This window comes from Ensifer sp., assembly GCF_035999185.1.
Lineage (GTDB): Bacteria > Pseudomonadota > Alphaproteobacteria > Rhizobiales > Rhizobiaceae > Ensifer.
Genome location: NZ_DASYHB010000224.1, coordinates 57,672 through 114,169, shown reverse-complemented (window position 1 = coordinate 114,169; position 56,498 = coordinate 57,672). Strand labels below are relative to the sequence as shown.

Annotated in this window: 55 protein-coding genes (1 of these 55 only partly in view); 36 read left to right on the top strand and 19 right to left on the bottom strand. The window is 60.1% G+C overall.

Features of this window, described 5'->3' with window-relative positions; translation table 11 throughout:
* The 14 genes from VGO04_RS32650 to VGO04_RS32585 all read left to right on the top strand — a co-directional run.
* On the top strand, nt 1-620 hold the 3' end of the coding sequence (locus tag VGO04_RS32650; RefSeq protein ID WP_327500136.1) for a thiamine pyrophosphate-binding protein. The gene continues 1,183 nt to the left of window position 1, outside the view; the window shows 620 of its 1,803 coding nt (coding positions 1,184-1,803); its start codon lies off the left edge, out of view; it ends in the stop codon at nt 618-620.
* A 103-nt stretch (nt 621-723) separates the two neighbouring features.
* Complete coding sequence (gene hisD / locus VGO04_RS32645; RefSeq protein WP_327500135.1) at nt 724-2,034, top strand: histidinol dehydrogenase; 1,311 nt, start codon at nt 724-726, stop codon at nt 2,032-2,034.
* 63 nt (nt 2,035-2,097) lie between these two features.
* Nucleotides 2,098-3,345, top strand: coding sequence for an ABC transporter substrate-binding protein (locus VGO04_RS32640; protein WP_327500134.1), 1,248 nt, complete (start codon nt 2,098-2,100; stop codon nt 3,343-3,345).
* Nucleotides 3,346-3,420: 75 nt separating this feature from the next.
* The gene (locus VGO04_RS32635; RefSeq protein WP_414650645.1) at nt 3,421-4,314 is read left to right on the top strand and encodes a carbohydrate ABC transporter permease; all 894 of its coding nucleotides are present in this window, start codon (nt 3,421-3,423) and stop codon (nt 4,312-4,314) included.
* Nucleotides 4,307-5,182 carry a carbohydrate ABC transporter permease gene (locus VGO04_RS32630; protein ID WP_327500133.1) on the top strand — a complete coding sequence of 292 codons (876 nt, stop codon included), beginning with the start codon at nt 4,307-4,309 and terminating at the stop codon, nt 5,180-5,182. The genes VGO04_RS32635 and VGO04_RS32630 overlap by 8 nt, the downstream gene beginning before the upstream one ends.
* A 4-nt stretch (nt 5,183-5,186) precedes the next feature.
* A complete protein-coding gene (locus VGO04_RS32625) occupies nt 5,187-6,287 on the top strand; it encodes a sn-glycerol-3-phosphate ABC transporter ATP-binding protein UgpC (protein ID WP_327500132.1) in 1,101 nt (366 codons plus the stop codon).
* Nucleotides 6,288-6,296: 9 nt separating this feature from the next.
* Complete coding sequence (locus VGO04_RS32620; protein WP_327500131.1) at nt 6,297-7,793, top strand: GMC family oxidoreductase; 1,497 nt, start codon at nt 6,297-6,299, stop codon at nt 7,791-7,793.
* A 5-nt stretch (nt 7,794-7,798) separates the two neighbouring features.
* Complete coding sequence (locus VGO04_RS32615) at nt 7,799-9,445, top strand: GMC family oxidoreductase (protein WP_327500130.1); 1,647 nt, start codon at nt 7,799-7,801, stop codon at nt 9,443-9,445.
* A gap of 366 nt (nt 9,446-9,811) precedes the next feature.
* Nucleotides 9,812-10,444, top strand: a complete 633-nt coding sequence (locus VGO04_RS32610) for an HAD family phosphatase (protein ID WP_327500129.1) — start codon at nt 9,812-9,814, stop codon at nt 10,442-10,444.
* Nucleotides 10,441-11,223, top strand: coding sequence for a DeoR/GlpR family DNA-binding transcription regulator (locus tag VGO04_RS32605; protein ID WP_327500128.1), 783 nt, complete (start codon nt 10,441-10,443; stop codon nt 11,221-11,223). Before VGO04_RS32610 ends, VGO04_RS32605 begins: the two co-directional genes overlap by 4 nt.
* Before the next feature lie 25 nt (nt 11,224-11,248).
* Nucleotides 11,249-12,253, top strand: coding sequence for a glycoside hydrolase family 3 N-terminal domain-containing protein (locus tag VGO04_RS32600; RefSeq protein ID WP_327500127.1), 1,005 nt, complete (start codon nt 11,249-11,251; stop codon nt 12,251-12,253).
* Nucleotides 12,254-12,525: 272 nt separating this feature from the next.
* Complete coding sequence (locus VGO04_RS32595) at nt 12,526-13,965, top strand: aspartate ammonia-lyase (RefSeq protein ID WP_327500126.1); 1,440 nt, start codon at nt 12,526-12,528, stop codon at nt 13,963-13,965.
* Nucleotides 13,966-14,494: 529 nt separating this feature from the next.
* Complete coding sequence (locus VGO04_RS32590) at nt 14,495-15,676, top strand: MFS transporter (protein WP_327500125.1); 1,182 nt, start codon at nt 14,495-14,497, stop codon at nt 15,674-15,676.
* A gap of 90 nt (nt 15,677-15,766) precedes the next feature.
* A complete protein-coding gene (locus VGO04_RS32585) occupies nt 15,767-16,804 on the top strand; it encodes a LacI family DNA-binding transcriptional regulator (protein WP_327500124.1) in 1,038 nt (345 codons plus the stop codon).
* 5 nt (nt 16,805-16,809) lie between these two features.
* Here VGO04_RS32585 and VGO04_RS32580 read toward each other — a convergent pair whose 3' ends face one another.
* Complete coding sequence (locus VGO04_RS32580) at nt 16,810-17,832, bottom strand: nuclear transport factor 2 family protein (RefSeq protein ID WP_327500123.1); 1,023 nt, start codon at nt 17,830-17,832, stop codon at nt 16,810-16,812.
* A 139-nt stretch (nt 17,833-17,971) separates the two neighbouring features.
* Between VGO04_RS32580 and VGO04_RS32575 the strand changes: the two genes are divergently transcribed.
* From VGO04_RS32575 to VGO04_RS32520, 12 genes are all read left to right on the top strand, one after another.
* Complete coding sequence (locus VGO04_RS32575) at nt 17,972-19,096, top strand: ABC transporter ATP-binding protein (RefSeq protein WP_327500122.1); 1,125 nt, start codon at nt 17,972-17,974, stop codon at nt 19,094-19,096.
* Nucleotides 19,086-20,303 carry an ABC transporter substrate-binding protein gene (locus tag VGO04_RS32570; protein ID WP_327500121.1) on the top strand — a complete coding sequence of 406 codons (1,218 nt, stop codon included), beginning with the start codon at nt 19,086-19,088 and terminating at the stop codon, nt 20,301-20,303. Before VGO04_RS32575 ends, VGO04_RS32570 begins: the two co-directional genes overlap by 11 nt.
* Nucleotides 20,304-20,381: 78 nt before the next feature.
* Nucleotides 20,382-21,410 carry a sugar ABC transporter permease gene (locus VGO04_RS32565; RefSeq protein WP_327500120.1) on the top strand — a complete coding sequence of 343 codons (1,029 nt, stop codon included), beginning with the start codon at nt 20,382-20,384 and terminating at the stop codon, nt 21,408-21,410.
* A gap of 14 nt (nt 21,411-21,424) precedes the next feature.
* The gene (locus tag VGO04_RS32560; protein WP_327500119.1) at nt 21,425-22,633 is read left to right on the top strand and encodes a carbohydrate ABC transporter permease; all 1,209 of its coding nucleotides are present in this window, start codon (nt 21,425-21,427) and stop codon (nt 22,631-22,633) included.
* A 14-nt stretch (nt 22,634-22,647) separates the two neighbouring features.
* Nucleotides 22,648-23,187, top strand: coding sequence for an ester cyclase (locus VGO04_RS32555; RefSeq protein WP_327500118.1), 540 nt, complete (start codon nt 22,648-22,650; stop codon nt 23,185-23,187).
* Between the two features lie 81 nt (nt 23,188-23,268).
* Nucleotides 23,269-24,579, top strand: coding sequence for a histidinol dehydrogenase (gene hisD, locus VGO04_RS32550; RefSeq protein ID WP_327500187.1), 1,311 nt, complete (start codon nt 23,269-23,271; stop codon nt 24,577-24,579).
* Nucleotides 24,576-25,343, top strand: a complete 768-nt coding sequence (locus VGO04_RS32545; RefSeq protein ID WP_327500117.1) for an SDR family NAD(P)-dependent oxidoreductase — start codon at nt 24,576-24,578, stop codon at nt 25,341-25,343. The genes hisD (VGO04_RS32550) and VGO04_RS32545 overlap by 4 nt, the downstream gene beginning before the upstream one ends.
* 25 nt (nt 25,344-25,368) lie before the next feature.
* Entirely contained in the window at nt 25,369-26,343 is a 975-nt protein-coding gene (locus VGO04_RS32540) for a nuclear transport factor 2 family protein (protein WP_327500116.1), read from the top strand.
* Between the two features lie 5 nt (nt 26,344-26,348).
* The gene (locus VGO04_RS32535) at nt 26,349-27,317 is read left to right on the top strand and encodes a cupin domain-containing protein (protein ID WP_327500115.1); all 969 of its coding nucleotides are present in this window, start codon (nt 26,349-26,351) and stop codon (nt 27,315-27,317) included.
* A 1-nt stretch (nt 27,318) separates the two neighbouring features.
* Nucleotides 27,319-28,029: an alpha/beta hydrolase gene (locus VGO04_RS32530; protein ID WP_327500114.1), complete on the top strand. Its 711-nt coding sequence runs from the start codon at nt 27,319-27,321 to the stop codon at nt 28,027-28,029.
* Nucleotides 28,030-28,040: 11 nt separating this feature from the next.
* Nucleotides 28,041-28,751: an RraA family protein gene (locus VGO04_RS32525; protein WP_327500113.1), complete on the top strand. Its 711-nt coding sequence runs from the start codon at nt 28,041-28,043 to the stop codon at nt 28,749-28,751.
* Nucleotides 28,752-28,881: 130 nt separating this feature from the next.
* On the top strand, nt 28,882-29,916 hold the full coding sequence (locus VGO04_RS32520) for a GlxA family transcriptional regulator (RefSeq protein ID WP_327500112.1): 1,035 nt from the start codon (nt 28,882-28,884) through the stop codon (nt 29,914-29,916).
* 218 nt (nt 29,917-30,134) lie between these two features.
* On the opposite strand, the gene VGO04_RS32515 is transcribed toward VGO04_RS32520, so the two are convergent.
* From VGO04_RS32515 to VGO04_RS32480, 8 genes are read right to left on the bottom strand one after another with little or no spacing between them, the layout of a single operon-like run.
* A complete protein-coding gene (locus VGO04_RS32515) occupies nt 30,135-30,932 on the bottom strand; it encodes a dipeptide/oligopeptide/nickel ABC transporter ATP-binding protein (RefSeq protein ID WP_327500111.1) in 798 nt (265 codons plus the stop codon).
* Entirely contained in the window at nt 30,929-31,882 is a 954-nt protein-coding gene (locus VGO04_RS32510; protein WP_327500110.1) for an ABC transporter ATP-binding protein, read from the bottom strand. Before VGO04_RS32510 ends, VGO04_RS32515 begins: the two co-directional genes overlap by 4 nt.
* The gene (locus VGO04_RS32505; protein ID WP_327500109.1) at nt 31,869-32,708 is read right to left on the bottom strand and encodes an ABC transporter permease; all 840 of its coding nucleotides are present in this window, start codon (nt 32,706-32,708) and stop codon (nt 31,869-31,871) included. Before VGO04_RS32505 ends, VGO04_RS32510 begins: the two co-directional genes overlap by 14 nt.
* Nucleotides 32,705-33,727, bottom strand: coding sequence for an ABC transporter permease (locus tag VGO04_RS32500; protein WP_327500108.1), 1,023 nt, complete (start codon nt 33,725-33,727; stop codon nt 32,705-32,707). The genes VGO04_RS32505 and VGO04_RS32500 overlap by 4 nt, the downstream gene beginning before the upstream one ends.
* A 17-nt stretch (nt 33,728-33,744) precedes the next feature.
* Nucleotides 33,745-35,310 (bottom strand): ABC transporter substrate-binding protein, encoded by a 1,566-nt coding sequence (locus tag VGO04_RS32495; protein WP_327500107.1) that lies wholly within the window; start codon nt 35,308-35,310, stop codon nt 33,745-33,747.
* A gap of 37 nt (nt 35,311-35,347) precedes the next feature.
* A complete protein-coding gene (locus VGO04_RS32490) occupies nt 35,348-36,469 on the bottom strand; it encodes a DUF917 domain-containing protein (protein WP_327500106.1) in 1,122 nt (373 codons plus the stop codon).
* Nucleotides 36,466-38,010, bottom strand: a complete 1,545-nt coding sequence (locus VGO04_RS32485) for a hydantoinase/oxoprolinase family protein (RefSeq protein ID WP_327500105.1) — start codon at nt 38,008-38,010, stop codon at nt 36,466-36,468. The genes VGO04_RS32490 and VGO04_RS32485 overlap by 4 nt, the downstream gene beginning before the upstream one ends.
* A gap of 3 nt (nt 38,011-38,013) precedes the next feature.
* Complete coding sequence (locus VGO04_RS32480; protein WP_327500104.1) at nt 38,014-38,517, bottom strand: Lrp/AsnC family transcriptional regulator; 504 nt, start codon at nt 38,515-38,517, stop codon at nt 38,014-38,016.
* Between the two features lie 650 nt (nt 38,518-39,167).
* Here VGO04_RS32480 and VGO04_RS32475 point away from each other — a divergent pair.
* Both VGO04_RS32475 and VGO04_RS32470 read left to right on the top strand, forming a co-directional pair.
* Complete coding sequence (locus tag VGO04_RS32475) at nt 39,168-40,265, top strand: agmatine deiminase family protein (protein WP_327500103.1); 1,098 nt, start codon at nt 39,168-39,170, stop codon at nt 40,263-40,265.
* Nucleotides 40,266-40,670: 405 nt separating this feature from the next.
* A complete protein-coding gene (locus tag VGO04_RS32470; RefSeq protein WP_414650644.1) occupies nt 40,671-41,807 on the top strand; it encodes a septal ring lytic transglycosylase RlpA family protein in 1,137 nt (378 codons plus the stop codon).
* 90 nt (nt 41,808-41,897) lie between these two features.
* Here VGO04_RS32470 and VGO04_RS32465 read toward each other — a convergent pair whose 3' ends face one another.
* From VGO04_RS32465 to VGO04_RS32455, 3 genes are all read right to left on the bottom strand, one after another.
* Nucleotides 41,898-42,497, bottom strand: coding sequence for a general stress protein (locus tag VGO04_RS32465; protein ID WP_327500102.1), 600 nt, complete (start codon nt 42,495-42,497; stop codon nt 41,898-41,900).
* 20 nt (nt 42,498-42,517) lie between these two features.
* Nucleotides 42,518-42,838, bottom strand: coding sequence for a PepSY domain-containing protein (locus tag VGO04_RS32460; protein WP_327500101.1), 321 nt, complete (start codon nt 42,836-42,838; stop codon nt 42,518-42,520).
* A gap of 249 nt (nt 42,839-43,087) precedes the next feature.
* The gene (locus VGO04_RS32455; protein WP_327500100.1) at nt 43,088-43,339 is read right to left on the bottom strand and encodes a hypothetical protein; all 252 of its coding nucleotides are present in this window, start codon (nt 43,337-43,339) and stop codon (nt 43,088-43,090) included.
* A 331-nt stretch (nt 43,340-43,670) separates the two neighbouring features.
* Here VGO04_RS32455 and VGO04_RS32450 point away from each other — a divergent pair, with 331 nt between their 5' ends.
* Nucleotides 43,671-44,864, top strand: coding sequence for a low temperature requirement protein A (locus VGO04_RS32450; RefSeq protein WP_327500099.1), 1,194 nt, complete (start codon nt 43,671-43,673; stop codon nt 44,862-44,864).
* A 206-nt stretch (nt 44,865-45,070) separates the two neighbouring features.
* Here the strand turns inward: VGO04_RS32450 and VGO04_RS32445 are convergent, their stop codons facing one another.
* Entirely contained in the window at nt 45,071-45,361 is a 291-nt protein-coding gene (locus VGO04_RS32445) for a PRC-barrel domain-containing protein (protein ID WP_327500185.1), read from the bottom strand.
* Nucleotides 45,362-45,603: 242 nt separating this feature from the next.
* Here VGO04_RS32445 and VGO04_RS32440 point away from each other — a divergent pair, with 242 nt between their 5' ends.
* The 4 genes from VGO04_RS32440 to VGO04_RS32425 all read left to right on the top strand — a co-directional run bounded on the left by VGO04_RS32440 (nt 45,604) and on the right by VGO04_RS32425 (nt 49,809).
* Nucleotides 45,604-45,810: a CsbD family protein gene (locus tag VGO04_RS32440; protein ID WP_077966432.1), complete on the top strand. Its 207-nt coding sequence runs from the start codon at nt 45,604-45,606 to the stop codon at nt 45,808-45,810.
* Between the two features lie 260 nt (nt 45,811-46,070).
* Entirely contained in the window at nt 46,071-46,886 is an 816-nt protein-coding gene (locus VGO04_RS32435; protein WP_327500184.1) for an N-formylglutamate amidohydrolase, read from the top strand.
* Complete coding sequence (locus VGO04_RS32430; protein ID WP_327500098.1) at nt 46,883-48,754, top strand: flavohemoglobin expression-modulating QEGLA motif protein; 1,872 nt, start codon at nt 46,883-46,885, stop codon at nt 48,752-48,754. The genes VGO04_RS32435 and VGO04_RS32430 overlap by 4 nt, the downstream gene beginning before the upstream one ends.
* 11 nt (nt 48,755-48,765) lie before the next feature.
* A complete protein-coding gene (locus tag VGO04_RS32425) occupies nt 48,766-49,809 on the top strand; it encodes a glutathione synthetase (protein ID WP_327500097.1) in 1,044 nt (347 codons plus the stop codon).
* Nucleotides 49,810-49,902: 93 nt separating this feature from the next.
* On the opposite strand, the gene VGO04_RS32420 is transcribed toward VGO04_RS32425, so the two are convergent.
* The 3 genes from VGO04_RS32420 to VGO04_RS32410 form a co-directional block, all read right to left on the bottom strand.
* On the bottom strand, nt 49,903-50,349 hold the full coding sequence (locus VGO04_RS32420; protein ID WP_327500183.1) for a pyridoxamine 5'-phosphate oxidase family protein: 447 nt from the start codon (nt 50,347-50,349) through the stop codon (nt 49,903-49,905).
* 70 nt (nt 50,350-50,419) lie between these two features.
* Entirely contained in the window at nt 50,420-50,827 is a 408-nt protein-coding gene (locus VGO04_RS32415; protein ID WP_327500096.1) for a TIGR02588 family protein, read from the bottom strand.
* Nucleotides 50,828-50,835: 8 nt separating this feature from the next.
* Nucleotides 50,836-51,684 (bottom strand): TIGR02587 family membrane protein, encoded by an 849-nt coding sequence (locus VGO04_RS32410; protein ID WP_414650646.1) that lies wholly within the window; start codon nt 51,682-51,684, stop codon nt 50,836-50,838.
* Between the two features lie 685 nt (nt 51,685-52,369).
* Here VGO04_RS32410 and VGO04_RS32405 point away from each other — a divergent pair.
* The gene (locus tag VGO04_RS32405; protein ID WP_327500094.1) at nt 52,370-53,395 is read left to right on the top strand and encodes a PAS domain S-box protein; all 1,026 of its coding nucleotides are present in this window, start codon (nt 52,370-52,372) and stop codon (nt 53,393-53,395) included.
* Nucleotides 53,396-53,448: 53 nt separating this feature from the next.
* Here VGO04_RS32405 and VGO04_RS32400 read toward each other — a convergent pair whose 3' ends face one another.
* The 3 genes from VGO04_RS32400 to VGO04_RS32390 all read right to left on the bottom strand — a co-directional run bounded on the left by VGO04_RS32400 (nt 53,449) and on the right by VGO04_RS32390 (nt 55,172).
* Nucleotides 53,449-53,697: a hypothetical protein gene (locus VGO04_RS32400; RefSeq protein WP_327500093.1), complete on the bottom strand. Its 249-nt coding sequence runs from the start codon at nt 53,695-53,697 to the stop codon at nt 53,449-53,451.
* A gap of 276 nt (nt 53,698-53,973) precedes the next feature.
* Nucleotides 53,974-55,002 (bottom strand): DNA topoisomerase IB, encoded by a 1,029-nt coding sequence (locus VGO04_RS32395; RefSeq protein ID WP_327500092.1) that lies wholly within the window; start codon nt 55,000-55,002, stop codon nt 53,974-53,976.
* A gap of 14 nt (nt 55,003-55,016) precedes the next feature.
* Entirely contained in the window at nt 55,017-55,172 is a 156-nt protein-coding gene (locus VGO04_RS32390) for a DUF3309 family protein (RefSeq protein WP_327500091.1), read from the bottom strand.
* A gap of 310 nt (nt 55,173-55,482) precedes the next feature.
* On the opposite strand from VGO04_RS32390, the gene VGO04_RS32385 reads away from it, so the two are divergent.
* Nucleotides 55,483-55,707, top strand: coding sequence for a hypothetical protein (locus VGO04_RS32385; protein WP_327500090.1), 225 nt, complete (start codon nt 55,483-55,485; stop codon nt 55,705-55,707).
* On the top strand, nt 55,704-56,315 hold the full coding sequence (locus VGO04_RS32380; RefSeq protein ID WP_327500089.1) for a hypothetical protein: 612 nt from the start codon (nt 55,704-55,706) through the stop codon (nt 56,313-56,315). Before VGO04_RS32385 ends, VGO04_RS32380 begins: the two co-directional genes overlap by 4 nt.
* Nucleotides 56,316-56,498 lie beyond the last annotated feature (183 nt).

Below are 56,498 nucleotides of genomic sequence, written 5' to 3'. Positions count from 1 at the left end.
TGCTCGACAGGGACGGTATCGTCGTGGTCGGCTCCGGCAACACCCAGGGCTCCGTCAAGCAGAGCTTCCCGGTCTACGAGCCCCGCACGCACCTTACGTCAGGCTCGTACTCGCCGATGGGCTGGGCCGTGCCCGCAGCACTTGGCGCGAAGCTCGCTTGCCCGGATCGCCAGGTCGTCGCCATCGTCGGGGACGGGGACTTCATGATGTCGCTGCCGGAGATGGGCACCGCAGTCATGAACGGCATCAACGCGGTCTTCCTCGTGCTCAACAACCAGGGATACATGTCGATCCGTGGCGGGCAACGGAAGTTCATGGGCCGCCATATCGCCTCGGAATTCAATCATCACGCCGGAAACGGAGCGCCGTACTCCGCCGATATAACGGCGTCGGCCCGCGCGTTCGGGTTGGCAGCCTGGAAGGTCGAAAGGGACGAGGATCTCGAAAGCAGCCTCAAGGCAGCTCTCGAGTGCGGCGGCCCGGCGCTGGTCGAGGTCATCGTCTCTCGCGACGCAGCCGGACCATTCGCCACCGGCTGGTGGGATTTCCCGTCGCCCGCCTACTACGAAAAGGAACAGGCGGCCTACGCCGAGATGCGTGCCCGTGAGCAGCATCTGTAAGTAACTGCGAAGGGGTGCGCGCCACGGCCTGCACCCCACCCATTCCATCCACATCCCCTCGGATCGCGGAGCGTCGTGCTTCCGCAAACGAAGAGCTATTGTCATGATACGACAGATTAAAACCGCCCAAGCTTCGGTCACCGGCAGCTCCGATGGCTCCGTCACCAAGACCGTGGAGGCCCTGCTTGCAAAGGTGGAGGCCGGTGGCGACAGGGCAGTGCGCGAACTCTCCGTGCAATTCGACAAGCTCGACCGTGAATCCTATCGCCTAACAAGAGATGAAATTGCCAGCTGCATCAACGCGCTGACGAGCCGAGAGCGCGAGGATCTCGATTTCGCGCAGGAGCAGGTCCGCAAGTTCGCCGAGGCGCAGAAGGCGGCGCTGCTCGATATCGAAATTGAATCGCTGCCGGGCGTGATCCTTGGTCACAAGAACGTGCCGATCCAGAACGTCGGTTGCTACGTTCCCGGCGGCAAGTACCCGCTGCTGGCATCCGCGCACATGACCGTTCTGACGGCCCGCGTTGCCGGGTGCGAGCGGGTGATCACCTGTGCGCCTCCATTCCAGGGGAAGCTCGCCGAGAAGATTGTCGCAGCCCAGGCGCTCGCCGGGGCCGACGAAATCTATTGCCTCGGCGGTGTCCAGGCGATCGCGGCAATGGCCTATGGCACCGAGACCATTGCGCCTGTCGATATGCTTGCGGGCCCCGGAAACGCCTACGTCGCTGAAGCCAAGCGCCTGCTCTTCGGTAAGGTTGGCATCGACCTGTTCGCCGGCCCGACGGAGACGCTTGTCATTGCCGACGACAGTGTCGACGGCGAGATCGTTGCGACCGACCTTCTTGGCCAGGCCGAACATGGTGCCAACTCTCCGGCCGTTCTCATAACCAATTCGGAAAAGCTTGCTCGCGACACGCTGTCCGAGATCGACCGTCTGCTCAAGATCCTGCCGACCGCGGCGGTCGCCGCCAAGGCCTGGGAAGACTACGGCGAGATCATCGTCTGCGACACCCTCGAAGAGATGGTCGAGGAAGGCGATCGGGTCGCCTCCGAACATGTCCAGGTCATGACGAGGGATCCCGACTACTTCCTGCACAACATGAAGAACTACGGCGCATTCTTCCTCGGGGCACGCACGAATGTCGCGTTCGGGGACAAGGTGATCGGCACCAACCACACGCTGCCGACCAACAAGGCCGCTCGCTACACAGGCGGCCTCTGGGTCGGGAAGTTCCTCAAGACCTGCACCTATCAGAAGATTCTCACCGATGAGGCGTCCGCCATGATCGGTGCATACGGCTCCAGGCTCTGCCTCATGGAAGGCTTCGCCGGGCATGCCGAACAGGCAAACATCCGGGTCCGCCGCTACGGCCGAAAGAACGTCGGATACGCGATGCCTGCTGACCCCAGCTAATGCATTCGCCCAAGAGCCCGCGAAGGGCCGGCGACATAAACCCAACCAGAGAGGACTATCAAAATGTCAAAGTTTTTCTCCGCCCTTGTCGCTGCGACGATGCTCGTTCCGGTGGGAGCACGTGCAGAAGGGTCGATCGAGGTTCTTCATCACTGGGTCTCGCAAAGTGAAGTCGACGCCTTGAACGTGATCCGCAAGGACCTCGAAGCCAAGGGCTTCCAATGGAAGGATTCCGCCGTCGGCGGCGCAAGCGGCGCAAACGCCCAGCAGGCTCTGCGCGCGCGGCTGACCGCCGGCAATCCCCCGGGGGCCATGCAGTTTCTCGGCTGGGAAGGCGTGCAGTGGGCAGAGCAGGGCGTTGTGCGCGACCTGAACGATCTTGCAGCAGCAGGCGGGTGGCGCGAAGCGCTCGCTCCGCAGCTTCTGCCTTTCGTGACGTCGGGCGACGCCTTCATCGCCGCACCGATCAACATGCACCGGCAGAACTGGGTCTGGGCCAACAAGAAGCTCTTTGACGATGCCGGCGTTTCGGTTCCCAAGAACTGGTCGGAATTGATCGACGCGGGCAAGAAGCTCAAGGAAAAGGGTGTTGTCCCGATCGCGATGGGCGACGAGCCCTGGCAGATCGGCATCATCTTCGACGCCCTTCTGACGGACATCAACGGTCCGGAGTTTTACCAGAAGGCAGCCATTGATCTGGACCCGCAGACGCTCGCCAGCCCCGAAATGGCGAAGGTGTTCGACACGCTGCGCGAAGTGCGCGGTCTTGTCGACGACAACTTCGTCGGCCGGGACTGGGCCGTCGCCACGGGCATGGTCATCAACGGCGAAGCCGCCATACAGTTCATGGGCGACTGGGCCAAGGGCGAGTTCCTTGCAAAGGGCCTGAAGCCGAACAAGGACTTCTACTGCTTTGCGACGCCCGGCCAAGTCACCGCTTTCCAGTACGTCATCGATACCTTCGGCATGTTCACGGTGAAGGACGAGAACCTGCAAAAGGCCCAGGTGGCCCTTGCCGAAACGATCATGGATCCGAAGATTCAGAAGGGTTTCAACCTGATCAAGGGCTCCATTCCTGCCCGTATCGATGTGTCGGTCGACGAATTCGATGATTGCGCGAAGCTCGGCTACAGCGAGCGGACGGCGGCGATCGAGAAGGGCAGCATGCAGGGCGCCATGACCCATGGCTTCGCCGCGAAGCCCGAGTTCGCCTCGGTCTTCAGCGACGTCGCCGCGCAGTTCTTCGTTGGCAATATGAGCTCCGAAGACGCGGTCAAGATGCTGGTCGAAGGCATCGACAACGCCCGCTAACCCGAAATCGCCTTGAGAGCGGGCCGGGATATGACAACCCGGCCCGACCATTGAATTCGCCATCGGAGCAGATCCATGAGCGCCTCCAAGCGCATGTCCTCACGATTGGCCAGCTGGCTTCCACGCCTTGTCGTTGCTCCCAGCCTGCTGATCGTCGTCATAACAGTCTACCTGTTCATTCTTTGGACAGGGCTGATTTCCGTCACGTCCTCGAAGTTCGTGCCTGTCTACGACTTCGTGGGCCTGGAGCAGTATGTGCGCCTTTGGGCGACACCGCGGTGGCACACTGCGGTAGCCAATCTGTTCATCTTCTCTGCGCTGTTTCTGGCGCTGTCGACGGCTCTTGGCCTCCTCCTGGCCATCCTGCTCGATCAGAACATCCGCGCCGAAGGGGCACTGCGGGCGGTCTACCTCTACCCAATGGCGCTCTCGTTCATTGTGACCGGAACGGCCTGGAAATGGATCATGAACCCGGGGCTCGGCATACAGAAGGTCGTCAACGACCTCGGCTGGGAGACGTTTCGCTTCGACTGGATCACCGATCCCCGGATGGCGATCTATACGGTCGTTATCGCCGGCGTCTGGCAATCCTCCGGTTTTGCGATGGCCATCTTCCTGGCGGGACTGCGCGGAGTCGACAACTCGGTCATCAAGGCAGCGCAGATCGAAGGTGCCAGCCTTCCGCTCATCTATCGCCAGATCATCATTCCGATGCTGCGTCCGGCAATGCTCAGCGTCATCGTGCTGTTGAGCTACATCGCCATCAAGAGCTTCGACCTGGTGCTGGCGCTGACGAATGCCGGCCCGGGCGCCGCCACCGAGCTGCCGTCAACCTTCATGTTCGCGGCCACCTTCCGTCGCAACCAGATGGGCGTGGGGGCTGCCAGCGCCGTGATGATGCTGATGACGGTCGCGGCCATCATCGTTCCGTACCTCTATTCCGAACTTCGGGAGCGCGACAATGGCTGAAGCACTTTCACAATCCGGAAAGGCGCGCCTGGGACGGTTGGCGATCTACGCCTGCCTTCTCGCTGTGGCCTTGGTCTACCTGATGCCCTTGTGGGTCATGGTCGTGACGTCTCTCAAGCCGCTCGACGAGATTTACGGGGGCTCCTTCATCGGCCTTCCGCAGACCGTGACCCTGGACGCCTGGCGCGCCGCCTGGTCGCAGGCCTGCATCGGAACCGAGTGCACCGGGCTGAAGCCCTATTTCGTCAACTCGCTGCTGATGGTGATACCGTCGGTCATCCTCTCAACGGGCATCGGCGCCATCAACGGCTACATCCTGACGAAGTGGAAGTTTCCTGGCGCAAACTTCGTGTTCGGCCTGCTCCTGTTCGGCTGCTTTCTGCCGTACCAGGCGGTCCTGATCCCGATGGCACGTACCCTTGGCATTCTTGGGCTGGCCGGCAGCATACCGGGCCTGATCTGCGTGCACGTCTCCTATGGCATCTGCTTCACGACCCTCTTCTTCCGCAACTACTTCGTGTCGCTTCCGGACGAATTGACCAAGGCAGCGATGGTGGATGGCGCGGGCTTCTTCCGGATTTTCTGGAGCGTCATCCTTCCGACGTCGATCCCCATCATCGTGGTCTCCTGTATCTGGCAGTTCACCCAGATCTGGAACGACTTCCTCTTTGGTGTCTCGTTCACGTCAGGGGCAAGCAGTCCGATAACGGTTGCGCTCAACAACATCGTCAACGTGACCACCGGGCGCAAGCAATACAACGTCGACATGGCCGCTGCCATGATCGCCGCGATCCCCACCCTCTTCGTCTACGTCGTCGCTGGACGCTACTTCGTCCGCGGGTTGACCGCTGGCGCCGTGAAAGGCTGATCCCATGTCTACTCTTGAAATCGATCGTGTTCGCAAGGCCTACGGAAGCCTCGAGGTTCTCAAGGAAGTCTCGATATCGATAGGCACCGGCGACTTTCTGGTGTTGCTCGGCCCCTCCGGTTGCGGAAAGTCGACGCTTCTCAACATGATTGCCGGTCTCGAAACCATCAGTGGCGGCGACATTCGCATAGCTGGAAGGGTCGTAAACCACCTGTCGCCGAAAGACCGGGATATCGCCATGGTGTTCCAGTCCTACGCGCTCTATCCCACGATGACGGTGCGCCAGAACATCGAGTTCGGCATGAAGATCCGGGGGCTGTCGCAGGCCGAACGGGATAAATCGGTGAAGACGGCCGCCGACCTGCTGCAGATCACGCATCTTCTTGACCGGAAACCGTCACAGCTTTCGGGTGGTCAGCGCCAGCGTGTGGCGATGGGGCGCGCCATCGTGCGGCAACCGAAACTGTTTCTGTTCGATGAGCCGCTGTCGAACCTTGATGCGAAGCTTCGCGTCGACATGCGGACAGAGATCAAGCGCCTTCACCAGCGTCTTGGCACGACCATCGTTTACGTGACCCATGACCAGATCGAGGCGATGACGCTCGCAACGCGCGTCGCTGTCATGAAGGACGGTGTGGTTCAGCATCTGGATGAGCCGCAATCGGTCTATGACCGCCCGGCCAACGTCTATGTGGCGCGGTTTGTCGGCTCGCCGGCCATGAACATCGTTCCCGGCGTTCTGGAGGTCCAGGGCGACAACGTGACGGCGAAAGTCGATATCGCGGGCAAACCGCCCGGTAGGATTACCGGCATTCCGCTGTCGGCCGAGGCGGCCCGCAAGTATGCCGGAAAGAAGGTTTTGGTCGGTATCCGGCCGGAAAACTTCGCGGTCGCGAACGGAGGATCGGGTGCGATGCTTGCCGTCACTGTCGACGTTGTCGAGCCCACAGGTCCGGACACACTCGTCGTCTTTCACCTTGGCGGGGTCGAAGTGACGGCCCGCTTGCCGCCCAAGCAGGTCGATGCCGGTCGCGAGGCCGCCTTGTCGATCGACACGTCCAAGATCGTTCTCTTTGACGCTGACACCGAAACGCGCATCGATTGAGTACAAGCAATGACACAGACCGCTGACATCGTCATCATAGGATCCGGCATCGGCGGAGCATCGCTTGCCTCAAGCCTCGCACCATCAGGCCGGCGCATCGTCATCCTCGAAAGAGGTGACTTCCTGCTTGATGCCCCCCAAGCCAGAGACGACATCGAGATCTTCCAGAAGGGATACTATCGCAACACCGAGGAGTGGTACGGGACAGACGGACAGAGCTTCCTGCCCGGGAACTACTATTACGTGGGCGGAAACTCGAAGTTCTTTGGCGCGGTGATGTTTCGCTATCGCAAGGAGGATTTTCTTTCGCGAAGGCACATGGACGGGGCATCGCCGGGTTGGCCGATCTCCTACGGCGAATTGTCACCGTGGTACGATGCGGCGGAAGCGGTCTTCCAGGTGCGCGGAAGCACCAGAGACGATCCAACGGAACCACCCCACTCGCAGCCCTATGGCTATCCGCCCGTTCCCGACGAGCCGGCAATCGCTGCCGTGCGCAAGCGGCTTGAAAAGGCGGGCATTCATCCCTCGCCCCTGCCGCTCGCGATCGACATCGAAGCCTGGCTGCGGCGCGCGAAAACCGGATGGGATGCGTTCCCGAACACAGGGCAAGGCAAGATTGACGCGGAAGTCGGGCCGCTGTCGCGCGCCTTGGCGCATGAAAACGTCAGCCTGATAACGGGTGCCAACGTATTGCGCTTGGAGACCGACGGCAGCGGTAGAAGGGTCGTCGCGGCCATCTTCACGAAGGATGGCGTTGAGCAACGGGTTTCGGCGGACACTTTCGCGGTGGCGGCCGGGGCGGTGCAATCCGCGGCTCTGTTGCTCCGATCGGCCAATAGCGCTCATCCGACCGGCCTCGGCAACAGTTCCGACCAGCTCGGCCGCAACTTCATGAACCACAATACAAGCGCAATGTTGACGATCGATCCGCTTGCGCCCAACACAAGCGTCTACCAAAAGACAATCACCTTCAACGACTTCTATAACGAAGACAATGAGTTCGGTTTTCCGCTCGGCAACGTCCAACTGCTGGGGCACATCACCGGCAACATCCTGAAGGCCAATTTCCCCGTTCCGGCTCCCGCCTGGTTTACCGGGATCCTTGCGCGCTATGCCTACGGCTGGTTCCTGACGAGCGAGGACCTGCCAAACCCGGAAAGCAGGGTGATGGTTCGCGACGGCCGAATTGTCATGAATTGGGTTCGCTCGAACATGCGGGCGCACGAGGCGTTGATCAAGAAGACCCGGGCTGCCATGCGCAAAGCCGGATTTCCAATCGTGCTGACGCATACATTCGGTCGGAAAACGACCTCTCATCAATGCGGCACTGCGCGCTTGGGCAACGATCCGAAAACCTCGGTCGTCAATTTGGATTGCCGCAGCCACGACGTCGAGAACCTGTACGTCACGGATGCCTCCGTCCTGCCGACATCGGCTGCGGTCAATCCGGCCCTGACCGTAGCTGCCCTGGCCATCAAGGCCGGCTTTTCCATCGCGAGGTAATCCTGATGTCGTTTTCCGATTGGGTATCAGCGCGGTTGGGAGTTTTGCCTCCCGAGCCAGATGAGCTCTTCACCTACGACTACATCGTGGTCGGAGGGGGATCGACAGGATGCGTCATTGCCTCGCGTTTGTCCGAGGATCCGAGCGTCAACGTCCTGCTTCTGGAGGAAGGCCCCAGAGACCTCAATCCCTACATCCATATTCCTGGCGCTTACTACAAGACGGCTCAGGGCTCGCTTCTGAAGCGGATTCCATGGGAGCCGATGCCCGAGCAGGGGCGGACTGCCAACCCGACCATGGTGCAGGCAAGGGTGCTCGGCGGCGGAAGCTCGGTCAACGCCATGATCTATATCAGGGGCGTACCGTCGGACTACGACCAATGGGTTCGTATGGGGGCGGATGGCTGGGCGTATTCCGACGTGCTGCCCTATTTCAAGCGTGCGGAAAACAACAACCGGTTCTGCAACGAGGCGCACGGCGTCGGCGGTCCACTTGGCGTATCCGATGTGGACTACATCCACCCTTTGACGCGCGCCTGGCTGCAGGCGTGTCAACAGGCCGGCCTCCCTTACAATCCGGACTTCAACTCCGGGGACCAGGCAGGCTGCGGCCTCTACCAAATAACTGCTCAGGACGGCCGCCGGAGTTCGACGGCGGTCGCCTATCTCAAACCTGCCCGCAACCGCCGCAACTTGCGTGTCGAAACAGGCGCCACCGTCACGCGCGTTATCATCGAGAAGGGAAGGGCGGTCGGCGTCGAGTGCATGCGCGGCAAGCACAAGGTCACGCACAAGGCGAAGCACGAAATCATCCTCTCGGCCGGCGCGATTGCCACGCCGAAACTGCTCATGCTTTCGGGCATCGGGCCAGCCGATCAGATCCTGCGCCAGGGCATTGACGTGCACGCGAATCTGCCGGGTGTCGGGCAGAACCTGCAGGACCACATCGAGATTTCGCTGGTCTATCAGCTCAACGGACCGCACAGCTACGACAAGTACAAGAAGCTGCATTGGAAGGCGGCGGCTGGCTTGAACTATGCGCTGTTTCGAAACGGCCCGGCTTCCTCCAACCTCATCGAGGGAGGGGCGTTCTGGTGGGGAAACAGGAACGAAGCGGTTCCTGATATCCAGTACTTCATGGTCGTCGGCGCGGGCATCGAAGAAGGTGTCGATGCTGTTCCGGGTGGCAACGGCTGTACCGTAAATCTTGGGCAGATAAGGCCGAGGTCGAGAGGCGAAGTTACGCTTGTCAGCGCTGACCCTTTGGCAAACCCGCGCGTCGCTCCACGCTATTTCTCGGATCCACATGATCTGGAGGCGATCACTGACGGGACGATGGCCGCGATCGATATCATGTCGCAGTCATCTATCGCGAAATACGTAGCTGCGCGGCATACGCCGGTGGCGCCAATGAAGACGCGTGAAGAGATCAGGACCTTTTGCCAGCAGGACGCGCATGCGGCGCTGCATCCATCGGGAACGTGCCGGATGGGCAGGGACGAGATGGCCGTCGTCGATCCTGAGCTCAGGGTCCATGGAGTGGAAGGTCTGCGCGTGGCGGACGCATCCATCATGCCAACGCTGATCTCCGGGAACCCGAACGCGGTCTGCATCATGATCGGCGAGCGGGCGGCAGACTTCTTGCGCGCCTAAGTTCAGATGGCCTCGGCCACCGCCGAACCTTTGTTTCAGCATGGGACGGCCTGGTAGCTCAAGTCATGATGCCTCGCCGTCCCATTGCTCAGCGCACGCAACAGCGCGGCGAGAGGCACACTGATCCCGCATCCTCATGCAGGCGCCCGATGGTGCGGCCGTCAAAACAGATTTGGTCCTGCAGCCGCATCCGGTGATGCGCCGTCCTGGCTGATCGAGCGCTGCACGCATTCGCGCCGCACTGTCGACACGGACATACAGAGACATCGCCTACATGCGTGAACGTGCAGTTGTGCGTGCGACATATTGCATTATTGTGCGGTTTTGTGCATATTGATTGTCGTGTTCATGCAGAGAGGTAAGGAAGTGACCCCAACCAACGTGGTGTTCGACATAGGTGGCGTGTTGATCGACTGGAATCCTGCCTACCTCTATCGCAAGCTCCTTCGAGACGATGAAAGCGTTGCAAGATTCCTTGCTGAAGTCTGCACCTCCTCCTGGAACGAGCAGTTCGACGCGGGGACGCCTTTTGCCGAAGGAGTTGCCGAACGCTCCGCGCGCTTTCCGGAACATGCCGCGTTGATCGAGGCGTACTGGAGCAGGTGGCACGAGATGCTCGGCGGGGAGGTGGAGGGAACCTCGCAGGTTCTTGCGCGGCTCAAGTCCGCGGGCGTGCCTGTTCATGCCATTTCCAATTGGTCGGCTGAGACTTTTCCCCGGGCTCAGGCGATTTTCCCCTTTCTCGGCGACTTCGACGTTCTCGTGGTTTCCGGGCGGGAGCGGCTCATCAAGCCGGATGCGGCAATTTTCGACTTGTTTTTGGAGCGTGCCGGCGTGCGCGCTGAGGATTGCATTTTCATCGATGACAACCCGACCAACATTGCTGCGGCGTCGAGACTTGGGTTCCAGACCGAGCATTTCCAGTCGGCCGTCGCGCTTGAGCGCAGATTGTCGAGCCTTGGCCTTCTTACGCCGCTTGAGGAGGAGATTGCGGGATGAGTACCGGCAAGGAGGAACCGACAACCCTTTCGCCAGTGGAACGTCAGGCCATCATCCTGGAGAAGATCAATGCCGCCGGCCGCGTGACCGCCGTCGACCTTGCTCAGGAATTCAAAGTCTCGGAGGATTCGATCCGACGCGACCTGCGCGAGCTTGTCGACGCACGGGTTGTGCAACGCTTCCACGGAGGAGCTGCGCGCCTCGTGACGCCGGCACTCGACTTTCATCGTCGCGAAACACTGGGGACGGAAGAAAAACAGCGGATTGGCCGCGCTGCTGCTGCGGCAATTCCTGAAGGCGCGACCTTGCTCGTCGATACAAGTACCACCGTCGTGCAGTTCATTCGCCAACTGCCGCCGACGCTCTCCGTGCGCATCTTCACCAGTTCGGTGGACGTTGCCGGTGCCGGGCTCGACCATCCCCTCGCGGAGGTCACTTTGCTCGGTGGAAGGCTGAGCAAATTCACACGTAGCGCCACTGGAGCGAGTGCGATCGATGCCGTGCGTGGGCTCAAGGTCGACTTCTGCGTGCTCGGAACCTGCGGCGTCGACGATGACTTGACGCTTCGCGCCGACGACCTTGAGGACGCGTTCTTCAAGAAGGCAATGATCAAGGCGTCGAACAAGACCTTGGTTCTCGCATTATCCGACAAGCTCGGGCAAGTGGCGACCCACGAGGTGGCGCCGATCTCTGTGGTTTCGCAGCTCTTCACCACAAGTCAGAACAGCTCGTTCCTACAGCGAGTCCGCGAGATGGGTGTGGATGTTCAGACGGCCTGAAAGGCCTCGTTCAAGGAGAAAATCAATGAACTACTCGCTGGACCAGGATGCCAGGGCCGTATTGCTGCCTGCGTTTGACAGTCTCGATTTCGCTGGCGTTATGGAACCGTTTTTGGACCAGGGCGGACACTCGCTTCTGATCGGAGAAACACGCGACGAATATGTGGCTCGCAGCATGTCCGAGGCGAGGCTCTCCACCGAAACGGCGAGCATCTTTCGCTCGGCAATAGAAAGGCTGCTTGCGAAGTGCCCGAAGCTCATCGTTGCTGTCGACGAGGAAATGGGCGGAATCCAAAGGTTGCAGGGTCTCGTTCCGCCTCTTCCTGCCTTGGCAGAGGCCATCACGCTTTCTCATCAAGACCTGGCTGATCGGTGTTTTCAAACGGCCAGCGTCGCTCGCGAACTTGGAGTAACGATGTTTCTCGCGCCGATTGCCGATGTTGCGGGCAGGCAAAATCCCTGGCTGCGCAACCGGCAGATGGGGACCGACCCCGCGGCCGTTGCCAAGCTCGTTAAGGCGTTCGTGACGGGTGTTCAAAAGGCGGGCGTTTCTGCTGTAACCAAGCATTTTCCGGGATACGACAACCTGGTTGCTGACCCGGCGCTCGTCGATGTCGCCTTGCACACCCCCCTTGACCAGATCCTGCGCAACGCACTGCCGTTTCAGGCAGCCATCGAGGCCGGAATCAGGGCGGTCATGACGGGGCCGGCTCCTGTTGTCGCGGTCGATGCTGAAAATGCGGCCAGCACATCGCCCGCCGTCATTGCCCTGTTGCGGCAGCAATTCGGGTTTCAGGGGATTGTCGTCAGTGATGATCTCGATGCCCCTGCCACCATGCGCGGCAGATCGCTGGTGGCGACGGCGGTCGCATCGCTGAACGCCGGGGCGGACCTCTTGCTTGTCTCTGGCGGGCCGCATCTTGGCGAGCTGTGTGAGGGGATCGCGGCTGCTGCACGGGCGGGTACAGTTTCGGCAGAACGGTTGTCGGAGGCCGCAAACCGCGTGAGGCAGCACGCAGCATTGCTCTAGGTCTCATGCATAGCCGCCTGTCCGCCGGCGCCCGTCGGTGAAGCAAGATCGTTCGACACGTGTTGGGCAGTTGGGCCTTCAAAACGTCGGCTGAGTTCGCGACGTCGCAGGCATCTATGCGGCGCGCCATTTGCGTCACCTTGCGTCAGGTGTTTTTGCCTCGCGAAGTCGAAAGCCGCCCTGCCGACGGATAGCCTTCAAATCGTACTCGAAACGGACAGGGTCGTGGTGTTCAGGCTCGGACGGCGATCACGGAACACCAGAGGATTAGCATGTCAGACACTCCGTCCACGTTCCCCTGCAAGACACGCAGCGAACGAGACACGCTCGGCGAAATCGAGCTCCCGTCATACGCCTACTACAGCGCACAGACCGCTCGCGCGATTGCAAATTTTCAGATCTCGGGAATCCCGGTCAGCGATTATCCGTTGTTCGTCCGCGCCCTCGCGTTGACAAAGAAGGCGGCCGCCTTCGCCAATCTCCGGCTTGGCGACCTTTCGCCTGCAAAGGCGCTCGCGATAGAAAAGGCCTGCGACGACATATCGAACGGCCAATTGCTCGACCAGTTTCCCGTGGATGTGTTTCAGGGCGGAGCCGGCACCTCCACGAACATGAACGTCAACGAGGTTATCGCAAATCGTGCGCTCGAGCATCTTGGCCTCCCTCGGGGACACTTCGATGTCATTCATCCCAACAATGATGTGAATCTCGCGCAATCGACAAATGACGTCTACCCAACGGCGATCAGACTGGCGGTGCTCTTCAGCTACCGGGAGCTATCGGCCGCAATTGAACGGCTGGCCTCCGCGTTCGAAGCGAAGGCGCGAGAGTTCAGGGACATCGTCAAGCTTGGACGAACCCAACTCCAGGACGCTGTCCCGATGACGCTCGGACAAGAGTTCATGGCTTTTGCCGTGACCCTGCGAGAAGATGTCCTCCGACTGGATGAGGCCGCTCATCTCCTTAAGGAGATAAATCTTGGTGGTACCGCAATTGGTACAGGTATCACGGCTGATCCCGCCTATGCGGCGATTGCAACAGAAGAGCTCTCGAGGATGACCGGGATCGAACTGCGGCGGGCGTCGGATCTTGTCGAGGCCTGTTGGGATACTGGCGCCTTCGTGCATTTCTCCGGAACTTTGAAAAGGACAGCCGTAAAGCTGTCCAAGATCTCGAACGATCTGCGGCTGCTTTCCAGCGGCCCGCGTGGCGGCCTTGGCGAGATCAATCTCCCTGCGATGCAGCCAGGCTCGTCAATCATGCCCGGAAAAGTGAACCCTGTTATTCCGGAAGTCGTGAACCAGGTTGCATTCCAGGTCATCGGCGCGGACCTTGTTGTAACGCTGGCAGCTGAGGCGGGACAATTGCAATTGAACGCGATGGAGCCGGTGATTGTTTTCAACCTGTTGCAGTCAATGAAGTTGTTGACGAACGCGAGCGAGACGCTCACCGACAAATGTGTTGTCGGCATCACCGCCAACATCGAGCGTTGCCGGCAGAATCTTGAAGCTGGCACTGCACTTGCGACCGCACTTGTATCACTTCTCGGGTACGAGCGATCTGCGCAGATCGCGAAGGAGGTTCTGGAAACCGGCCGGACCATAAGCGAGATACTTGAGGCGACACAGGCATTGCCAGCGAGCGTCGAGAACGACCTGCTAAATCCTCTCCATCTTACGAAACCATCGAGACTTCGGACACCGGACTGCTAGGTGGAAAGGGTGACCGAGGGAGGTTGGAGTACGCCATGGTTCTCCCAATGGCCAAATGGCCCCGCCTATTTCAACAAAGAAGCGAGGGCCACCAACGAGTCGCGTTGAACCAATGCAGCGCCTTCGCGGACTTGGCCAGCTTTTTCCAAGAACGACCAGATTGGGCCTGATGATAGCAAGATAAAGCCGACCAGGACCGCAGCAGAGACGACATGAAAATTGGCGGGTTTGAGATGTCGGCTAAGCACCACTTGTTCCTCCTGGTTCCATGAGGTTTGAGTGTCATTTAAACCGCCTTTGTTGTCCCCTTCTCACACTTCACCTAACTGACGCAAGATGACGCACGATAAAGCTGGCCACGGCATTGATGGCGAGTTCCACTGAGCTCCCTGAACAAGAAAGGTCTCTCTAAACCTGTTTAATAGCGCCGCAGATTTCGCGTCGATCGTGGTCATTGGTGATCCGTCCGAGGTCAAGCTGGGCGCTCGGCTCACTCCCCAACAAACTCAATACAAGGGACCAGCATCACATGCTTGCAACGCATCAAAGACCCTATCTGGCGTTCTTTTTGCTCGCCACATCAACCGGCGCCTTCATGGCCCGGATCCCGGATCTCCAGACCAGGCTGGGGGTCGACAAGGCCCAGCTCGGTATGACGCTGATCGGATTGGCGGTCGGGTCTCTTGTGTCGCTTTCGACGGCTGCGCCAATCATCGAGCGCCTTGGCAGCAAGCGGGCGCTTTCCATTGCGATACCAGGTATCGCCTTCCTGCTGGCTCTCACGCCTATTCTCCCCAGCGCGGAACTTGTCTTCGCATGCCTGTTTCTGACCGGCCTGCTTGCGGGATCCCTTGAGCTGACTTTGAACGTGGAGATCGGACGGATCGAGGCGGTGAAGGGCTTCAGCATCATGAACCGATCACACGGCTTTTGGAGTGTCGGTTTCTTTGTGACCGCAGTCACAGCGTCGCTTATTCGACAGGCGGGAATCGCGATGTGGACACATATGCTGATCGTTGCCGCGATCGTGAGCATTCTGGCATTCGTCACCGTGAAGGGCATGGTGAATTCGCCAACCCTCGACGTCACCGAAGACGCCAAGGCGCCCTTCGTTGCTTTTCCAACGCTCGCGCTCATGCCGCTCTGTATCATTGGCATCGCAGCGTTCCTTGTCGAGGGCGCGGGACTCGATTGGTCGGCGATCTACATGCGGGACGTTTTCGGTTCAACTCCGTTCATCGGGGGATCCGGACTGACGTTGTTCGCACTCTTCATGGCGATCACACGCGTGACCATCGACCCCGTTATCGACCGGTTCGGAGCAGGGCCGGTTGCACGCGTCCTCCTGATCACTTCTGTGATCGGCCTGACATTGGTCTGGCTCACCCCACATGAATACGCCGCCCTGGCTGGTTTCGCCTTGATGGGTGGTGGTTGCAGCGCCGTCTATCCGATGGCGGTGTCCGCGGCAGCCCAAAGGACCGACAGGCCGTCGGCAATCAACGTGGCTGCCGTCAGCCAAATGGCGTTCGTGGTGTTCTTCCTGGCGCCGCCACTCCTTGGTTTCGTTGGAGAAGCGTGGGGCATGAGGGCGGCATATGCCGTTTGTATCCCGCTTATTCTTATCTCCATCCTTCTCAGCGGGGCGTTGAAGTCCGAAGGTAAATCGAAGCCCGCCGTCAGCGGAGCGAGCCACGAAACCGCATTGTGACAATGCGCAATTGCGGCCCCGCCATCGAGACTTGCATATTGCATGCCTATGCAGAAATATGACCCCGTGTTGGAAACGGGGTAGTCGTTCATGGCGAGAGAGACGGTAACGTCTGAAGACGTTGCACGGTTGGCGAATGTATCGCAGTCGGCGGTTAGCCGGACGTTTACGCCGGGCGCAAGCGTGTCGGAACGCACGCGCCAGCGGGTTCTCGATGCAGCGCGCCAACTGGGCTATCGGCCGAATGCGCTCGCGCGCGCCATGATCAGCGGTCGATCGCGACTTATCGCGGTTCTCGTCGCCTATCTCGACAATCATTTCTACCCGCAGGTGCTCGAACAGTTGTCTAGGGCTGTGCAGGAACGCGGCTACCAGGTGCTTCTGTTTTTGACTGACCGAGGAACCCAGGACCAAATGGTCCAGAAGATGCTGCAGTATCAAGTTGAGGGCATCGTCATGGCGTCGGCGGATATGTCTTCCAGTCTTGCGCGCGAGTGCGCAGACACGGGGATTCCGGTCGTTCTGTTTAATCGGTATGTGACCTCGTCGCTGTCAAGCAGCGTCACCTCGGACAATGTGGGAGGCGCCAGGATGGTAACGGATCTGCTGATTTCGGCAGGGCACCGTCGGATCGCCTTTATCGCGGGCACCGAGGACTCTTCGACCAATCAGGACCGTGAATCTGGTTTTCTGCAAGCTATGGAGAGGGGGGGGCTGCTACCCTTCCGTCGCCTGGTTGGTGACTATACGTCCGAAGGCGCGGCACATGCAGCCCGGAGGCTTTTCGAGAGCGACGAGCGCCCAGACGCAATTGTCGTTGCAAACGACCACATGGCATTTGCCGTTATGGACGTCATCCGCGATGAAGCAGGCCTCAGTATCCCCGACGACGTGTCAGTTGTTGGCTTCGATGACGTTCCGGAAGCCGGATGGGGTGGCTACAAACTCACCACCGTCCGCCAGGCGGCGGACGTCATGATCGAGGAAACCGTGAAGATCCTTTTCGAGCAGATTGAGAAAGGCGAGGTCGAGCGCCGCGCCATCATCGTTCCGGCTTCTCTGTCGGTAAGAACCTCGGCTCGGTTGCCGTCGGCGGAAAAGCTCGAGCGGATAATCGAAGGGGCGTAGGCCGGTCACCTTCCTCGACGGAAAAAAGACTGCATTCGGGCGAACACGTCGACGTCCATCTGCAGCAGGAGATGGATAATGTCGAGTGGGACCCAGTTTTCTCGAATGAGACCATCTTCCGCCAGATAGAAGTCCATCACCCGCATATTGACCTCTCTGCCGGTTGGAGCCGTGCCCAGGAAGTTGCCGCCCACGTGCTTCCCAAAGACGCTCGGCCAGCCTCCGGTTGCCGAATATTTGCCGTCGCCAATTCGTACATAGTGATTGCCGCCGCGGCGGTTCGGGAAAGCGGTCCGGAACGGCAGCTGATGGTAGTCGACGAACCCCTCCAGTCCTCGTGTGGTGCCAATGCCGCCGGGCCCGTACCACATCATTTTCGGGTGCCAGAACTGCTTTTGTGGCATGTTCAGCAGGCCGTCGCGTCCTTCATTGGCCTCGTCATTATATTGCCCGAGCGAGGCTTGCATATCGAGGGTCAGCTTGAGTGCGGCTGCTGACACGTCCGGATCCTGCTCGGTTAGCAGAATGCCGTCAGCCGTTATCGGGCAAGGCCATTGCTCTTCGGTTCCCAGACTGGGAGGGAGTGGCCAGAAACCCGCTTGGCGGATCACGTCAAGGATATCGAAGAGCACGGTGCTTCGTTTGATCTTTCCGTCGGCGACTTCGTGAAACTCGCCATACCTGAGATAAATTGGTCGACCGGTTGCCGGAATGGTCAGCCAGTCGTTTCGAAACGTGCCGAGATAGTGACCGACGGCCCCGACCAGATCGGTTCCGTTGTAGGAGCCGCCCATCAGAATTGTGTCCCTTCTTTCGAGATCGGGAAACGACGATAGCAGTGGCCGCCACACCGTCGCGGCGATCGCTTCGTGTCCGCGAACCTCATTAAGTGGGTGGGAACCTCGCCAATCGGCATCTGGATGATAGGCCTCTGAGAGCCGTCTTTCGACCTCTGCCGGGCGACCAGCAGTGACTGCTTCCATGGCATCTTTGATGAATCGCTTATTGCGAAGGTTGACACTTTCCATGGGGGTCTCTCCTCAAACGACCGGCCTCAAAAATTGTTGACGTCAGCTATTGCATACGTATTCAAAAACTGTCAATCTCAAACTCGAAGATGGCTCGGCATGAAGCCTCAAGGGAACGTCAAACAGGGAAAATCGAACGATGGCATCCATCACGCTTAAGGGAGTGACGAAGCGCTGGGGCGCGTTTGTCGGCGTCGATAGCGTCAATCTGGAGATTGCCGACAAGGAGTTCATGGTCTTCCTTGGGCCGTCGGGATGCGGAAAGACAACGACGATGCGGATGATCGCAGGATTGGAGGATCCGACATCGGGCGAGATCCTGATCGGCGAACGTGTCGTCAATGATCTGGAGCCACGCGAGCGCGATATCGCGATGGTCTTCCAGAACTATGGTCTTTATCCGAACCTAAGTGTTTATGAGAACATTCGTTTCCCTTTGAAGGTCAGGAAAGTCGACCCAAAGTCGCACGATGCTCGGGTGCGCCGCGCAGCTGACATGGTTGAGCTGGGTCATCTGCTCGATCGGCGGCCGAGTGCTCTTTCAGGCGGTCAGCGCCAGCGCGTTGCCCTGGCGCGGGCCATCGTGCGGCAGCCGGCCGTTTTCCTGATGGATGAACCGCTTTCGAATCTTGATGCCAAGCTGCGCGTATCCACCAGGGCCCAGTTGAAGAATCTGCATCACGAACTTCAGGTGACGACGATCTACGTCACTCACGATCAGATCGAGGCAATGACGCTGGCAGATCGGGTTGTCGTCATGAAGAGCGGCGTGTTCCAGCAGGTCGGTACGCCAACAGAGATCTACGACCGTCCGGCGAACACCTTTGTTGCGGGCTTCATCGGCTCTCCTGCCATGAACCTTATCGATGGTTCGTTGAACGATGGCGTCTTCACTTGCGAGCATGTGCGGATCGAAGGACTACCCCGAGGCATCAGCGGACCGGTGACCCTCGGTTTTCGAGCGGAAGACGCTCGAGTGTCGCCGGTCGAAGCCTCACAAGTCCAGGCACCGATCTACAGCGTCGAACTTTTGGGTGATGCGACAATGGTGACGGTCAGAGCCGGGGCGGCTCTGGTCGCGGTGCGGGCTGGCAAGGACTATCGGGCTCAAATTGGCGACCCGGTCGGCTTCTCGATCCGGCCGGAGATCTGTCATCTCTTCGACAGACAAACAGGAACGCGCCTTGAAACACAAAAGAGTGCCGAAAATGGCACCACTTCGGGAACGCAAAATATCAACTGGGAGAACCGTCATGTTCGCTAGGAAAGTGATTTATGCGGCAAGCCTCGTGCTGCTTGCCACTGTTTCGGCTCAGGCCGCCTGCAGCTACGAAAACAAGGTGCCGTTGAAATCCTTGACCGCGGGCTTCGAGGCATGGAAGGCGGTGACGTCGACCATGGCCGAGTGCGGCAACTTCAAGCCTGAACTCGATCAGGAATTCGCGCAGAAGCAAGTCGCCGCCTTTTCTGCCCAGCCGGCGCTTTACCAGATCGGCGGCGTGGCAAACGAGACGCTGGTACCTGTCCTTCAGGAAGGCTTGATCCGTCCGTTGGATGACCTCGTCGCTAAATACGGTCAGAATCTCAATGCCAATCAGCTCATCAAGGTGGATGGCAAGACCGTCGCAATCGCGATGATGGTGAACGCCCAGCACCTGATGTACCGGGAAGACATCTTCAAGGACCTCGGTATCGAAGTGCCGAAGACCTATGACGAGGTGCTCGTGGCTGCCAAGAAGATTAAGGAGGCGGGCGTCGTGCCGTATCCGCTTGGTGGCACTTTCAAGACCGGTTGGAACCTCGGCGAAGAGTTCGTCAACATGTATCTCGGTTTTGGCGGCAAGTTCTTTAACGCAGACAACACGCCGTCGATCAACAACGAGGCCGGCGTGAAGGCCCTCCAGATGATGAAGGCGCTGACCGAATACATGGATCCGGAGTACCTCGTGTCGGACTCCACCACCGTGCAACAGCAGTTCCAGCAGGAAAAGATCGCGATGGCCAATCTCTGGGCGTCAAGAGCGGCTGCGATGGACGATCCGAAAGAGTCGAAAGTGGTCGGCAAGATTGCCATGGCCGCAGCTCCGGCGGCGACACCCGGCGGCAAGCCGGCAACCACCATCTGGTGGGATGGTCTCACCATAGCGAGCCACATTACCGACGAGGAAGCCGATGCGGCATTCCGCTTGGCTATGGAAGGTCTCAAGGAGGACATGGTCAAGTCCAGCAACGATGCCGCCGTCTGGCTCGTCAAAGGTTTCGAGCCGGGGCGGCTATCGCAAGGCGCTTTTGCTTCAGCTGAAGCCGAAGCACCATCCTATCCGGCCTCGACGGCGCTCGGGATCATGCATACGGCACTCGGCAACCACATCGCCGACTTCCTGACGGGTAAAGACACCGCCGAGGAGACCCTGAAGGACATCGAGGGCGAGTATCGCACCGCGGCGAAGGAAAAAGGCTTGGTGAACTGAAGCCGCGATACGGGCGGCGGTTCGCCGCCGCTCGCAACCAGCCAGATATCAGCCATTGAACCCAGGGGAGGACCGGGGATGAGATCGCGCACCTTCTACGCCTTTGTCGCTCCGTCGATGGCGTTGATGTTCATCTTCATCGCATTGCCACTCGTCAGCGTCGCCATACAGAGCTTTCAACTCACGCAACAGGTGTTCGAGCAGGTTACGACAGAGACTTGCACGCCGGGCTTCCTGAAGCAGACCTGCGTTCAGGAAGTGAAAAATCTTCCGAAGCTCGACGCGGAAGGCCGTCCCATCGTGGAAACGAAGTTCGTCGGGTTCGAAACCTACAGGACAGTACTTCAGCCTGCCGAGGTTCTGCGCGCCTTCTCGGAAGGAGGAAACGGGTTTGCTGGCCTTTTGAACATTGATTTCTACAAGGCGCTTCGCTTCACCCTTACCTTCACCCTGTTGACTTTGCCGCTCGTCATCGGGCTCGGGCTTACCATCGCACTTGCGGTCAACAGCACGATGCGAACGATACGTGGGCCGCTGATTTTCGTGTCCCTTCTTCCTTTCATCATCACGCCCGTTATTGGCGCCCTGTCGATCCGATGGCTCTTCGTAGGCGACGGTATCTTGACGGCGGTGATCGCAAAATTGACTGGCGAACACGTAGCAGTCTTCGCTCATGGTTGGATGATCGAACTCTTGATGATGTTCTATCGCGTCTGGCACGTCGCACCATTCGCCTTCGTCATCTTCTACGCCGGTCTGCAGACTGTTGATCGAGACACGCTTGAATCGGCCGTGGTCGACGGCGCATCGCGCTTCGAGCGGCTACGCTACGTCATCGTGCCTCACCTGATGCCGCTGATCGTGTTCGTATCGCTCATCCACCTCATGGATGCATATCGGGCGTTCGACGAGGTGATCGGCTTTTCAAGCCAGGCGCACCGCATCTCGCTCCAGTGGCTGACCTATAACTATCTGATCCCCGACAACAGCGGCAATCGATCGATCTCCCGTGCTTCGGCGTCGTCGATGCTCACGATGATCGGCATCATCATCCTGCTGCTGCCACTTCTGCGCCGGACGTGGCGCGAACACCGATCGAAGCGCTGAGGGAGGGAAACACAATGAACACCAGAGCACTTCGACCCGGTTTTGGTCTCAATCTGGCGGTTGGCTTGTTCGTAGCCTGTTGGGCGATCGTCGCTGCCTTCCCGCTGGTCTGGATCGCGGTTATGTCGTTCCGGGTTCCTATCGACGCTTTCGCGACGAACCCTTTACAGGTCATCTTCGGTGACGTGACGCTTGAGCGGCGCGGCGGCATATCGTTGCTCGCAATCGTCGGCTATGCGCTCGTGCTGTTCGCCGCAATCTGGCTGCCGCGCTATCACGGGGCGCGGCTGGTGCAGGGGATGTCAGTCCGTGGCGTCAAGTGGGTCGGCCTGTCATTGACCTGGTCGCTTTACGTAGCGAGTTTGGCGCTGGTCCTCTTTTGGATCGCTCCCTCCGTCATCGCGGCGCTTGAATCTGCAGTCACGGGCCTGCCGCTAGTTGGGGCAATCGCAAGGCCACTCTTCGGCTTTACGACTGAGCACTATCAAGCCGTCTGGATCAAACACGGGTTCTACCACCAGTTCATCAACTCGATGATCGTGACATTTGGCGTCGTGACGATCTCGCTATCGGTCGGAACGCTCGCGGGCTACGCGTTGGCGCGTGCAAACAGCAACCTTGCATTCTGGCTGCTTATCGCGGCGCTGATCTTTCGAGCGCTGCCGCACTCGGTGCTTGTAACCGGCTATCTTCCGCCATTCATCAACTCGCGCGAAATTCTCATGCCGATCTGGAACTGGCCGCCTGTCGCCTGGTTCTTTCACCTGTTTTCCGAACAGCCGCCGACACTCTATGGGCAACCGCTGGCGGTCATCATGGTTCTCGTTTCCATCAACCAGCCCTTCACGATCTGGATGCTCCGGTCGTTCTTTCAGAACATCCCCGCCGAGCTCGACGAGGCGGCAAGAGTTGATGGCTGCACTTACTTCGAGGCGTTCTGGCGGGTGATCATGCCGGTGATGTGGCCGGGCGTCATCACGACGGGGCTGTTCTCGTTCCTGCTCGCATACAACGACTACCTCGTCACGTCGCTGTTGCTCGACGCGCAATCGCAGACGATGGTTCCGGCGATAGCGCAATATTTCAATCGGGAGACCACCACCACTGACCAGATTGAGGCAGTGGCGGCCGCGGTGTCGATCACCGCCCCGTTGTTCCTGCTGGTCATGGTGTTCCAGCGGCAAATCGTATCCGGCCTCACTCAAGGGGCGGTCAAAGGCTAACCAGGGAGATAGACATGAAAGGTTCTCGTCCAGAACAGGCGGCGCTCACCCGCAACAACGACCTGAGCAAGACCGAAGCGACGCGCAGCGTGGTTGAGGGCATGGTCGACGGTCTGAACGACCACGTGATCGACGGCATCGGATCGTTCTTCGCTGCCAACTTCCGTTGGATCGGTAACGCCGGCTGTGGCTTCAAGAACGGACTGAAGGAATTCCAGGACAACTGGCAGAGGCCCTTCCAGGCTGCCTTCTCCGACAAGGTCTGCATTGACGAAGCGCGCCTTGCCGAGGGCGAATGGATGGCGGCTTTCGGCCGCCAGGAAGCAACGCATTCTGGCGAGTTCATGGGGATTGCGCCCACCGGAAAGCGTGTCGAGATCCGCTACATGGACTTCTGGAAGGTGGTCGATGGCAAGATCGTTGACAACTGGGTGATGGTCGACTTCCCGCATGTGATGCAGCAGCTCGGCGTCGATCCGTTCAATGGTCATGGCTGGGAAGAGTACGATGCGGGCCGCAAGGTTCCGCCGCGCCCGGGCAACAAGGCGGCCTGAAGCAGCGCTCCGATCGCCCGAAGAATTCGATGAAACTACGATGCGGGTTGACCGTCCCCCGGTCACCCGCAAAGGGAGGTCATTTTGATCCGTTATCTCAAAACAGCAAAAAGTGTCGAGGAGCGTGCGGAGGAAGACGCTCGCGTCCGCTCGACCGTTGAAGCGATATTGTCTGGCATTGCCGCGCGCGGCGATGCGGAAGTTCGAGCCCTGTCGGAGAAATTCGACAGCTATTCACCGGCGTCTTTCCGGCTCAGCGAGCGCGAGATCGAGGCGGCACTGTCCAGAGTTTGTCGCCGTGATCTGGAAGACATCCGCTTCGCGCAGCAACAGGTCAAGACATTCGCCGAGCATCAGAAGAAGTCGTTGCGGGATGTTGAAGTTGAAACACTTCCCGGGGTGATCCTCGGTCACCGGAACATTCCGGTGAATTCGGTCGGCTGCTACGTTCCGGGCGGCAAGTATCCGATGGTCGCTTCTGCGCATATGAGCGTCGTGACGGCCAAGGTCGCTGGCGTTAAGCGGATCGTCGCCTCCGCGCCGCCTCAGGGTGGGGCGCCGCACCCGGCAATTGTCGCCGCCATGCATATGGGCGGAGCGGACGAGATTCTTTGCCTCGGCGGCATCCAGGCCGTCGGTGCGATGGCGCTCGGGACCGAGACGATCGCACCGGTCGACATGCTTGTTGGGCCGGGCAACGCGTTTGTCGCCGAAGCGAAACGCCAGCTTTATGGACGGGTGGGGATCGACCTCTTTGCCGGCCCGACCGAAACGATGGTCATCGCCGACGAAACGGTGGATGCGGAAATCTGCGCCACCGACCTGCTCGGTCAGGCGGAGCACGGTATCAACTCACCGGCTGTTCTCTTGACCAACTCGGAACAATTGGCGCGCGAGACGATGGCCGAGATCGAACGGCTTCTCGGGATGCTTCCGACCGGACCGACCGCGCGCAAATCCTGGGAGGACTATGGAGAGGTCATCGTCTGCGACAGCTATGAAGAAATGCTGCAACAGGCCGACTTCTACGCGTCCGAACACGTCCAGGTGATGACCGATCGCGACGAGTGGTTCTTGGAGCACATGACAAGCTACGGAGCCTTGTTTCTCGGACCGAGAACCAACGTCGCCTATGGCGACAAGGTCATTGGTACGAACCACACGCTTCCGACGAAAAAAGCCGGTCGCTACACGGGTGGCCTTTGGGTCGGAAAGTTCCTCAAGACGCACAGCTATCAGAAGGTGCTGACCGACGAGGCGTCCGCGCTGATCGGCAGCTATTGCTCGCGCCTGTGCATGCTCGAAGGATTTGTCGGCCATGCGGAACAGGCGAACGTGCGGGTTCGACGCTATGGCGGGAAAAACGTCCCTTACGCGGAGGCGGCGGAGTGAGCACCTGCCCACAGACCCCGTCCTTCCGTTTGGAAGGGCGCCGGGCACTCGTAACGGGTGCGTCGCGCGGCATCGGCTTTGCTTGCGCCGCAGCCTTGGCGCAGGCCGGAGCGCATGTCGTTTTGGCGGCGCGCGAGGCGAGGCAGCTTGAAGAAAGCGTGTTTGCCATCAGGGCCGACGGCGGCAGCGCCGAACCCGTCCTCATGGATGTGAGCGATCCCGGGGGCGTTGGTAAAGTCGTTGAAGGGCTCGGAGAGATCGACATCCTCGTGAACAATGCCGGGATCGCCCGGCATGCACCGATGATTGAAACGTCGGTCGGGGACTTCGATGCTGTGGTCGATGTCAACTTGCGCGGGGCGTACTTCGTTTCGCAGGCTGTTGCGCGCGGGATGGTGGCGCGCGGCAAGGGGGGCGTCATCCTCTCGATATCATCACAGATGGGCCACGTCGGTGGAGTGGATCGCTCGGTCTATGCCGCAACCAAGCATGCGATCGAGGGCATGACCAAGTCCGCGGCAATCGAGCTCGGTCCCCACGGCATTCGCGTCAACACGATATGCCCGACCTTCATCCGGACGCCGCTCACCGAAAAGACGTTCAGCGATGCAGGAAAGTCCGATTGGATCGCGTCGAAGATCAAGCTTGGGCGGATCGCGGAGCTTGAGGATGTCATGGGAGCTGTCGTCTTTCTGGCGAGCGATGCGGCGGCGATGATCACTGGCGCTTCGCTTCTCGTCGACGGCGGCTGGACCGCGGGATGAACTCAGACATGAAAAGAGGTGGAATATGACACTCAAAGGATTTGACCCGAAGTTCAAGGATCTGCCCGATTTCATCATCGGGATCACGAAGGAAATTTGGGAAGACCGAGGCATTGCCACGCTGCACCAATATTATGCGGCGGACATGCCGGTGCGCTCGCCGGCATCCATCGTCCTTGGGAACAAGAATGTGATTTCCGCGACGATGGCGACGCTTGCCGAGTTCCCGGACCGGGCACTGCTCGCCGAAGACGTCATCTGGTGCGGTGACGACGAGAACGGGTTTCTGTCCTCCCATCGACTTCTTTCGACCGCAACACACACACGTTCCGGTATGTATGGTGAAGCGACGGGCAAGCGCCTCAAGTACCGGATCATCGCCGACTGCGCAGCGCGCAACAACCAGATTTACGATGAGTGGCTGATCCGAGACCAGGGAGCGATCGTTCGCCAGATGGGATGGGATCCCAAAGCCTTCGCGGCCGATCTTATCGAACGCGAAGGTGGTCCGGAGAATTGTGTGAAGCCCTTCACACCGGCTATCGATGTAGCTGGCGACTACAAGGGGCGCGGCAACGCTCACCCCGTCGGGCAGCGTTACGCCGACATCACCAGCCGTATCATGGGTGCGGACATGGCCGCGATCGCCACCGAGTACGACCGTGCTGTTCAGCTTGAACTTCCCGGCGGCGTAACCGGTCACAGCCATGGCGACGCCGATCAGTTCTGGATGGGCCTGAGAGCGGCGTTCCCGAATGCCAGATTCGAGATCCACCATCAGATCGGCCGTGATGATCCGGAATTTTCACCGCGCGCTGCCCTTCGCTGGTCGTTGACGGGCAAGCATGAGGGGTGGGGTGCGTTCGGCGCACCGACCGGCGCCGACGTCCATGTCATGGGCATGAGCCACGCCGAATTCGGACCCTGGGGCTTGCGACGGGAATACGTGCTTTTCGATGAAACGGCGATCTGGAAGCAGATTGTTCTCAAGACGGGATGAGGGAAATGACACCTGAGCAAATGGAAGAGCGTATCGTCCGTTACGGCGACTTGAAGCCCTGCAAGACCGCCTTCATCGATGCCCACACGCCGGGCTCGAACCAAAAGGAGAATTTCACCATCATCGGTGGCGGCGTCTCGGAAAGTGCTGATCAGCATGTTCATATCAAGGACACGCCAGGCTTTAACATCGGGGCCGCGGGTCAGCCGCCGAAATGCAGAAACTCGCTGCATTCCCACCGTACGGCGGAAGTGTTCTACGTTCACAAGGGACGGTGGCGCTTCTTTTGGGGCCGCCACGGAACCGCTGGTGAGGTGATCCTGGAAGAGGGCGACATCTTCGACATTCCGACAGGCATCTTCCGTGGATTTGAGAATATCGGTACGGATTACGGGATCATCATGGCAATCTTGGGCGGTGATGACGCTGGCGGGGGGGTGATCTGGGCACCCCAGGTGATCGAGGACGCAAGAGACCATGGCTTGATTCTTGCCGAAACCGGCAAGCTTTACGACACCAAGAAGGGCCAGGCGTTGCCAGAAGGGGTGGGGCCCATGCCACTCCTGACGGAAGAGCAACTGAAGGCGTTTCCGGAAACCCCGGTCCGCGAGGTCGTCCCAGCGTTCGTCGGGCGCTACAATGACATGATGGCACTGGCATCACGTTCTCCTGCCAGGGTCATCGGGACGGAAGCGGAGGCTCTTATCCGGGATCGTACCGGCTTTGAAGTTGAGTTTCTGGGACGCAACTCGATTTCTGCGCAGCCCTATAGCGTCGACCGTCATGAAGTCCTTCTCGTCCATAAGGGACACTGGCGGCTGACATGGTCGGGCGGTGAGAAGATTCTCGCGCCGGGGGACACGTGCGCAGTCCCGCCCGGACTTGAACACTCGCTCGCGCCGAGCATGACCGGGGAGGCCGCACTCTTCCGCGTGCGAGACACGGACGACGCAGCCGGCCCGACAAGGGTCTAGTATGCGCAAGGCTCTGGTCCTTTTGCCAGGCATGATGTGCGACCGGCGTCTGTTCGAGCCGCAGGTCACACATCTTGACGATATTGCCGACATCTTCGTCGGCGATATCACCAGGCACCGATCCATTCGTAGTATCGCGGCTGCCTTGCTGGAAGAAATCCCGTTTGATCGGTTTGCGCTTTGCGGCCTGTCGATGGGCGGCATCGTCGCAATGGAAATCATGCGACAGGCTCCGCTGCGCGTCATTGGGGCTGCGTTGCTAGATACTACGCCTCTTGCAGACGCCGATGGACGAGCAGAAATACGAAACCGGCAAATTGAACGCGCCCAAAAAGGCGAGCTTCGACGTCTTTTTATCGAAGAACTACTGCCGCATTACCTCGCTGGGGGAAATGCTGGCGACGGGCGCCTTCGCCAGGTCCTGATCGACATGGCTGTCGAACTTGGTCCCGACGTTTTCGAGAACCAGTCCATAGCGCTGCGAGATCGTGCCAACAATGAAAGCGCACTTGCCGACTATGGCGGCTCCGTCCTCGTTTTATGCGGTGAGGAGGACGCCATGTGTCCGCCGGCTCGGCACGAGCTCATCGCTTCCCACAACCCGCGTAGCCAATTGGTGACGCTCGCTGGCGTCGGACACATATCGACCTTGGAAGCGCCGCATGCAGTCAATCGAGCCCTTGAGCGTTGGCTTGCTGACACCCCGAAATGAAGGAGACTTTGATGTCGCACACAACACTTGAAGCCGAGCTTCTGTCGCTCCTCAAGAGCGTTGACACGCCGACGGTCTGCAACGCCATCGAGGTTGCTCAACGGAAGCGCGGCTTCCAGGGCTTTACCCGAAAAACTGTGCAGGTTGCTGACCCAAATCTTGCCCCGGTGGTCGGATTCGCCCGCACTGCGAGAATCTCGGCCGTGGCCCCGCCCACCGAAGCACCTGACGTAATCAAGAAGCGTCGTATGGACTACTATCGCTATATGGCATCCGGCGCCAAACCGACGGTCGCTGTCATCGAAGATGCCGATGACCCGCATTGCATCGGAGCCTTCTGGGGCGAGGTGAACACGACCATCCACTCCGCCCTTGGCGTTGGCGGCGTGTTGACCAATGGAGTAATGCGCGATCTCGGCGATCTGGCTCCCGGTTTCCAAGTTATCGCAGGCTCCGTTGGACCCAGTCATGGTTTCGTGCATGTGCTCGACCTCGACGGCCCGGTCAGCGTATTCGGTTTGAGGGTTCTTCCCGGAGATCTCATCCACGCCGACCGGCACGGAGCAGTTGTCATACCCAATGAGGTCATTTCGCTTCTATCGGGCGCAATTGCAAAACTGCAGGCCAGCGAGAAGGTCATTCTCCAGCCGGCGCGGGAGCCGGGCTTTACGATCGAGCGCTTCGAAGAAGTGTGGCGGGCATTCGAAGCAGCTCGGGTATAGAGGCAATCTTGATTGTCGACCACGACTTCCGTCGTCCTTCGTAAGCTCGCAAACAACTTGATCTTTCATGGGCGCGGCAGGCGGCGACGTTACCGTCTGGCGGTGATTGACGATTCAGAGGGAGTGAGAAATGCACCGCTTGGACGCGGCGAGCGCCGATGTGAAGGTGAGCCGACGAGACGCGGTCGTGAGCCCTGCGGATGGTCCGAAGTTACGGGTCGGGTTCGTCTTGGCAAAGAAGTTCACATTATCGGCGTTTGCCCTGTTCGCCGACACGCTTCGTTTGGCAGGTGACGAGGGTGACCGGTCGCGAAGAATGCACTGTGACTGGGACATTCTTAGCAACTGCCGGAACAGCATAAGGTCGAGTTGTGGGATTCAGGTGGTCCCCACTGCTCTTTTCACTGATCCCACCAAGTACGACTATATCGCCGTTGTCGGTGGTCTGTTGGACGTCGAGCAACCGCTCGCTCCCGAGGCGCTTGTCTATCTGCACAAAGCATCCAGGGCAGGCGTCGGGTTGATCGGTCTTTGCACGGGAAGCTTCATCCTCGCAGACGAGGGCCATCTGAAGGGGCATCTCGCCTGCGTCAGCTGGCTACACCACCGCGAGTTCCGTGATCGCTTCCCCCGCCAGACCGTGGCTTTAAATCAGATCTTCCGGCTGGACCGGAAGCGCGCAACCTGTGCTGGCGGCAGCGCGGTTGCGGACCTGGCGGCGGCCATCGTGCACAGGCACATCGGCGAGGCGGCGGAGCGAAATGCGCTTGAAATTCTGCAAATCAACGCTCGCCGAAATGCAGAGGCCGCCCAAGCGCGCATACCGCTGACATTTGAAACGAAGGAGCGGCGTGTCCGCAACGCGCTGCTGCTTATGGAGCAGCATATTGAAGACTGGCTTCCGATAACTGCGATCGCATCGCTCATTGGTGTCTCGCGGCGCCAGTTGGAACGACTCTTTCACGCCGAAGTCGATATGTCCCCCAACGTGGCCTATGTCAAAATTCGGATGGATGCCGCGATGAAGATGATCGTGAACACGTCAAGCCCGATTATTCAAGTTGCGCTTGCCTGCGGCTTTGAAAGTGATTCCCACTTTACGCGCCGCTTTCGCTGCCATTTTGGGAAAACACCGTCAGCTATTCGTCAGGGAATTGGGCGGTGAATTTCGTTGTGACAGTTTCGGACAATGCGTGATGGACAATGCGATCGGTATCGCGCTGGCCGTCAGCTCCTTCATCATTTCATCACGCAGTCCCTGTTCCTGCTACGTCGAGACTCCACGTTTCACCGTTCGCAGCGATACTGTTGTTTGTCATTCAGCTGCATCACATTGACGCTTCGTGAAGGAGATTTGTACATCAAGGACCTTCTCCGCCGCCGTCAGGAGGTCCCGACAAGTCTTTCTCGGCGCCCGAAGGAAAGCAGTTCGCGCGTATAGGGATCGGCCGGGGCAGCGATGACTTCTTTGGTTTTTCCGAACTCGATGACGTCACCGCGTCGCATGACCAGGAGCGTGTCGGAGACATGCGCGACGACCTTCAGGTTATGGGTGACGAACAGCATCGACAGCCCGCGGCTTTCTTTCAGGTCCGAAAGCAGGTTAAGGATCTGCGCCTGTACCGAGACGTCGAGCGCCGATGTCGGTTCGTCGAGAATGAGGAGGCTCGGCTCCAGAGCCAGTGCGCGGGCAATCGCCACGCGCTGTGCCTGCCCACCGGAGAGTTCGCCTGCGCGGCGATCGAGAAAATCGGCCGGCAGCCCGCAGTCGGACAAAAGACCTGCGGCCTTGTCGCGCATCGCGGCGTCTTGGCAGCCGCCTTGCGCCAGGATCGGCTCGGCGAGGATCTCGGCGATCGTCAATCTCGGGCTCAGCGACAGGAACGGGTTTTGCAGCACGACGCCGATCTTCTGGCGTTCCCGGCGCAGCGCGCTGCCGTTCAGCGCCAGCCAGTCCTGCCCTTCAAGCCGGATCTGTCCGCTTTCCACCGGAAGGAGCCGAAGGATGGCGCGCAGGAGGCTCGTCTTGCCGGATCCGCTTTCGCCGACGATGCCGAGGGTCTCGCCTCTGGCCAAACGGAAGCTCGCACCGTTGACCGCGGGTTTCGGCCGTGCCGCAAAGAGACCGGCGCGGTAGCGGATGACGAGGTTGTCGACGTCGAGTATCGGGGCCGTGGTCATGCAGCGTCCTCCGGCAGATGGCATAGCCAGCGATGTGCGGCGCGGTTGCGCTCCGGCGGCGGGGTAACGGCGCACTCTTGGAGTGCTTGGGGACAGCGCGAGGCAAAGGCACAGCCGGCTATCACTGAGCGCGGTGGCGGTATCGAGCCCTCGATGGCGGCAAGCCGTGCGCCAAGCGGCGCGGCGTCGGGAAGTGCTGCGAGCAGGGCGCGGGTGTAAGGGTGCCCGGGACTTTGCAGCACGGCGCCGACCGGGCCGGTCTCGACGGAGCGACCTGCATAGAGCACGGTGGCGCGATCGCAGGCCTCTGCAATGACGTCCATGTCGTGGGTGATCATCAACACGGTGAGCCCGCGCTCCGTGACCAGCTTGCGTAGCAGTGCCAAGACTTGCGCGCCGACCGAGACGTCGAGCGCGGTGGTCGGCTCGTCGGCAATGAGGAAGTCGGCGCCGGTCGCCAGCGCCTGGGCGATGACCACACGCTGCTGCATGCCGCCCGAAAGCTGGTGTGGATAGCTGCGGAGCACTCTCTCCGGGTCGGGCAGCCCGGTTGCGGCCAGAAGTTCAATCGCCTCGGCGCGCCGGTTCCGATGCGGCAGGTCGCGATGGGCGCGGATCACGTCGTCCATCTGCCTGGCGATGCTGAGCACGGGATTGAGGGCGGCAGCGGGATCCTGCGCGATCATGCCGATGCGCCGACCACGCAGGTGCGCGGCCCGCTCGCGAAGGTCCTCGCCATCGAAATGGAACCGGTCGGCAACGATGCGGGCACCCTTCGGTGCAAGACCGAGTACGGCCATCCCGGTCATGGTCTTGCCGCAGCCGGACTCGCCGATAACGCCGTGGATCTCGCCGCGCTCGATCTCGAGGCTGACGGCACGCACCGCGTGAACGTCACCATCTAACGTCGGGATGCTGACCGAAAGATTGCGGATATCAAGCAGAGGCACGGCCAGTTCCTCCCTTGCGATCACGCAACGCATCGCCGAGCACGCTGAAGGCGAGCGCGATGGCGAAGATGGTCAGCCCCGGCATCGCCGAATACCACCAGCGTGCAGGGAAGAACTTTCGTCCCGCGTCGACCATCTGGCCCCAGTCGGCAGTCGGCGGCAGCACGCCAAGGCCGAGGAAGGAGAGGGCGGCGGCGGTCAGAAGTGCCGGCCCCACATCGAGCGCTGCCTGCACCGTCAGCGGCCTGCCGGTCGCCGGCAGGATGTGGCGCAGGATGATGCGCCAATGCGAGACGCCGGAGAGCTGTGCCGCTTCGACATAGGGCTGGCCACGCAATACCAGCACCTCCGCGCGGGCGAGCCGCGCATACCAGGGCCACCAGGTGACGGCGACGGCGATGACGCTGTTGAGAAACCCCGGTCCGAGGGCTGCGGCCATTAGCACGGCCAGCAAAAGCGCCGGGAAGGCGAGGAAGACGTCGGTGCCGCGCATCAGCGCTTCATCGATCCAGCCGCCGAAGTAACCGGCGGCAAGGCCGATCGGCAGCCCGATCAGCAACGAGAAGGCGACGATCAGCATGCCGTTCGTCAGGGATACCCGCGTCCCGTAGACAATGCGGCTCAGAATGTCCCGGCCGAGATGATCGGTCCCCAACCAGTAGTCCGCAGAGGGCGGTGAGAGCTTGGCGGCGACGTTGGGCCCGCCGGCCCCCTGCAGGGGATAGGGCGCGATCCACGGCGCAAGAAGCGCAACGAGCACGAAGACGAGGATGATAATGAGGGCGACGGTGCCCGGCCAGCCGAGGCGTTGGACAAGCTTTTTCATGACAGCGCCACCCGCGGGTCGACTAGGGCCTGAGTGATGTCGATCAAGAGGTTCATCACGACGTAGCAGATGGTCACGACCATGGTGACCGCAGCGATGACCGGAAAGTCCTTGGCAAGGATCGCTTCGGAGACGTAACGGCCAAGACCCGGCCAGGCAAAGATGATCTCGATGAGGACCGCGCCGGTCAGGGCATAGGCGAATGAGAGGCCGATCACCGTCAGCGCGGGCCCCATGGCATTGGGCAGCGCGTGACCGAAGAGGATGCGTGGTTCGGAAAGCCCAAGTGCGCGGGCAGCAACGATATGCCGGCGCTCGAGGATTTCGATCATCGCCGAGCGGGTCAGACGCATGGCGACGCCGGCAGGATAGGACGCGAGTGTCAATGCCGGCAGGATCAGGTGTGTCAGCGCGTCGCCGAAGGCTTCAAGACGGCCGGCGATGAGCGCGTCGATCAGGTTGAAACCGGTCACCATCGGCAGCGGCGCCGAGATCGCGATTTCTCTCGAAAGTCGCCCGGAGAGCGGGAGGATGCCCAGCCATTGCGCAAAGATGAGCTGCAGAATCATCGCCAGGAAGAAGGTCGGCATTGCGACGGCAGCGATCGAGCCGAAACTGCAGAGCCGGTCTGCCCAGCCGCCTTGCCGCGCTGCAGCGATGACGCCGAACGGAATGCCGATCAGGAGCGCAAGGCCGGTCGAAAAGATGGCGAGCTCCAGCGTGGCCGGAAGATAGGCCCTCAGATCCTCCGCGATGAGACGCCTGGATTTGTAGGAAATGCCGAAATCGGCGGATGCCATGGCGCCGGCGAACGTCGCGAAACGGGCCGGCAGAGGCGCGTCCAGATTGAGTTCCTGGCGCGCCTTTTCGATTTGCTCGGCCGTGGGACGCGGGCCCGCATAGAGCGCTGCGGGGTCCGACGGAACGACCTGTGCCACCACGAAGACCAGGAAGGTCACGCCCACCAGCACGAAGGCGGAGAGAAACGTGCGGCGCAGGATGTAGCGTAGAAGTTCCATCAGACCCCCCGCGTGCCCTACCGGCTCAGATCGTTGACGAAGGCGATGTGACCGTAGGCGGGATTGTCGGCGTAGCCTTTGATGTCAGCGCGGATGATATGGACGTTCGGCTGGTCGAGCATGAAGATGGCCGCCGCATCCTCGATGACCTTGCGCTGCGCCTCGATAAACAGCGCCTCGGCGCGCGGGCGGTCCGTTCCTGAGAGCTTGGCCGCTTCATCGATCTTCTTGTCCACCTCGGCGTTGGAATAATAACCGAGATTGAAGTTCGGCTTCTCTTCGCTGTGGAACAGGTTGAAGAGGTAGTCGTAGGGGGTGACGAAGGTCGGCCACCAGAACATGACGAAAATGTCCTGCGCCGCCTCGGGGTTGGACTTGCCGAGCTGCCACTGCGCTTCCCATGCCATCGGCTGCAGTTTCAGCGTGATGCCGAGCGTCTCCAGATTGGCTTTCCAGAGCTCGCCGGCGACCGCCTCGATCGCCTGGGAGGTGGAATAGGTCATGGTCAGTTCGAGACCTGGCTCGATGCCTTCCTCGGCAAGCAATGCCTTGGCTGCTTCCAGATCGGTCTTCGGGATCGGCGCGTTGGCATCGTGGCCCCAGATACCGGCCGGGACGACACCCTTGGCGCGGGTGCCAAACCCGCTCGTGCCCGCGGAGATCACGTCGTCATAGGGAAAGGCAAGCGACAGGGCCTGACGCACCTTGACCTTGTCGAGCGGCGCACGCTTGACGTTGTAGAGGCCGAAGAGCGTCTCGAAGGAAGGGTTGACGACCACGTTCAGGTCGGGATTGGACTTCAACGCCTCCAGATTTTCGTAAGGGAGGCTGTAGGTCCAGTCGGCCTGGCCGCTCTCGATCATGTTTTGAGCGAGCGTCGCATCCTCGACAATTTCGAACGAGATCGTCTGGAAAGCGCCGTCCGGCACCTTGCCCCAATAGCCTTCGACGCGGTCGAGAACCGCGCGCTGGCCGGGCTCGTAGCGCGAAATCTTGAACGCCCCGGTCCCTGCATCGTTGCCGGTGTTGAACCAGGACGCTTCCTTGTCATGCGAAGAAGGAGCGTAGATCCAGGCGGCAAAGCCGGCCGACGCGATGAGGTCGAGTGGCTGCGGCTCGGAGAGCAGGAAGACCACCTTCAGTGGTTCCGGTGTTTCGATGGAGGCAACCGGCCCCCAGATGAAGGACGCGCCACCACCGATCTTCTTGGTCCGCTCGATAGAGCCCTTGACTGCCTGTGAAGTCAGCGGGCTGCCGTCATGGAACTTTACGCCATCACGCAGGGTGAACGTCCAGGTCTTGCCGTCGGCGCTTACCTCCCAGGAGGTGGCGAGCAGGGGCTCGATTTTGGCTTCGGCCTTGTCCGTCGCGGGAATGTAGCGCGTCAGTCCTTCGTAGACATTGGCAAGCACCGCGCCGTCGTTGGAAAACGAGGTAGCCGGGTCAAGGTCCGGAAAGCTCGTCGGATAGGCAAGCGTGAAGATGCTGCTGGTACCCTCGGCCATCGCGAAATTCCAATGCGATGCGGCGGCTGTGGCGAGAGCGGTGAGGGCGGCGGTTTTCAAGAAATTGCGGCGGTTCATGTCGGGCTCCCAATCGAGTTCTGGAGGGGGCGGACGCTTAGGCGTCTTCTTTGTAATGGGGTACGGCAGGCGCATCCGCGGACACGCCCATCGGGACGAAGTCGAAATCGTAACCAAAGGCGCGCGGGCCGACGGAGGCGAGCGCGATCTCGCTGCGCAGCAGCACGGGTGCAGGCATCGACAACACGTCGATGCGCAGGCCGTAGCGCAGCTCTTCCGTGCCGATCGCCCGGCCGGTTTCCGAATCCACGATGCAGATCAGGTCCGGCACCATGGTGATGATCTCTTCGCCTTCACGCGCGATCAGATATTCGTTCTGGATGTCGACCGTCAGCGTGCGGCCAGCATCCGCATCCAGTCCGGCAACAGTAAGCTTGCCGCGGGTGAAGCCCGCCATGACACGGCGGCTGATATCGGTCACCTTGCCGCGCATCAACCGCACACCACCGGACTGCTTCAGGATGGCCTCGACCGGGTCCTCCTTGCCCGCGCGCGCGTTCATCACGGCATCCCCGAGGCTCCAGGCCTGACTGGTGGTGTGGGGCACGCCGAAACGGCGGACGAAATCACCCGACATCGGCGCAGTCGTCATCAGCGCCGTGCATCCCATGGCGATGGTGCTGGCGCGCAGCAGCTTCTCCAGCATCTTCGGCGTCGTCGCGTCGGTGACGACGAGCACGTTGCCGTCCGCGTCCGCAAGGGCCGCCGGCTGCACGGCCTGGCCGTGGATAAAAAAGGTCGTCATCTGCACTTCCGGGAAGGCCCGACCCATGCCGTCCGCATCGACGACAGGCAGGTCGACCATGGCCGCCGTCAGCATCGGCGCGATACCGTTGCCGCCACCGACTTCGTCACCGAGCACCGCATCGACCTTGCGGCCGAGATGCCGTTCGAGCGCGTTCAACAGCCGGACGCCCTCGCTGCCCTCGGGGATCTTTTCGATACCCACGGTCGGCGCGCCGATGCCGCCGATACCCAGGATCTGGGCATCCGGCGCCATGTCGGCCGGACGCACCATGCGAATGCGCTTGCCTTCGCGCAGGAGCGCCTTGGCGCGCAGCAGGCCATGGTAGGTGCTGCCGCCGCCGCCGGTTCCCAGAATGCCGCAGCCGATGGCGATGCGATCGATATCCGCTTCGCTGAGCGTCCAGTACTTCATGCCCGCAACTCCCCAATCACTTTCGCGGCGACGCGAACGGCATTGCCGGGCAGGTAAGCCAGCGGCGTTTCTTCGATTTCGGCAAGGGTGGTCGTCTCGGCATCCGCGCCGGCTTCGACGGCGCGCGCCCGTGCCTCGGCGACGATGGATTCCAGTGCGCGTTCCCGGGTGGTGCCTTCCAGCGAAACCACGCTGTCCACCTCGCCGGAGACCTGCGCAATTGCCGCGCCGATGGCGTTGGCCGAGCCGAAATGATCCGGCTTCAGCGAAACGGAGGTTCCCTCCAGCAGCCCCTCGACCAGAACCGAGCCGCCGCCGACAAGAATGGCGGGGATCGGATCGGCGCTCGGCTTCATGCGGTCGAGCACCGTTTCGATGCTGGCCTTCATCTGTGCCAGCATCTGCTGTGCAAATTCCGGCGTGATGCGGCTGAGACGGTCGCGCTCGCCAAGGTCGACGAGGCCGGCTGAGACGGCGATGTCGGTGGCCGTCAGTGTGTCCCCCCCGAAGCAGAGAGCTTTCTCCGGTAGGCGAAAACCGACCGAATCCGGGCCGATCGTCGAAGACGAACCGGGGCGCACGATGCTGCCGCCGCCAAGCCCGAAAGAGTAGACGTCCGGCACACGGAAATTGGTCGGCACGCCGCCGATCTCCGCGCCCTCGCTGCGGGTGCGCGGGAAACCGGCGACCAGCATGCCGATATCCGTGGTGGTGCCGCCGATGTCGATGACCGCGGCGTCGGAGAGCCCGGTCAGAAAGGCCGCGCCGCGCATGGAGTTGGTCGGTCCGGACGCGATCGTGAAGACCGGATAACGTTCGGCGAACTCGGCCGCCATCAGCGTGCCGTCGTTCTGCGTCAGGTAAAGCGGGCAGGTGAGGCCGAGGGCGGCGAAAGCCGCTCGGAAGGCGCCGACCGTATCGCGACCAAGCGTGTGGAGGCTGGCATTAAGGATCGTGGCATTTTCGCGAGGCAGGAGGCCGGTGCGGCCGACGCGGTGCGACAGGCTGATGGCAGCGCCCGGCATTTCCTCGGCAACGATTTCCGCCGCGTCGTTTTCCATTTTCGGGTCGACCAGGGCAAAGACCGAGCAGATCGCGACGGCGGAGATGCCGCGCGCCCGCCAGTCCCGGCATGCTGCGCGGATCGCCACGTCGTCGAGCGGGGCAATCTCCGAGCCGTCATAATTGACGCCACCGCCGACCAGAGCGGCACCACCGTCGACGATGGGGCGGAGCGTATCCGGCCAGTCGATCATCGGTGGCAGTGAGCGCGTCGCCGCACCGCAAAGGCGCAGAATGCCAACCTTCTCAAGATGCCGACCCTCGACGATGGCGTTGAGGAAGTGTGTGGTGCCGATCATCACACCATTGACCGCGCCGGCGGAAACGCCCGCTTCGGCGAGCACTGTGCGGATCGCCGCGCTGACGCCCGATGTCACGTCCGCGGTGGTCGAGGACTTTACTGTGGCCAGGACCTCGGTGCCGCGCAGCAGCGCCGCATCCGTATTGGTGCCGCCGACATCCACTCCGATACGAAGCATGGTTTATCCCTTTTTCTTGCCGCCGAGGTCCGTACCGCGGCTTATCGCGGTCGTCCTCGTGCCGAATACCTTGTAGAGGCGCAGCACGACCGAGCTGTTGACGCGCCTGATGCCAGGCAGTTTGCCCAGTTCCTGATCGATGAATTCAAGCAATGCCGCGTGGTCGGCGACGAAGAGCGAAGCACTGAGGTTCGCCGTGCCGCTCGTGGCGGCGAGGTAGCCAATCTCGTCATACTCGGCGAGAAGGATCGCAACGTCTTCCTGTTTGCCGGGCTCGACCTCGATCAGAAGTTCGACCTGGACATCCCGTCCAAGCGCCACCGGATCGGGAATGGCTCCGATGACGATCATCTTGGCCTGCAGAAGGCCGGCGATACGGTTGCGGACCGTGCGCTCCGAGACGCTGCCGATCCGGCCGGCGATCTCGGCCGCCGAGAGGCGCCCGTCTTCGGAGAGATAACGGATAATCTCGCGGTCCAGATCATCGACGAGGTAGCGTTGGGTCATCACCGTTTCCATTTCGGCCTTGATAGGTAGAGTAAATTTCCGAAACGGTATTGTGTCAAGAATATTCCAGTCGATACCGTCGAATCTTTCCAAAAATATCCTGATTTAGGCGATATCCATGCGGAGTATTGCCGAATCGGCATCTGCAACGGCTTGCCGTCCCTGCCGGTGGCCACAGTTTCAGCCAGCCTTGGCATCGCCGTTTTCCGGAACGGGCGAGGCTCCGCCGAGCCTCAGCTTCGAGCGCTGCGTCCGGATCAGGGCCGGGGCTTCATTCTCTGGAAAAGCTGCATGCCAGGACTGGGCTCAGATCCGTGACGGCGAACGGCGGCATTAGCGAGCCCCCATGCGACCTGATTGATTTCGAGCGCCAACGGGTAAAGTCACCCGGAAGGGGGACTGTCGACGGCCAACAAGAGCACGATAGTTAACCCGGTCACTGGCTAACGGCGGTGGCATGAAGGAACCATGGGCACGACGCCCAGATCGGTAAAGGTGTCTCGACGTTGAACGCGAGCGACAGGGATCACTGAAGCCGGCGCGGTTTCAGCCACGTCGGAAGATGCCGACCGTCCAGACCCCTGTCTCGCTGGTGCCTTTATTCTCAAGTTTTTCAAACGTTCTAGAAATTGATCGATCGAGGTTGGTAAATGATAACGCGTAGACAAGCGATGGGGTTGGGCGCGATGGCAGGCTTGGGATGGTTTGCAAAATCGGCAGCTGCCGGTGAGACGGCAGGTTCCGCAGGCTACTACTATCCCGAGGAGTCGGCGCCTCATGAGCGGACCTTTATGCAATGGCCTGTGAGCTCCGCCGTGTACGACGACACGCGCGTCCTTGCGGAAACGCAACGTTGCATCGCCAGGATCGCCAACGCGATCTCCGAGTTCGAGCCTGTAGTCATGCTGATGGACCAGCGACATCAGTCGAATGCGCGTAAGCTTCTGGGTCAATCCGTCGAGATCTGGAACATTCCGACTGAAGATCTCTGGTGCCGCGACTCAGGGCCGTCCTTCGTGGTCAACGGCAAAGGCGGATTGGCGATCACCCAGTTCAATTTCAACGGCTGGGGCGGCAAGCAGGTCCATCGCAATGACGGAAAGATCGCGGCCCGCGTTGCCGAGCATCTTGGATTGCGACAGTTCGACAACGGGCTGGTGGGTGAGGCCGGCGGTGTCGAAACAGACGGTCGCGGGACGCTGATCGCGCACGAGAGCAGCTGGATCAACCGCAACCGGAACAAAGGCTCGAGACAAGAGATCGAGGCGATGCTGCTTGAGGCGATGGGAGCCGACAAGATCATCTGGGCCCCCGGCATCAAGGGAGCCGACATTACCGACTATCACATCGACGCGCTTGCCCGGTTTACCGGGCCCGGTGTCGTTCTGATCCAGATGGGAGAAGAGGTCGATCCAGATGATCCCTGGTCCGCAGCGGCCTTCGAGACTCACGACCGCCTGGCCGCGGCCACGGATGCAGACGGCAAGCGGCTGAAACTGGTGGTCCTGCCCGATCCGCTCGATGTTCGCGTGAAGAGCGCCGATTTCGTGTCCTCCTATGTCAACTATTACGTCTGCAATGGCGGCGTGATTGCCGCTCAGTTCGGCGATCACGCCGCGGACGCAGAAGCCGCCGCGGCTCTCGCCGAGCTTTACCCGGGTCGAGAGATCGTCACGCTTGATATCGACGCCCTTGGTCGACTTGGGGGTGGGATCCATTGTGCGACGCACGAGCAACCGAAGGTTTGATAGCTGCGAAGGGTGGTCGCATTCGTGGATCGCGACCACCCGCGGCAGAGCTCGAGTCGACACGTTCTGGCACGAAATCTGCAAAATGCCCCGATGTTGAGCGGTGTGTCCCGCGTCCAGGCGATCAGGCGGGGGATGAGCAAGCGGCGCTGCAGGGCAATCGATGGGCGCGCTACGTTTTTTCCATTCCAAAGCGCCTGATCGTGATGCGGGCTCCATGGGGGAAGTCGGGAACCTTTGGTTCCGGTTCTCATTTTGGAACAGTATCAAAGAAGGAGCGAACGATGGCACGCCCCTCGAATGCACGTTGCATCGACCAATATCCGAGCTTCTTTGCCGCCCAATTTGAGGAACGGGTGCATTAGATGCTGCGGGGGCATTGCCGTTTATCGCCACGGTGGACGGATGTCAGATGAATTGGATGCGACGGTCAAGGGGCTGCGACGGATGGCGATTGCCGTGCTCTGCACGTGCTGTGGCGCCTGCACCGCCGCGCATGCGACGACCATGGATGGTCGCAACGTCTATACTTCCGAAAAGATGTACCGCACGCATGCAAATGCCCAATTCGTGCCCGGCAAGAAGCCGACGGTCAAGCGTGGCGGCCAATACGTCGTCGGCAAGCCTTATGTGGTGAAGGGCAAGCGTTATTTCCCGAAGGAAGACCCGAGTTACGATCGGAGCGGTATCGCCTCTTGGTACGGCTCGGCGTTTGAGGGGCGACGGACAGCAAACGGCGAAACCTACGATTCGGACCATCTTTCTGCCGCGCATGCGACCCTTCCTCTACCCAGCTATGTGCGCGTGACCAACCTTGAAAATGGCTCGTCGGTCATCGTGCGCGTCAACGATCGTGGTCCCTATCACAATGGCCGCCTCATCGACCTTTCCAGCAAGGCAGCAGACATGCTCGATCTGAAACACCGGGGAATTGCCTCCGTCCGGGTCCAATATGTTGGCCGCCCCGGTTTGGGTGGAAATGATATGGCCTTTCTCTTGGCCTCGCATGTCAAGAAGGGGCGAAACACACCCATCTTCGATCGGAAGGCACAGGTCACAACTGACGCGCAGGTCGCTTCAAGGCAGGCGACAAACAACCATTGGTCAAGCAATAATCAGCCCCTTGGTTCAAGGCACTGGGCGTTTGCCGGCAGGGTCAGGGACGCTTCATACCACGCTCCGCCGGGCGCTTCTGACACGATCAAGACACTTGCGCGGCGCGTGCAGCGTGAGGATGAAAGCATGACCATCAAGGCGTCACTCGCTTATGCCGCGATCATTCCGACTGACCTGCGCGCGCCTGAGGAAAGGCGCGGCGGACGTGTCGATCGCGTTCACATGCCTGCGGTTGTCCTGATGCGGGCGCAGCCCGCCCGAGGATGTCAATCAGTGCCAAATGATGGCGATGGGAGATGTGGTCTCCAGACCAGTTCGCTATTGGCATTCGATCGCGAGAGACGCGCGACCGGCGCGATTGGAGCGCGCCGACATCTCCAAGGCCGCGGTCGCAGGCGGTGGGGATTTCCTTGGTCATCGACCTAGGGTCAACTTCCTCGCGAAGCGGCCCCGTGACGGGGCCGCGTTTGACTTCCGGCTGCTTACAGGGGGCGCCCTGCAGCCACCAGGCTCCAATTAGAGCCGATAGCGGCGGCGTTCCTTTTCGATCTCGTCGGCCGTATAGGGATCGAGCGTTTCGTCGAAGCGTGTCCAGCCCTGCTCGGCATAGGCGGCGCGGCGCTCCTCCGGGTCAACCCAGCTGCCTCGGCGCAAAATGGCCTGAGCATCCGCGTAGAGACTTTCATCCACACGGGCCGTCACGACAGCGCCACCGCGGCGAACGCCCTCTGCATAGACGTTGGCATGTTCCTCGGGAACGCCTGATTCCGTCATCGCACCGATGATCCCGCCGGCGGCGCCACCTGCCACCGCACCGGCGGCCGCGCCTGCTGCCGTGGCGGCGAGCCAACCGGCTGCCACCACAGGCCCGACGCCCGGAATGGCCATGACGCCGAGTCCGGTCAAAAGACCCCCAATGCCACCGATTGCAGCGCCGACACCGGCGCCCGTACCTGCCCCTCCCGTGGCGTTGCCTTCAGTCGCGCTGCCGTAACGGTCGCCAATATTGTTGGATACGATGCTAATGTCGTCCGACGGAACGCCTCGATCTTCGAGTGCTGTGACTGCAGCGCGAGCGTCGGCATAGTCGTCAAATAGTCCAGTAACGCTTTTCATCGTGGATCTCCTTGAGCGCATTAGTTGGCAACGATGTTGCCCTGGTAGTCGAGCGCGACCGCAACCGACTTTCCGTCCTTCATTCCGGTGGCGCGCCAAACGCCTTTGTCGTCGAGCTTCAGACCCGTTACGTCGGTGTAACCAGCCTCAGTCAGGCGGTCTTTGGCCTGTGCTTCGGTAAAGCTGTTGGCGCCGGCGACCGGTGCTGTGAGGTTGGTTGTGTCGGGCGTTGCGACGGCCGGTGTATCACCATCCGTAGTGGCCGGAGGCGTTGCGGTCTGCGCGAAGGCGCCAAAGGTTGTTGCGCCGAGGAATACCGCGGCGAGCAGCACATTTTTCATGATGTTCGGTTCCTTTTCTCAGCCCATGAAAGGCGGTAATCCAACTCGGCCTGCGGTTTTCGGTTCCTGAGTTTTTTGCAAATCAGAGTTCGGTTCCGAGGGTCTTTCTTACCGCCGTCATTTGATGCCCGCGTTACGCACGGGCTACGGAGCGAGGGTTGCTTCCCATGTCCTGGGCAACGACGCTCGCGTTCCGCGAAAGTCGGGGGCAAGCCTTGAATGCTGGTTCAAAGCTGCCCCCGAAGCGCGCTACATGGCATCCATGCCCTTGATTGCATTGTCGAGATGCGACGTGCATTTCTCCATGTCGTTGGCCATCATAGCATCCTTCGCCATGGTCAATTCCTTGGTCGACTCGACCTTCTTTGAGCCATCGGAGATCTGTGCGACTTGCTGTTCGGCCTTGGCGATGGAGGCTTCATCGCAAACGACCTGCTGCTGTGCGAGAGCTGGGGTGGCGAAAGCCGCCATAAGGGCGAGAGTAGCGATCGATTTAAGCATTGGAACTGTTCTCCTTTGGCCGGTACGACACCGGCCTCCACGGTGGAATGAACGGCAAAAACACGGATCTGTTCCCTCGATCGGCTGCCGAAAAGAGAAGTTTTTTCAAGGAACTTCCACCTGTTTGCCGCGTTTGGTTCGCGCGCAGCTTTTGGCCAGGTTCCGTGCGAAAATGCCGAGCGAGGTTGCTGCTGAGCGTGAGCCGGGGCGACGCCGAGGATAGGTTGTGACAGCGTACCGGCTCTCACTTGATGAGACAGCGTCCGGCAAGCGGCACGCTTAACAGAGTGGCGTACCGGCGGGTGCACGGATGAGGGAGGGAGTTTCAGGCATGGAAAGTCGGGCTGGTCAAAAACGATGGATCCGCAACCCTGACAGCAACAACGCGAAGGCGAGTTTTCCTGAACTCTTCTTCGACCTGGTTTTCGTGTTCGGCCTGATCCAGCTCTCTCACACGCTCGCTGATGATTTCACGTCGGCAACGGTCGGGGAAGCGTTTCTGTTGATCCTTGCAATCTGGTGGCTCTGGATCAACACGACATGGGTCACAAACCTGCTGGACCCGGACATCATAGCGGTTCGCTACATGCTCTTTGCGTCGATGTTTGCGAGCATCCTCTTGGCGATCGCGCTTCCGGAAGCGTTCGGTGACCATGCTCTTGCCTTCGCCGCCATCTTTGCTGCCATCCAGCTTGGCCGTTCGGTCTTTGCTTGGCTCGCATTCCGCGGCGAGGACCGGGAAACCGCGATGACCTTTCTTCGCGTAACGCTGTGGGCGGCAGCTGCCGGTGGCCTCTGGATAGCCGGCGCGCTGTTGAGTTTTGAAGCGCGACTCATCGTCTGGGCAGCGGCGATCGTGCTTGAATATGCAGGTCCACTCATTCGCTACAGGGTGCCCGGCCTTGGAGGCGCACCCAGGGAAACGCTCATTTTATCCGGCGAGCACCTCGCCGAACGGTGCGCCCTTTTTGTCATTATCTGTCTTGGCGAAACCATTCTGACAACCGGCCGGAACGCCGTCGAGCACATGGACGCCGATCTGACTTTCGCGGTCTTCTGCAGCGCCTTCGTGAGCACCGTCGCCATGTGGTGGATCTACTTTCACAAAGGGCAGGAAGCCGCGGCCGAGAAGGCGGAAAAGACGTCAAAGCCAGAAGCGGTCGCCCACAATCTTTTCACCTATGGCCATCTGCCGATCGTTGCCGGCATTATCTTGACGGCCGTCGGCCAAGATTTTTCCCTGTCGCATGCCGAAGAGGACGCCACTTTGAAAACCGCGTCTGTCGTCGTCGGCGGTCCTGCTCTTTTTCTCTGCGGCAACATCTGGGTGAAGCTCGCCGCTTCCAACCGATTGCCGCTATCTCACCTGGCTGGCCTTATCGCCCTCGCACTTCTTCTCGCGGTGTTCTCGTTGGTGCCGACCTACACCCTCTGTATTGGCGCGACAGCCAGCCTCCTCATCGCTTCGACATGGGACTATGTGGGAGTTCGCTGGCCGACAAACCGAAAGGCCGGCGAAACCTAGCATCGAAGCCATGACCTAAACGGAACATTCAGGCTTCACTGGCATTCCCTCAAGAGGTCGCAGGCCGTGCCAAGCGGACACGATGGAGATGGAGAACATCAGGATTTTTCCGCTTTCTCCTTTTGGCCAACGCAAGGGCAGCCGAGCTCCTTACCCATCCGGCCTGCGACCGTCTATGAAGCCCGGCTCGCTGCCCGGGCTCTCTGTTAGTCCATGTGCTCCGGCATCTCCTTGAGCTGATCCTTCGTCCAGGTGGTAAGTGCATGGACGTCGCCGTCGTCGTCGCGCATGAAATCCAGATCCGACATCGGTACAGCGACCGGTTTTGCGCCGATGCCCAGGAAACCGCCCACATCGATGATGACGGTGCCGTTCGCGCCATGAATGTGATCGACTGTTCCGACCTTATCATCGTCGGCGCCGTATACGGTTGCTCCCTCCAGGATCGCGGGCGTCAGTTCTGAAGGGGTAAGGCGAACATGATTGCTATGGTTCATCTTCAAGATCTCCTGTTTAGGGTGCACCTCAACAACCAGCACCTGCACAAACGGTTCCGCTGTGCGGCGTTATTTTCGCCCACTGTATCCGCCAATGTCATTTGCGTTTGGCCGACCTGCGCGCCGACCAGCACGCGAAAGCGCAACAGCATCGTCCGGCTCATCCCTCGAAGAATCTCGGAACAAGTGGCGAATTGCGTCGTTCTGGAAGCGTATCTGAAATCAAGGACGGAGAAATCGTCATGGATTGGAACCGCGTCGAAGGCAACTGGAAGCAGATCAAGGGCAAGGTCAAGGAACAGTGGGGAAAGCTCACGGACGATGACCTTGACCAGATCAACGGCAAGCGCGAGCAGCTCGAGGGAAAGATCCAGGAGCGCTACGGCTATGCCAAGGACCAAGCCAAGAAGGACGTCGACGATTGGTACGGAAACCAGCGTTTCCACTAATTGTCCCGCAGCCCTCTCGCCTCGAGGTCGCCGGCAACCGGCGGCCTCACAGTCGCCAGTTTCTCGTCAAGTATCGTTCCTGTTGGTCGATGCGCGGGTGCAGATCAGTCTGCACGCCACACATCTTAGCGGCCGACGGTGGAGCGCCACATCGACGTTCGTGATTTCGCCGTCGATCCCCGCATCACACGGAGTGATCGATGTGGAACGATAACGTCAGCAGCGCATTGTCTGAGGCAGATGCACGTTCAAGGTGGCCGATGAACAATGAGCCGATCACAAAGCCGAATGAACACGCTTGGTGGACCACCCGTCGTGGCGCCTCGGCTGTCGTCGGCACGGCGATCCACGACGGAAGCCTGGTGCGAGACGACATTGCCGCGCAAATGTCGATTACAGATGACGATCGATTGCGCGAAGAGGATCCATTTACGGCGGAGATGATCGGCGATCTCCCCAACCAGGTCATCGTCCATCGGTCTCGTTTCGAAGTCGATCTGAACCGACCGAGGGATGGTGCGATCTATGTAAGGCCCGAGCAGGCGTGGGGCATGCGAATTTGGCGCGAACCTCCCTCCAGCAACTCAATAGACCAAAGCCTCCGAGTGCATGAATCCTACTATTCGATGCTCGAAAGCTATCTGCGGGACATTGAGGCGCAGCATGGTCAGTTTGTTGTCCTTGACGTGCACAGTTACAACCATCGGCGCGACGGGCCGTCAGCTAAACCCAGCCCTGCTGCGGACGCACCTGAGGTCAATATCGGCACTTTCTCGATGGACCGTGATCGCTGGCGTGCCGTTGTCGACGCATTTTCCAGCTACGTGCGAGAGTTCGATTTTCTCGGCCGACGTCTGGATGTCGGTGAGAACATTGCCTTCCAAGGGCGCGGAGAGCAGACGCGCTTCATTCACGAACGTTTTCCCAGCACCGGTTGCGCCCTGGCGATTGAGTTCAAGAAGTTCTTCATGGACGAATGGACCGGTGTTCCGGACCGCAGAGCAGTTGCCGCGCTGCGCAACCTGATCAGCGGCTCGGTGCCGGTTCTGGAAAAGGTTTTGAAGGGGGCGCCATGAGCGCCTTTTCCTCCGTGCACATGGCCAGTCCGGCTGTTGGTGATGTTCTTGCTCTTCTTGAGAAGGGAAAACGCATTCGCCTCGAGTTCGACGGCGGGCGACTGCACATAGATAGACCGCTGCCTTATCTTTGCGTGCATATCGGCACGCCCGACGCTCACCCTGTTGCACGCGAACTGGCCGCTTCACAGGCGTCTTATCTGCTTGCAGAAAAACTTGAGGACGTGATTGGCCTTATCAAGGCGATTGCCGAGGCGATGCGAGTGCAGTTCGGCGCATTTGTCTTGCTCGATGTCGATGAACTTCAACGAGACCGGATGCTCTCTGAAGATGCGCCATACCTGCAGCCGTTTGAAGTGACCATTTCGGCGACACAGGAGCCGCCTGAAAAGAAGGGGGCGGCCGCCTTTGTCGCCGCTGTCGAGGCATTCGAGTATCGGTTCCGCAAGCCGCGGGTCGAGCTCTTCCAAGCGGACGAGGATGCATGTGTTAGACCGGGGCTTTTGTCGCTCAATATACCGCTCCTCACTTTGCGTTTCGCGCCAATTTACCGCGTGCCCTCATCCGAGGACATTTATCCGGAACTGAAGGAACGCCTTGTCGGCAATTTGCTGGATGCGTCTCTCCACGCCTTTGCCGGCTTTGTCGCGGCCGAAGGATATCCGGCGCCGCCCACGCATCGCGCGTTCGGGCGTAAGGCTTTCATCGACGCAGTCGAACGGGCTGATCGGAGCATGGACGAGATTGCCTCCAGCTTCGACTTCCTCATGGCCGTCACGCCGATCAATGCGAGCGCAGCATGGCTTGAGTTCAAGGAACATCGCTATCAGCGACAGCCAAGCTTCCTTTATCGACCCTTGACGCTGATGGTCGAGCGGGAGAAGCGGCGGCTCTACTCGATCCCCTTGGATCGACTGGAAGACCCGGTGCTGCACCAGATATACCGGGAGAAGCGACAGGAACTGGATATCCAGTTGTCGCTGATTGCCGAGCGCGAGCGTGAGCGTTTCATGGATTTTTCCCGAGCGCTCTATGGCTCTGTCGAGCAACCGTTGCTTGCCGCCGCGCATGAGCTGCTTGACGGAACGGCAAAGGCAATCGCGCCGATTGCAAACACCGGGCACACCGTCGGCTGGGCATTCGTCGAACAGCACGCGCGTGAGATGATCGGAAGGTATCGCCAGCGAAGCGAAGAGTTCGATGCCCTCGTCGAGGTTCGCGACGACGTTCCTCCTGGCCTCATGGTTTCCGGTCGCCGGCTGGTAATATCAAGGCGCACGGAGATGATGCGCCATCGCGTCGAAGCCCTGCTAAGCCACGAGGTCGGTGTTCACCTGCTCACCTATTTCAACGGGTCATCACAGGGGCTCCGCGTGTTCCGCACCGGGCTTGCCGGCTATGAAGGCATGCAGGAAGGCCTTGCGGTGTTTGCCGAGTATCTGGTTGGCGGGTTTACGCGGGAACGGTTGCGACAGCTCGCTCTAAGAGTGGTCGGATGCGATTTGATGCTGAACGGCGTTTCGTTCGTCGAGGCTTTCCGAACGATGACCGGCACCTATGGGCTTGGTGCAGAGCCGTCTTTCGGGTTGCTCTTGCGTATTTATCGCGGCGGCGGCTTTGCCAAGGACGCAATCTACCTTCGTGGGCTGCTGTCCCTACTTGCTCACCTCAAGTCCGGCAGGGCGCTCGATCCATTCTGGATGGGCAAGATCTCCTCGGCCCATTTCAAGGTGATGGAAGAACTCGGTGCTCGAGGACTGTTGAAGCCACCGGTCCTGCGGCCGATTTGCCTCGAGCACGATGAGGGGCGGTCGAGACTGGAGCGTGCGCGCGCGGGATTGACGCCCCTTGCCATGCTGGAACCCTAGAGGAGAAAAATATGCGCATCGGATTCTTCGTCAACTCGATCGAGGCGGAGACGGCGACGTTCACAACGACGGCGTTGGCTTTCGCAGCGGTCGGCCGCGGGCACGACGTCTGCTATGTCACACCCGGGGACTTCGTCTTTCGACCTGACGATAGTCTCTTCGTTCGCAGCCATGCGGTCCCGTCGAAGCGTTTCAGAAAAGCCGAAAGCCTTCATGCGGCTTTGCAATCGGAAGCCGAGGCGCAAGTCGTTGATGTCGGCGACATCGATGTGATTTTTCTTCGTAACGATCCCTCCCTGGACGCTGCCGATCGACCGTGGGCTGCCAATGTGGGCGCGATGTTCGGGCGTCTCGCGGCGGAGCGCGGCGTGATCGTCGTCAATGATCCTGATGGCCTCGCGCGCGCGCAAAACAAGCTCTATTTCCAGGATTTTCCACGAGCGGTTCGACCCGAAACCCTCATTTCAAAGAGCATCGAAGAGATACGTACTTTCATCGATGCACACCCCACCGGCGTCATTCTCAAGCCGCTCCAGGGGTCGGGGGGGAAGCATGTGTTCAAGATCAGCTCACCGGAGGAAGCCAATCTCAACCAGATCTTCGAGGCAGTGAGCGGTGAAGGCTATCTGATTGCGCAGAGCTACCTACCGGCGGCGTCGGAAGGCGACATCCGGCTGTTCCTGATGAACGGGCGGCCACTGGAGAAGGAGGGCGCTTATGCCGCGATGCGCCGCGTGCCGGCCAAGGGCGAGGTGCGGTCAAACATTCACGCCAGGGGAAAGGCGGCTCGAGTAGAAATCACCCCTGAGATCCTCGAGATTGCTGAGATGGTCCGGCCGAAGCTGATTGAGGACGGTATGTTTCTCGTCGGGCTCGACATCGTTGGAGACAAGATCCTCGAAATCAACGTCTTTACACCAGGCGGCCTCACCACGATGCATGAACTGTACAAAGTCGACTTTGCGGTCCCCGTGATCGAGGCGCTCGAACGAAAGGTCGCCCACAGAAGCATATACAACGGCCAGATCGCAAACAGCATCCTGGCCTCTCTCTAGCTTGGTTCGCTGTGCTCTCGCTCGCGGATCCTGGGCCAGACCTCATGCGTGCGGTGGGCGCCGATTATCGCCAAGGTTCGGTTGAACCGAGGGTCAAGATGAGCCGAGGAGGGTAATGGTGCCGGTGTCATCTCCGTCCCAATAGCTGAGCTGGGAGGCGCGGACCTTGATCAACATGAGGCCCGGAGTGTCGATTCCTTGCGGAAACCATCGCTCAAGTTCGCTTATCCAGTGGATGCGGAATATCTCCTTGTCTTCGACGAGCGAGGCTACGCCTTGAATTGCAATGAAGATTCCAGGCTTGCCAAGCAGGCTCGGACGCGCGGTGTAGGTCAGGCCGACGTCCGGATCGGTTTTGATGTCGTCAATCTTGCGCGACTGGTTGTAGCAAAAGAACCAGGAGTCTCCGTCATATTCCACATCGCCGTTATTGCTCATCGGTCGGCTGCTGATCGTGCCGTCGGTTCCCTTCGTCGAGAGCATTCCGAAGTCGATATTCTTCAGCTCTTTTGAGATTTCGCGCAGCGTCAAGCTCATGATCTTGCTCCGATTGGTGAGCAGATCCAACCCAGCTCAGTCAAAGAGGTTCCTTGCCTCCGTCCCTCGTATGCTATGGCTCGCTGAAACCGGTGGCAAAAAGGCGGGATCGACCCTCGGGGTCGTTGCGAAAGATCAATCCGCCCCGCGCGCTCGATTGCATCGGCACATAGTCGAGCGTGGTCTCGGCCGTTTCGACGACGGTGTCTCCGCTCGTGATTTCGCCGCGCACGACGACGCCGGCCGCCGTTCGATCGGCCGCGTTCTGGGCATCGAACATCACCAGATAGCCGCCCGCGCGTTTCTCGACGCTGATGATCGTGACGGTGAGGTCTGGAGGGCCGTTGCCCTGCGTCGCGGCGTTGAAACCGATCCAGCCGATGAGCGCGATGACAAACACGGCGGAAACCGAACCGGTTAGCCACTCGACCCAGTGCGCCTCGCGACTTTCAACGGACCCCGATTTCGACGGCTTTGCCATGAAAACACCTAAAGGATGAGGCGCGCAGCCGCAGCACCGATCGCGCTTGGAAACCCGAGCACGACGGTGGCCATGATTGCCTGGGTCGGATCGATGCCGTCCAACCGATGAAAGGTCCAGAGACAATAGAGACTGATTGAAAAGGCGATGATGTAGCCAGGGAACGTAAAGCGGATCATGGCATGCCATCCGGGCGTCCCTTCTTCGACCTGATGCCCGCCGATGAACGAGAGCGCGTAGACGAAGCCATGCATCAGCAGGATCGATGCCACGATGACGGCGATGGCGTGGCAGGGTGACATCTTGAAGGATACCAGGATCATCTCTTCCGTCGGGGCGACATTGAGACCGAGAAAAAGGGCACCGACAGCCATCATGAAGAGTTCACCGCCGTAGCCCTCGTCCAGATCTTCACTGACAGGGTCTTCGTCGCCGTCTTCATGCTGCCCGAGTTCGCTCCGTCCAAGAAGAGCGCCGATACTGGCTGGGACCGCCTGAATGGCGATCATGCCAATCGCTTCCGGAATTGCCTGCCCAAATCTCAGGACGCCGATGATCGATAGAACAGCGGCGCTCGCGGCCACCCCGAGGAAATAGGCAATGCTTGCGTCCCGCACCGCTTCGCGCCAGGTCGAAACATCTTCGAACCCGATCCGACGTGCAAGAAGGATGAGCAACGGGATGTTGATCAACAGCAAGAGCACCAGTCTAAAGCGGTCGATGTAAAGCCCGAGTTCCCACATCTCCATCGTCAAGAACATGGGCAGGGCAAATAAAAGGGCGCCAGCGATGCCTCTCGCCAGGCCCTTCGCAAAGCGCCCGTGGTTAAAATCAGCCCGTGTTCGGGTGCTTGCCATCCTTGCCCCTCGACCAGTCATACCCCCGTCCCGTGCGCGAGTGTAGCACCAGCGCACTTTGCTGCAGTGAGTAACGTCGAGGCGGAACGCAAGTTCCTGAGGAGTATCCAGGTCTGCCGATTTGCCCATGAGCGGAACAACACCCGTAGGTACGAGTTTGGAGGCGGAACGGAGGATGGCAATGATACTGATATTACCGGAATTCGGTGGCCGCTGTGGCGAGGGGGCAGATATCGCGGGGTTGGTCTCATCGATAAAATGCGCTCTGGGGTCAGAGGCAAGATTTGAAACCCGAAACCTGACATTCAGAGTCCTTGGAAATTGTCTCGTCATCGAAGGCGCGATTGATGCCGTGGGCGGCGCTGAGCATGTGCGGCGTCTCGCCGAACAAGTTGCCGGTGCCAATCGCGTCATCGTAAGGATCAGCTGCCCTCCCGAGTGAACCCTCCTTCCAGAGCACGCTCAGTTACCCGCAGTGGATTGGCAGTCGGAGCCGGCACGCAAACGGTGACGGCAGAGGTCTTCGGCCCTTCGAGGGCTGACGACGAACCGCGCCATTCAAACGAACCCCGTGCGTCCCACTGAACTTTGTTACCGGCTAAGTATTTTGGAACAATCACAAAGCCAGCGGCTTAGTCACCAGGAAAGTTGATGTTCGTGATTCTGTTTGTCTGGAGTGATACCGATGCCGCAAGACGCGTTCGATAAGGAGGTGGCCGACGACATCCTGCGATCGAGATTTGCGGCCATCGTGGAGTCCTCCTTCGACGCCATCGTGAGCAAGGATCTCGACGGCATCGTTCAAACCTGGAACGGCGCGGCGGAGCGCTTGTTCGGATATCCGGCCGACGAGATGATCGGACGATCGATCCTGACCATCGTACCGTCCCATCTTCATGATGAGGAAGGAGAGCTCCTGCGGCGCCTGCGCCGGGGTGAGAGGATCGAGCCCTTCGAGACCGTACGGCAGCGAAAGGATGGCCGCTATGTCTCGGTCTCCCTGGTGATGTCGCCGATCCGCAACGCTGAGGGCCGCATCGTCGGAGCATCCAAGGTTGCGCGCGACATTACGGCCACAAAGGACCGTGAACGGCGGATCCGTCTACTGCTGCGGGAGGTCAACCATCGCGTCAAGAACCAGTACGCCATTATTCTTTCGATGATAAGGCAAAGCCGCAGCGAAGTGTCGGATGCCGCGACCTTTCAAAAGAACCTCGAGGAGCGGATCTGGGCCCTGTCGGCGTCACATGATTTGATCGCGTCGGCCGATTGGAAAGGAACCGACCTCAGGGGCCTCGTTGAGACGCAAATTGCCCCGTTTCATGCTGAGGCGCACTGCACGCTGTCCGGGCCTGATGTCGCGCTTGCCCCGGCCGCCATTGAAAATCTCGGGATGGCGATCCACGAACTGGCCATGAACTCGTCGAAGGACGGCGTGCTGAGGGCGGGCGAGGGCACCATATCCATTAGTTGGGCGCTTACGACGCATGGTGCGAAGTCGAACTTCTCAATCACCTGGGAGGAGGAACTTGTCTCGCACGGCGGCAATCCCCAATTGCCCCGTTCGGGTTTCGGCTCAGTCGTGTTGAAACGGATCGTGCCACAGGCCTTGAGTGCGAAGGTGGAACCCGCTCGCGGCAAAGCGTTTTTCCGCTGGCGTTTGGTCGGGCCGGCAGATCGCTTTCTGGAATGGCCACAGCTAGATATGTGAAAACCGCGCGGCGAGTGCCGCGCGGCGATTGATACAGTGTCTGCGCTGGGTGATCAGTTGCTGATTTGGATGCTGCGCTCGCGCATGTATCGATCGAGGCTAGTCCGTGCAGGACCAACCTCCTCGAGGATCTTGCGCGCGTCCATCGGGGCTAGCCCATACCTCGCGATGAGTTCCGCCAGGTCGTAATGGCCGCGAAACACGACCTCGGCCGGGTCGATCACCTTCGCGCGACCGCGTCTAGGCACGCCAGTGCCGCGGATTGCTTGAGCCTCTCTGAACGTTGTTTCAGTCTCTTTCATATCGGCCTCCCATTCTTGTTTTGGTCGCGCTGCCCGAAATCGTGTTTTCGTCAGGCGTCTGCCAATCCAAGTGTGCGAACCGACTTTTTGTTCCCGTTTCGAACCATCGTTCGCCCGCGAGATTGCGGGCTCCGCGTCAGCTGGCAAGAAGGGGTTGCGCTATGCCCGAAAAGACGCTCGATACGTTGTTCCCCGATGCCTTGAACGACATCTACCATGCGGGCACGACGCGCGAGGTTCAATCGAGGCGACTTGGACGGTGCGACCGGCTGCTGATCAATTGCAGGGCGTGGGTGCCTTGCGGGCTTTGCCGTTCTCAAGGAACCTCAGGAGTTGTGTCTCGTCCACGCGCAGACCCGCGACCGGCTTGGCGTTGCGGTGTTTGCCAGAAGCAACAGCGCCGGTTCCGTTCGCAAGCGCGAGAACTGCGGGGTGGACATAGCTTTTTCTGCAAACCGCCTTGGTATTGTGCAGGACCTCGGCTGCTGCTTCGCACATGTCCTTGATGGTGGGCCGCAGCCCTTCGCTCAACGCTTGGCGCGCGACAGCAAAGGCGGCGACGCTGCCGGCCCAGGTCCGAAAGGTCTTGGCGGAGATCGGCGCTTCGGACATGTCGGCAAGATAGCGGTTGAAGCGACCAGAATCGATCGGCTGCGTCTTGCCATCGGAACTGACAGACACAAAGAGCTGTCGCCCGGGGAGGTCCGAAATCTCCTCAAGCACTCGTTGCAGGCGCGGATTTCTCAACCGCCTTCGAATACGTCGTCCGCCTTTTCCCTTGAAGTTCAATTCGATGTAACCGCTGTTCACCCTGAGATGGCGCTTTAGAAGCGTTGCGGCACCATAGGTCCCGTTCTCCTCAACGTAAGTCGCGTTGCCGATGCGAAGCGGGGCCTGGTCGAGCAAGGCAACAAGGGCCGCCAGCACAGTCGTTACGTCGTCGACCGGGCCGTCCATATGACGCCGGATTTTCCGTCGGATCCGCGGCAATGTCCTTGCGAAAACAGAAAGCTGATCAAATTTTTCCTGACTGCGCATCTGCTGCCATTGCTCATGATACCGGTACTGCTTTCTTCCGCGCACGTCATAACCTGTCGCCTGCAGGTGCCCGCTCTCGTTCAGGCAGATCCAAACGCGCTCATAGGCCGGGGGCAGACCCAATGCCTCGATGCGCGCGATGACTTTGGGGTCTTTCAATAACGTCCCGTCCGGCCGGCGATAGCGAAAGCCGTCGGCCAACCGAGTACGGGTGTAGCCGGGCTCCTTGTCGGAGACGTAAATGAGTTCGACGCCATCGGCTGGCATGGGTTCAGGTCCGATCAAATGCGTCCCATCAGAAGCAGGACGACGAGCACCAGCACGAGAATGCCGACCAGGCCTGACGGGCCATAACCCCATGACGACGAGTGGGGCCAGGCCGGGAACGCGCCGACCAGAAGCAAGATCAGGACAATCAGAAGAAGTGTTCCAAGCATCGCACCATCCTTTGCCGCATCGCGCCGTCGATGAGCGTCCTCCTCGGAACGCGTGCCGGCGGACCGGATGACTTTCGCCGCAATCTTCGGCTGAAAAACCATCCGCGGGACGATTGGTTCCATTGAGAGCGTGTACCTGCTGCGGCAAGTGTCTGTATGCTTAAGGGAGGCCGGAGTAGCGTTTGCTAAACCAGCAGATCACCGACAAGCACGCTGTCGTCCGCGTGGAACGCTTGGCTTCGCCGCACGCAAGAGGTATCCTTCCCCTCGCGCTTGTTGACAGTGAGTTCGCGCGAGTGGCGAGGACGAGATGGCTTCTGACAAGAATGCGAACCGCAACGCCGAAGCCCCTATGGGGCCAGATGCGGCGTCCGATACGGGCGCCGTCAATATTGTTGCTGTTGATGACATCCCGGATCGACTGCTGATCCTGGCAAGCAGATTGCAGAAGGCAATCGATACCCGGCAGACCGTCGCCAAGCGTGATCCTTCAGAAATGGCACGACCGGCGAAGCAAGGCGAGGATGAGAGATGACGCCGGACCGGCAACTGAGGGTATTGGTGGCCGAGGACGAGTTCTACGTCGCGAACGAAATCTCCTACTGGCTCGAGCAAGCCGGCGTGACGATCATCGGTCCGACCCCCACTGTTAATGCGACCTTGAGCAGCCTCTCCAAAGCGGACGATATCCAGGTCGCTGTTCTTGATATCAATTTGAACGGCGAATTGATCTTTCCGGCCGCGGACGAACTCGTCCGTCGATCCATCCCGGTCATTTTCTACAGCGGCTATGACAGCCTCGATGTTCCCGACCGCTTCAAGAATTCTGCGCGCCTCAGCAAGGGGGCAGGCTTTTCTGACCTGGTCAGTGCTGTCTTCGAGCAACACCTTCAGAACCTGTCGACCTTATCTCCCATATGCGCCGACTTTGCCGAACCCAACATCCTCGGCCTCGTGCCCGAGTTGCGGTTGAGGGCGCGAATGTTGGTGTCGGATGTCCGGTTGGCGGACCGACTGGTCGAGCGGACGCTCGAACGCGCGATTGTATTGGCTCCCACGAGATTTAAAGCCCAGCCAATCGGCGAATGGCTGCACGAGTTGATGGCTCTCGTCCACCGCGAAAGTCCCTACGGACCGAACTGAGGCAGTTGTCACGAGCTGGTTAAAGTGACGGCAAGCGGTTGCCCAGCAATCGGCGAGGATTCCTTGCCCGTCGGCGGCCTCTGCGGGGGCCATCTTACGTTCAAGCCTGGCTTGATGCTTCACCGTTGTCAGCGGGAACAAATGCGAGACTGCCGGGTTCAAGCAACGAGATCACCGGGAGGA

What these genes read in the sequence shown, in the direction of transcription:
- hisD (WP_327500135.1), top strand. Translation starts at nt 724, where the DNA reads ATGATACGACAGATTAAAACCGCCCAAGCTTCGGTCACCGGCAGCTCC.
- VGO04_RS32640 (WP_327500134.1), top strand. Translation starts at nt 2,098, where the DNA reads ATGTCAAAGTTTTTCTCCGCCCTTGTCGCTGCGACGATGCTCGTTCCG.
- VGO04_RS32635 (WP_414650645.1), top strand. Translation starts at nt 3,421, where the DNA reads ATGAGCGCCTCCAAGCGCATGTCCTCACGATTGGCCAGCTGGCTTCCA.
- VGO04_RS32630 (WP_327500133.1), top strand. Translation starts at nt 4,307, where the DNA reads ATGGCTGAAGCACTTTCACAATCCGGAAAGGCGCGCCTGGGACGGTTG.
- VGO04_RS32625 (WP_327500132.1), top strand. Translation starts at nt 5,187, where the DNA reads ATGTCTACTCTTGAAATCGATCGTGTTCGCAAGGCCTACGGAAGCCTC.
- VGO04_RS32620 (WP_327500131.1), top strand. Translation starts at nt 6,297, where the DNA reads ATGACACAGACCGCTGACATCGTCATCATAGGATCCGGCATCGGCGGA.
- VGO04_RS32615 (WP_327500130.1), top strand. Translation starts at nt 7,799, where the DNA reads ATGTCGTTTTCCGATTGGGTATCAGCGCGGTTGGGAGTTTTGCCTCCC.
- VGO04_RS32605 (WP_327500128.1), top strand. Translation starts at nt 10,441, where the DNA reads ATGAGTACCGGCAAGGAGGAACCGACAACCCTTTCGCCAGTGGAACGT.
- VGO04_RS32600 (WP_327500127.1), top strand. Translation starts at nt 11,249, where the DNA reads ATGAACTACTCGCTGGACCAGGATGCCAGGGCCGTATTGCTGCCTGCG.
- VGO04_RS32595 (WP_327500126.1), top strand. Translation starts at nt 12,526, where the DNA reads ATGTCAGACACTCCGTCCACGTTCCCCTGCAAGACACGCAGCGAACGA.
- VGO04_RS32590 (WP_327500125.1), top strand. Translation starts at nt 14,495, where the DNA reads ATGCTTGCAACGCATCAAAGACCCTATCTGGCGTTCTTTTTGCTCGCC.
- VGO04_RS32585 (WP_327500124.1), top strand. Translation starts at nt 15,767, where the DNA reads ATGGCGAGAGAGACGGTAACGTCTGAAGACGTTGCACGGTTGGCGAAT.
- VGO04_RS32580 (WP_327500123.1), bottom strand. Translation starts at nt 17,832, where the DNA reads ATGGAAAGTGTCAACCTTCGCAATAAGCGATTCATCAAAGATGCCATG.
- VGO04_RS32575 (WP_327500122.1), top strand. Translation starts at nt 17,972, where the DNA reads ATGGCATCCATCACGCTTAAGGGAGTGACGAAGCGCTGGGGCGCGTTT.
- VGO04_RS32570 (WP_327500121.1), top strand. Translation starts at nt 19,086, where the DNA reads ATGTTCGCTAGGAAAGTGATTTATGCGGCAAGCCTCGTGCTGCTTGCC.
- VGO04_RS32565 (WP_327500120.1), top strand. Translation starts at nt 20,382, where the DNA reads ATGAGATCGCGCACCTTCTACGCCTTTGTCGCTCCGTCGATGGCGTTG.
- VGO04_RS32560 (WP_327500119.1), top strand. Translation starts at nt 21,425, where the DNA reads ATGAACACCAGAGCACTTCGACCCGGTTTTGGTCTCAATCTGGCGGTT.
- VGO04_RS32555 (WP_327500118.1), top strand. Translation starts at nt 22,648, where the DNA reads ATGAAAGGTTCTCGTCCAGAACAGGCGGCGCTCACCCGCAACAACGAC.
- VGO04_RS32540 (WP_327500116.1), top strand. Translation starts at nt 25,369, where the DNA reads ATGACACTCAAAGGATTTGACCCGAAGTTCAAGGATCTGCCCGATTTC.
- VGO04_RS32535 (WP_327500115.1), top strand. Translation starts at nt 26,349, where the DNA reads ATGACACCTGAGCAAATGGAAGAGCGTATCGTCCGTTACGGCGACTTG.
- VGO04_RS32530 (WP_327500114.1), top strand. Translation starts at nt 27,319, where the DNA reads ATGCGCAAGGCTCTGGTCCTTTTGCCAGGCATGATGTGCGACCGGCGT.
- VGO04_RS32525 (WP_327500113.1), top strand. Translation starts at nt 28,041, where the DNA reads ATGTCGCACACAACACTTGAAGCCGAGCTTCTGTCGCTCCTCAAGAGC.
- VGO04_RS32520 (WP_327500112.1), top strand. Translation starts at nt 28,882, where the DNA reads ATGCACCGCTTGGACGCGGCGAGCGCCGATGTGAAGGTGAGCCGACGA.
- VGO04_RS32515 (WP_327500111.1), bottom strand. Translation starts at nt 30,932, where the DNA reads ATGACCACGGCCCCGATACTCGACGTCGACAACCTCGTCATCCGCTAC.
- VGO04_RS32505 (WP_327500109.1), bottom strand. Translation starts at nt 32,708, where the DNA reads ATGAAAAAGCTTGTCCAACGCCTCGGCTGGCCGGGCACCGTCGCCCTC.
- VGO04_RS32500 (WP_327500108.1), bottom strand. Translation starts at nt 33,727, where the DNA reads ATGGAACTTCTACGCTACATCCTGCGCCGCACGTTTCTCTCCGCCTTC.
- VGO04_RS32495 (WP_327500107.1), bottom strand. Translation starts at nt 35,310, where the DNA reads ATGAACCGCCGCAATTTCTTGAAAACCGCCGCCCTCACCGCTCTCGCC.
- VGO04_RS32490 (WP_327500106.1), bottom strand. Translation starts at nt 36,469, where the DNA reads ATGAAGTACTGGACGCTCAGCGAAGCGGATATCGATCGCATCGCCATC.
- VGO04_RS32485 (WP_327500105.1), bottom strand. Translation starts at nt 38,010, where the DNA reads ATGCTTCGTATCGGAGTGGATGTCGGCGGCACCAATACGGATGCGGCG.
- VGO04_RS32480 (WP_327500104.1), bottom strand. Translation starts at nt 38,517, where the DNA reads ATGACCCAACGCTACCTCGTCGATGATCTGGACCGCGAGATTATCCGT.
- VGO04_RS32475 (WP_327500103.1), top strand. Translation starts at nt 39,168, where the DNA reads ATGATAACGCGTAGACAAGCGATGGGGTTGGGCGCGATGGCAGGCTTG.
- VGO04_RS32470 (WP_414650644.1), top strand. Translation starts at nt 40,671, where the DNA reads ATGTCAGATGAATTGGATGCGACGGTCAAGGGGCTGCGACGGATGGCG.
- VGO04_RS32465 (WP_327500102.1), bottom strand. Translation starts at nt 42,497, where the DNA reads ATGAAAAGCGTTACTGGACTATTTGACGACTATGCCGACGCTCGCGCT.
- VGO04_RS32460 (WP_327500101.1), bottom strand. Translation starts at nt 42,838, where the DNA reads ATGAAAAATGTGCTGCTCGCCGCGGTATTCCTCGGCGCAACAACCTTT.
- VGO04_RS32455 (WP_327500100.1), bottom strand. Translation starts at nt 43,339, where the DNA reads ATGCTTAAATCGATCGCTACTCTCGCCCTTATGGCGGCTTTCGCCACC.
- VGO04_RS32450 (WP_327500099.1), top strand. Translation starts at nt 43,671, where the DNA reads ATGGAAAGTCGGGCTGGTCAAAAACGATGGATCCGCAACCCTGACAGC.
- VGO04_RS32445 (WP_327500185.1), bottom strand. Translation starts at nt 45,361, where the DNA reads ATGAACCATAGCAATCATGTTCGCCTTACCCCTTCAGAACTGACGCCC.
- VGO04_RS32440 (WP_077966432.1), top strand. Translation starts at nt 45,604, where the DNA reads ATGGATTGGAACCGCGTCGAAGGCAACTGGAAGCAGATCAAGGGCAAG.
- VGO04_RS32435 (WP_327500184.1), top strand. Translation starts at nt 46,071, where the DNA reads ATGAACAATGAGCCGATCACAAAGCCGAATGAACACGCTTGGTGGACC.
- VGO04_RS32430 (WP_327500098.1), top strand. Translation starts at nt 46,883, where the DNA reads ATGAGCGCCTTTTCCTCCGTGCACATGGCCAGTCCGGCTGTTGGTGAT.
- VGO04_RS32425 (WP_327500097.1), top strand. Translation starts at nt 48,766, where the DNA reads ATGCGCATCGGATTCTTCGTCAACTCGATCGAGGCGGAGACGGCGACG.
- VGO04_RS32415 (WP_327500096.1), bottom strand. Translation starts at nt 50,827, where the DNA reads ATGGCAAAGCCGTCGAAATCGGGGTCCGTTGAAAGTCGCGAGGCGCAC.
- VGO04_RS32410 (WP_414650646.1), bottom strand. Translation starts at nt 51,684, where the DNA reads ATGGCAAGCACCCGAACACGGGCTGATTTTAACCACGGGCGCTTTGCG.
- VGO04_RS32405 (WP_327500094.1), top strand. Translation starts at nt 52,370, where the DNA reads ATGCCGCAAGACGCGTTCGATAAGGAGGTGGCCGACGACATCCTGCGA.
- VGO04_RS32400 (WP_327500093.1), bottom strand. Translation starts at nt 53,697, where the DNA reads ATGAAAGAGACTGAAACAACGTTCAGAGAGGCTCAAGCAATCCGCGGC.
- VGO04_RS32395 (WP_327500092.1), bottom strand. Translation starts at nt 55,002, where the DNA reads ATGCCAGCCGATGGCGTCGAACTCATTTACGTCTCCGACAAGGAGCCC.
- VGO04_RS32390 (WP_327500091.1), bottom strand. Translation starts at nt 55,172, where the DNA reads ATGCTTGGAACACTTCTTCTGATTGTCCTGATCTTGCTTCTGGTCGGC.
- VGO04_RS32385 (WP_327500090.1), top strand. Translation starts at nt 55,483, where the DNA reads ATGGCTTCTGACAAGAATGCGAACCGCAACGCCGAAGCCCCTATGGGG.
- VGO04_RS32380 (WP_327500089.1), top strand. Translation starts at nt 55,704, where the DNA reads ATGACGCCGGACCGGCAACTGAGGGTATTGGTGGCCGAGGACGAGTTC.